This is a genomic window from Acidovorax sp. A1169 (genome assembly GCF_030704685.1).
Lineage (GTDB): Bacteria > Pseudomonadota > Gammaproteobacteria > Burkholderiales > Burkholderiaceae_C > Acidovorax.
On record NZ_JAUZDX010000018.1, the window covers coordinates 111,641 to 152,361 of the forward strand.

Here is a 40,721-nt window from a genome sequence, read left to right on the forward strand (position 1 = left end):
CAGGTCCCAGGCGATCAGCTCGTTCTTGTTGGTCGGGTGGCTGGCCAGCGGCCACATCACGGCCAGGCAGCCGCGCTCCACCGGGAACATGCCGGACACATGCAAAAACGGCTTGGCCGTGATGGCCGTGGCCGGCAGGCGCAGCTCGGCGGCCACCCGGTCCTTCTTGTGCAGGCTGAGCGCGAAGTCGAAGAGCTTGGTGTTGTGCTGGCGGATGAGCCGCGCCAGGGCGATGGTGGCGCGCACGTCGGACAGGGCATCGTGCGCGGCCTCGTGCAACAGGCCGTTGGCCTTGGACAGGTGTTCGAGCTTGAAGCTCGGCACGCCGTCTTCCTTCTTCGGCCAGGTGATGCCGTCGGGGCGCAGGGCGTAGGTCATGCGCACCACGTCCAGCAGGTCCCAGCGGCCACACTGGTTCTGCCACTCGCGCGCATAGGGGTCGATCAGGTTGCGCCAGAACATGAAGCGCGTGATCTCGTCGTCGAAGCGGATGGTGTTGTAGCCCACGCCGATGGTACCGGGGCGGGCCAGTTCGGCTTCGATGCGGGCGGCGAAGGCGTGCTCGGGCATGCCCTGCGTGAGGCACTGCTGGGGCGTGATGCCGGTGATGAGGCACGAGACCGGGTCGGGCAGGTAGTCGTTGGCCGGCTGGCAGAAGATGTTCAGCGGCTCGCCGATCTCGTTGAGGTCGGCATCGGTGCGGATGGCGGCGAACTGCGCGGGCCGGTCACGCCGCGTGTTGGCGCCGAAGGTTTCGTAGTCGTGCCAGAGGAAGGTATGCATGGAATGAAATTGCTACGGTCAGAAACACCGGAACCCGCAAGTATGCCGGGCACGGGACAATGGGGAATGCCCATTTCGCTTGCCCCCCATTTTGCCCGCCGCTTCCTGCAGGTTGCACCCCACCCCGCCCTGACGGCTCTGGCCCTGGCCTGCGCCCTGTCAGGCTGTGCCACACCACCCGCGCCCACCGCGCCTGCAGCGGTGCCGGCACCACGGCCGCCCGTTGCGCCGGTGGCACCCGCCCCCGTCACCAGCCCCGCGCCCCAGGATACCGAGCAGGCCGGCTTTGCCGCGTGGATCGCCGGCTTCTCGCGCGAGGCGCTGGCCGCGGGCATCCGCCCGGCCACCGTGCAGCAGGTGCTGGCCCATGCCACGTTGCAGCCGCGCGTGATCGAGCTCGACCGCGCCCAGCCCGAATTCAACCGCACGCCCTGGGCCTACCTCGACAGCGCCGTGTCGGCCCAGCGCATCGCCCAGGGCCAGGCCAAGCGGGCCGAGCACCAGGCGGCAATCGACGCCGCAGCCACGCGCTATGGCGTGCCCTCTTCCATCATCACCGCCATCTGGGGCATGGAGAGCAACTACGGCAGCAACTTCGGCACCTTTCGCGCCGTGGATGCGCTGGCCACGCTGGGCTTCGAAGGCCGCCGCGCCGCCTGGGCGCGCAGTGAGCTGCTGGCGGCCCTGCGCATTTTGGACCAGGGCGACATCAGCGACGAGCGCATGGTGGGCTCCTGGGCCGGCGCCATGGGCAACACGCAGTTTCTGCCCTCGGTCTTTCTGGCCTATGCGGTCGATGCCGATGGCGATGGCCACCGCGACATCTGGGGCAGCATTCCCGACGTGGCGGCCTCCACCGCCAACTTCCTCGCGCGCATGGGCTGGCAGGCCGGCCAGCCCTGGGGCGTAGAGGTGCGGCTGCCGCAGGGATTCGACTACGCGCGTGCCGAGCAGACCGTGCGCCAGACGGCGGCCCAGTGGGCGGCAGAAGGCATACAGGGTGTGGATGGGCAGCCGCTGCCCGCGCTGGATGCAGCCTCCATCGCCACGCCGGCCGGCGCGCGCGGCCCGGCCTTCCTGGTGGGGCCGAACTTCCGCGCCATCCTGCGCTACAACAACTCGGTGAGCTATGCGCTGGCCGTGGGCCTGCTGGCGCGCCAGATCGATGGCGGCAGCGGCGTGGCCACTGCCTGGCCGCGCGACCTTGCGCCGCTGTCGCGCAGCCAGATGCAGCAGTTGCAGACGCAGCTCAACCAGCGTGGCTTCAACGCCGGCACGCCGGACGGTGTAATGGGCCCGGCCACGCGCGCCGGGCTGCGCCAGTACCAGCAGAGCCTTGGTGCGGTGGCCGATGGCTACCCGACCACAGAGTTGCTGCAGCGGCTTGCCGCGCCCTGAACACAGCACTGGCCGTTAACAACCGCATACAATCGCGCCCTGTTGGTGCTCGCGGTCCTTTTCTGGAACGCAGTTCAACGGGAAGCAGGAGGGCTTGGCAAAAAGCCTGACCTGCGCTGCCCCCGCAACGGTCGGTGGAAGAGCCATACGGCTCGGCATCCCTCTTGAAGCCACTGGACGCACCACGTCTGGGAAGGCAAGGGACGCTTTTTCCACTCAGCCCGGATACCGGCCAACGAAGTGGCGTGCAAGCATGCCCATGGCGTGCTGCAAACCGTTCAGTCCAGACCCGGCGGGGATGCCGGGTAGGACGCCCCTGTATCCGTTGCCCCATGAATCCCCACTTTTGCCGTCCCTCGGCCGGGCTTGCGCCCGCGCGCTTCCATTTCTCGTGCCTGTACGGTGCTGTTCTCACACTGGCTGCTGCCACGGGCGCACAGGCCCAAACCGCCACACTGGCCCCGGTCACCGTACAGTCCGGTGCCTTCATCGAAACACCCCAGACGCTGACCACGCCTGCCAGCACCGGCAGCCGCCTGGGTCTGACCGCGCTGGAGACCCCGGCCTCGGTCGAGGTGCTCGAGGGCGAGACCATCCGCCAGCGCGGCGACCAGTCGATCGCCGACGCCGCCTCGCGTGCCACCGGCATCACGCAGACGGCTTCGGCCGCGGGCGGCGCCCTGGTGGCGCGCGGCTTTGCCGGCAATACCTCGGTGATGCGTTTGTACGACGGCACGCGCCAGTACGTCTCGGGCGGCACCGTCACCTTCCCGTTCGACCCCTGGCAGGCCGAGCGTGTGGAGGTGCTGCGCGGCCCCGCCTCGATCATGTATGGCGAGGGTGCCATCGGCGGCGCCATCAACACCGTGCCCAAAAAGCCCACGCGCGGGCCCATTTCCAATGAAGTGCGCCTGGCCTATGGCTCGCAGGATACCGTGCGCACGGCCTTGGGCAGCGGTGGTGCCATCAACGAGCAGTGGTCGTACCGGGTAGACCTGTCGCACAACCGCTCCGACGGCCATGTGGAGCGCAGCGCCTCCAACTCCCTCGTGGCCGCCGGCGCCCTGCGCTTCGATGCCACGCCCGACCTGCGCTTGACGCTGTCGCACGACTACGGCAACCAGGAGCCGGCGCCCTACCTCGGCATCCCCCTCGTCAACGGCCAGATCGACCCGGCGCTGCGCAAGGCCAACTTCAACGTGGCCGATGCCACCCTGAAGTTCCGCGACCAGTGGACGCGCCTGGACACGGAGTGGACGCCATCCAGCGCACTCACCCTGCGCAACTCGCTGTACCGCATCGCCTCGGACCGCCACTGGAACAATGCCGAGGGCTATGCCTACGTGCCCGCCACGCGGCGCATCACGCGCTCGGGCTTCATCGGCATCGACTACACCCTGGACCAGGTGGGCAACCGCTTCAACGCCACTCTCAAGCAACCCATTGCCGGCCTGCCCAACACCCTCACGGTGGGCTTCGACGTGAACCGCCTGGAGTACGCCAAGACCCGCGGCGATGGCGCGGCCGCGCAGTCGCTCGACCCCTACCAGTTCGTGCCCGGCAACTTCCCCACCACGGGCGTGACCATTGGTGAGCTGTTCAAGGCGCAGACCGATACGCGCTCGCTGTTCGTCGAAGACCAGTTGCAGCTGACCCAACAGCTGTCCTTGGTCACGGGCCTGCGCTGGGATTCGATCTCCTACGGCAAGCAGGATTCCAAACGCATCGATCCCGATGTGAACAAGAGCTTCAACCACCTGTCGGGCCGCATCGGCGCGGTCTATGCCGTCACGCCGGTCACGTCCGTCTACGCGCAGTACTCCACTGCGGCCGACCCGCTGGGCGGCGTGGTCAACACCTCGGCGCAGCAGAGCCAGTTCGACCTGGCCACGGGCAGGCAGGCCGAGATCGGCTGGAAACAGCTGTTCGACGAGCGCAAGGGCGAATTCACGCTGGCCGCCTACTGGATCGAGAAGAAGAAGCTGCTGATCCGCGACGCGGCGGACCCCAACCTCTTCCAGCAGGTGGGTGCCCAGTCCTCGCGCGGCATCGAGGCCTCGGTCAGCTATGCGCCGGTGTCCACCGTGCGGCTGGACCTCAACGCCGCCGTGCTCGACGCCAAATTCGATGACTTCAACGAAGTGGTCAGCGGCCGCGTGGTCTCGCGCAACGGCAACACCCCGCCCGGCGTGCCCGAGCGCACGGCCAATGCCTGGGCGACCTGGGCCTTCCAGCCCGCCTGGGAAGCCGGCCTGGGCCTGCGCTACGTGGGCGCGCGCAAGGTCGACAACGCCAACAGCAGCAGCGCGGCCGGCTTCACCGTGGCCGATGCCAGTCTGCGCTGGGCCGTGCGCCCAGGCACGGTGCTGGCGCTGCATGTCTACAACCTCGCGGACCGCGTCTACGCGCAGACGCTGTACAGCGGCAACAACCAGTGGATCCTGGGCCGCCCGCGCTCGGCAGAGCTGTCGGCCCACGTGCGCTTCTGACCGGCGGCGCAAGATGAACCCGGCGCTGCATGCCTTGTGGCGCCCGCTGCGGCGGGCGCTGTACTTCACCCACCGCTGGCTGGGCATCGCCGGCTGCATCCTGTTCGTGCTGTGGTTCGTGTCGGGGCTGGTGATGCTGCATGTGCGCTTTCCGGCGCTCACGCCGCAGGAGCGCATCGATGGCCTGCAGGTGCTGGACCTCGCGCAGGTCCGTGTCACCCCGGCGGAGGCGCTGGCGCAGTTGCAGCTGGCCACCGCCCGCAAGCTGGTGCTGGAGCAGAGCGTGGATACCCCCGTATGGCGCGTCATCGACTCCCGGGGCGGCCACCATGTGGTTTCTGCATCGATCACACCGCTAGGCGTGGTAACCCCTGAACGTGCCGAGGCCATCGCACGCGGGTTTGCCCGCTCGGCGACGGCACGCTACCTGGAGACCAGCGTCGATGACCAATGGACCCTGCCCAATGCCAACAGCTTCGACAAGGCGCGGCCACTGCACCGCGTCGCCATCGACGACGAGGCAGGCACGGAACTCTATGTATCGCAGAAGACGGGTGAGGTGGTGCGCGACACCAGCGCCTTCGAGCGCCGCTGGACGCTGTTCGGCACCTTGCTGCACTACTACACCTATGCACCCATCCGCCGCCACGGCGACTTCTGGCGGCAACTGGTGCTGTGGACCTCGGGCCTGGCCATGGTCTCGGCGGGCACCGGCCTCATCGTGGGCGTGCTGCGCGTGCGCCTGCGCCGCCGCTACCGCGGCGACTCGCCCACGCCGTACCGGGGGTGGATGGCCTGGCACCATGTACTGGGTCTCATCGGCGGCATCGCCATCCTGACCTGGGTGTTCAGCGGCTGGTTCTCCATGGGGCCCAACCGCTGGCTGTCGCACAGCACGCCGGGCCAGGCGGCTGCCAAGTTCGGGCAGGCCGGGCCGGTGTTCACGCACGGGCTGGCGAGCCTGCGCACGCTGGCCAATGGCCCAGCGTCCACCAAAGCGGTGGAGGCGGCCTGGTACGCTGGCAGCCCCGTGTGGGTGGTGTCGGATGCGGCCGGCGGACGCGGCAGCGTGGATACCGCCACCGGCCTGGCTGTGGCGGTCGTGCCCGAGGACCTGGCGAGGGCCGCTGCGGCAAGCTACCACGGCGTCGCCGCAGACACCCCGGTGCTGCTCACCGAGCCCGACCTGTACTGGTATGCGCGCCACGTGCCGCCCGTGCTGCCGGTGTGGCGCATCGTGCTGCACGACGAGGCGGACACCTGGCTGCATGTGGATGCTGCCACAGGGCAGTTGCTGTCCACCAGCACTTCGGACAGCCGCCTGCGGCGCTGGCTGTTCAATGGACTGCACAGCCTGGATTTTCCGCTGTTCCTCAAGACGCCGGCCTGGTACCTGGCGATATGGGTGCTGTCGCTCGCGGGCCTGGCCGTGTCGGTAACCGGCGTGGTAATCGGCTGGCGCCGGCTGGCGAAATGACCGCCCGCCGGGCGTTCAGCGCGCCTTGGCCTGTGTGGCCTGTATGAGCCCCACTTCGCGGGCCACATAGGCGTACTGGCGGCCGTGGATGTCGGCCACGGCCCAGGCGCTGGCCTTCACCTGCTTGGCGGCGGTGCATTTGGAGACCCGAGGATCCGGGCCGGAGCTTGCCTTCACGGCCTGCATGAGCGTGGAAACATGCGGCTGCTTGGCCTTCTCAAGCTCCCAGTAGCCGGCGGAGCTGTAGGCCTTGCGCAGCATCTCGGCCTGCTGCTCCTGCGACCAGCCGCGCGTGGCCCCACTGGCCTTGAGCTGCGATTCGAGGCGCGCCCGGTTGCGCAGGGGCCCGTCGCCCACGGTCTTGAGCGCGGCATCGATCTCGGCCTGTGCGGCGGTAAACCGGACACCCGAAGTGCATTCGGTCGGGCTCGCCTGCGCGGCCCATGCCAGGGTGGATCCCAGCAAAAGCAACGATACGGTGAATCGGGTCAGTGCCATGGTATCGGTGCCTCGGCGAAAGAAGGGGCCGTGCGGGAGCGGCCGAATCGCCCAATGTAGCGCGCACTCCACGCCGCGCCAAGGCCCAGCAGGCCTCAGGGGTCGCGTACCGCGCCGGGGTGATGCGCAAACCAGACACTCCCGCCGGCCAGCCCGGCCAGCCCGGTCAGCCCGGTCAGCCCGGTCAGTGGGGCTTGCGCTGGCACGCACTGCGCGGTCGCCCGCCAAGCCTTAACATGCCGCCTTTGCCCCTGCGCTGCTGTCCATGCCCCTGCTCGACCCCGCCCTCATCCGCGACTGGCATGCCCATGTCTACTTCGACGCCGAGAGCCGCGACACGGCCTGGGCACTGCGCGAGACCATCGCGCGCGAACTGGCGAGCCGGGTGGAGATCGGCCGTTTCCACGAGCGGCCCGTGGGCCCGCACCCGATGCGGAGCTACCAGCTCGCCTTCGGCCCGACCGACTTCACCCACGTACTGGGCTGGCTGGCACTCAACCACGGTGCGCTGGACATGTTCGCGCACCCCAACACCGGTAACGGCCTGCGCGACCACCGCGATTGCGCGGTCTGGCTGGGGCGTTCGCACACCCTGAACCTGGCGGGCTTCATGGGCTGAGCGCAGAGCCATGAAAAAAGCCCACCGGATGGTGGGCTTCGTCGCAATGGAACCGGTGCTCAGCGTTCCAGCGCCAGGGACACGCCCATGCCGCCGCCAATGCACAGCGCAGCCACGCCCTTCTTGGCGTCGCGGCGCTGCATCTCGTGCAGCAGGGTCACCAGGATGCGGCAGCCGGACGCACCGATGGGGTGGCCGATTGCAATGGCGCCACCGTTGACGTTGACCTTGGCGGGGTCGATCTCCAGCTCCTTGTTCACGGCGCAGGCCTGGGCGGCGAAGGCTTCGTTCAGCTCGAACAGGTCCACGTCGGCAGCGCTCCAGCCGGCGCGCTGCAGGGCCTTGCGCGTGGCCGACACGGGGCCCATGCCCATGGTGGCGGGGTCCAGGCCGGTGGTGCCGAAGGCGGCGATGCGCGCCAGGGGCTTGAGGCCCAGGGCCGCAGCCTTCTTGGCGCTCATCACCACCACGGCGGCGGCACCGTCGTTCAGGCCCGAGGCGTTGCCCGCCGTCACGCTGCCGGCCTTATCGAAGGCGGGGCGCAGGCCGGCCAGGGCTTCGGCGTTGGTCTTGCGGTTGAGGTACTCGTCGGTGTTGAAGAAGATGGGGTCGCCCTTCTTCTGCGCCAGGGCCACGTCCACGATCTCGTAGGCGAACTTGCCGGCGTCCTGCGCGGCAGCGGCCTTGAGCTGGCTGTTCAGGGCCAATGCGTCCTGCTGCTCGCGGGTGATGCCGTACTGCTTGGCCACGTTCTCGGCCGTGATGCCCATGTGGTACTGGTTGTACACGTCCCACAGGCCGTCGACGATCATGGTATCGACCAGCTTCCAGTCGCCCATGCGCTGGCCGTCGCGCGAGCCGGGCAGCACGTGGGGCGCCAGGCTCATGCTTTCCTGGCCCCCGGCCACCACGATCTCGCTGTCGCCCCAGGCCACGGCCTGGGCTGCCAGCATCACGGCCTTGAGGCCCGAGCCGCAGACGGCGTTGATGGTGAGCGCAGGCGTCTCCTGCGCCACGCCGGCCTTCATGGAGGCCTGGCGCGCAGGGTTCTGGCCCACGCCGGCCGCCAGCACCTGGCCCATGATGACTTCACCCACCTGGCCGGCAGCCAGGCCCGCGCGCGCGAGGGCTTCGCGGATGACGATGGAGCCCAGCTCCGTGGCGGGTACCTTTGCCAGTGCGCCGCCAAACTTGCCCACCGCCGTGCGGGTGGCCGAAACGATGACGATGTCTTCCATGGAATGTCCTTCTTTCTGGGGGTGGATACGGGCCCATCGGCGGAACAACGGGCCCTGTGCTTTCGGATCTTGCTGTGAATTCTCTCAGGTCTGCAGGCTCAGGCTTTTTGCTTCACATAGCGGCCAGGGGCCGGCTCGATGGCCTTGAACTTGGGGGCCTTGCCATAGCCCTTGGGCGCGGCGATCTGCTTGCCCGCATGGCCCTTGAGCCAGCCGGACCAGTCGGTCCACCAACTGCCGGGGTGTTCGGTGGCGCCGCCCAGCCATTGGTCGAGCGTGGCGGGGAACTTGCCGTCGGCGCGGATCCAGTGGCTGCGCTTGCCCTTGGCAGGCGGGTTGATCACGCCCGCGATGTGGCCCGATGCCCCCATCACGAAGCGCTTCTTGCCCGGCAGCACCTGGGTCGAGGCATAGGCCGCCGTGGCGGGCACGATGTGGTCCTCGCGCGAGCCGTAGATGTAGGTGGGCAGGGTGAGCTGGCCCAGGTCCATCTTCTCGCCGCAGACGGTGAGCTTGCCCGGTTGCACCAGGCTGTTTTCGAGGTAGAAATTGCGCAGGTACCAGGCATAGAACGGCCCGGGCAGGTTGGTGCTGTCGCTGTTCCAGTACAACAGGTCGAACGGCGGCGGCGTTTCGCCCTTGAGGTAGTTGCCCACCACGTAGTTCCAGACCAGGTCGTTGGGGCGCAAAAAGCTGAAGGTCGAGGCCAGGTCCTGGCCCTTCATCATGCCGCCGTTGCCCATCTCCATCTCGCGGTACTTGACGAAGGCCTCGTCGATGAAGACGTCGAGGATGCCGGTGTAGCTGAAGTCGATCAGCGTGGTCAGGAAGGTGGCGCTGGCCACGGGCTCGTCGCCACGCGCGGCCAGCACGGCCAGCGCGTTGCTGAGAATGGTGCCCCCCACGCAGAAACCCAGGGCGTTGATCTGATCGGCGCCGGTGATGTTCTGCACCACGTCGATGGCCGCCATGGCGCCGTCTTCGACGTAGTTGTCCCAGGTCTTTTTCGCCAGGGCGTCGTCGGGGTTGCGCCAGCTCACCACGAAGGTGCGGTGGCCCTCGCTCACCGCATAGCGGATCAGCGAGTTCTCGGGCTGCAGGTCGAGAATGTAGAACTTGTTGATGCACGGCGGCACAAGCAGGAAGGGGCGCTCGTAGACCTTGGCGGTCAGCGGCTTGTATTCGAGCAGCTGGAACAGCTCGTTCTCGAACACCACGGCGCCCTCGGTGGTGGCCACGTTGCGGCCCACCTCGAACAGGCTCTCGTCGGTCATCGAGACATGGCCCTGCTGCAGGTCGTGCAGCAGGTTCTGCATGCCTTTGGCAATGCTCTCGCCCTTGGTTTCGATGGCCTTTTTCTGCGCCTCGGCGTTGAAGGCCAAAAAGTTGCTGGGCGCCATGGCCGCCATCCACTGCTCCACGCCGAAGCGGATGCGCGCGCGCGTCTTCTCATCGGCCTCGACCGCGTCGGCCAGGCCCATCAGGGTGCGGGCGTTGAGCAGGTAGGCGGCGGCAGAGAAGGCAGCCACCGGGTTGGCCGCCCAGCCTTCGCCGGCAAAGCGCTTGTCCTTGACCTCGGGTTTGCCCTGCAGGCCCTGGGCCCACAAGGCCTTGGCCTCTTCGAGGTATTGCTGCTGCAGGGCCTGCAGCTTGGCAGGCGACAATTGCACCGGAGCGGGGGGCGCTGCGGCTGCGCCCGGCGTGCCCAGGTCGATTTTCTGGAAGGATTGGACGGCCTGTGCCCAGCCTTGACCGAAAATCTGCTGGAATTGCTGGGCGCTCTGGTCCCAGATCGATTCTTCTGAACTCATCCCGTCTCCTCTGATGGTGTTCGGCTGCACCGGCACCTTGCCTTCATTGTTGCCCACGCCGCGAGGGCTGGCAACCTGCAACCGCGTTGATCGCGCCAAGAACCCGTAAACACGTTTTCAACACAATGTACCTGATCGTCATCGCCTGGCTCTACGTCACCCTCATGATGGCCGTGGCGGAAGCCACCAACACCACCGGCACGGTGCTCGGGGCCATCGTCACCTTCGTGCTGTACGGGCTGCTGCCCATGGGGATCGTGGTCTACATCATGGGCACGCCCTCGCGCAAACGGGCCATCAAGCAGCGCGAGCAGGCAGAGCAGGCTGCCTGGGATGCCGAGCAAGCTGCACTGCGGGCCGCGCAGGCCGACTCAGCCGCGCCAGATGCAGGCGGCGAAACGCCCGCTGCCGCCCGGGACGGCGGTGTCGCGCCGGTGCGAAAAGAACCGTGAGGCATTGCGCACCGTGCACCAGGGTGCCGTGCCATCGTTGCCGTAAACCGCGTTGAGCCCCAGGGCCGCCAGGCGCAGCCGGGCCAGGCCTGCCAGATCGGCGAGGAACTTGCCCCCGGGCTGGAGCACGAAACAGGCCTCGGCGGCGGCATCGTGGCCGCAGAACGCGGCGCGCACCTCGGCCCCCACCTCGAAAGCCGTGGGCCCGATGCAGGGCCCCAGCCAGGCAATGACCTCGTTCGCAGGCGCGCCCTCCCCGGCCAGGCGCTGCACCGTGGATTCGAGCACGCCCTGCCCCTGCTCCCCCGCCAGGCCGCGCCAGCCGGCATGGGCGGCGGCCACCACGCTGCCCGCCCGATGGGCCAACAGCACCGGCAGGCAGTCGGCCACCATGATGGTACAGACGGCGCCGGGCGCGGTGGCCAGGCAGGCATCGGCCGCCATGGCATCGGGCGTGGCGCCGTCGATGTGCGCCACGTCGGTGCCATGCACCTGGTTCAGGAAGACGGCGCGTGCCCCGGCGGTACGGGCCTGCAGCACGGACTGCAGCACCTGGCGGTTGGCCTGTACAGCGACCACATCGTCACCGACATGGGCGCCCAGGTTCAGGTGGTCATACGGGTCGGCACTGACTCCACCGTTACGAGTGGTGCACAGCGCGTGCACGCCGGGCGGCGCAGGCCAGTCGGGCACCAGCCAGTCGGCCGGCAGGGAAGCATCCATGGGGAGCAATCAGGCGCCGGAGGTGCCTGCAGGGTCCTGGTGCTGGTAGACCACCTTGGTCAGCAGGATCATCAGGTCTGCGCGCTCCTGCGCGTTGAGCGGGCCCATCAGCCGCTCCTGCACGCGCTGGGCGGCGTCGCGCATCTGCAGTGCGGCGGTTTCGCCTTCGGGGGTGATCCACAGCAGCTTGCGGCGCCGGTCGCGGGTATCGGCCTCGCGGCGCACCCAGCCGCGTTTTTCGAGCCGGCCGATGACAGAGCCCGAGGTGGCGGCATCGAAGGCCACGCGCGAAGCCAGGGTCACCTGGTCCTCGCCCGGCTGGGCCAGCAGCTCGTGCAGGATGGCGAACTGCACCGGGGTCACGTCGAACCCGGCCGTCTCTTCCATGAAAAGCGCCACGGTCCGTTGGTGCGCACGGCGCACCAGGTGGCCCGGCGTGTTGTGGAAATCGAAGCTCTTTGCCATGGGCGCGAGTGTAGCGCCCCGCCCCCTGCAACTGCGGCGCGGGCGTGGCACACTGGCAACAGGCTCGCCTTGCACCGCATCGCCCACGGGGCGTACGTGCATCGGCAGACTCCCCAATATCCTTGAAAGGCAGACATGAGCTATGTGTTTTCCCCCGCGCCGGTGGCCAGCGTGCCCGTGGTGGGCAGCAGCGAGCGCTTTCCCGTGCACCGCATCTACTGCGTGGGCCGCAACTACGAAGAGCATGCCAAGGAAATGGGCTTCACCGGCCGCGAGCCGCCCTTCTTCTTCATGAAGCCTGCCGACGCCATCGTCGTCGTCGATGCCGGCCAGACCGGCGAGTTGCCCTACCCCAGCCTCACCGCCAACCTGCACCACGAGATCGAGCTGGTGGTGGCCATCGGCAAGGGCGGCAAGGACATCAAGGCTGCCGATGCGTTCTCGCACATCTACGGCTACGCCACCGGCCTGGACATGACGCGCCGCGACCTGCAAAACGACATGAAGAAGCAGGGCCGCCCCTGGTGCATCGGCAAGGGCTTCGATGCCAGCGCCCCCATCGGCCCGATCACACCTGCGGCCCAGGCCGGCGACGTGGCCAAGGCCGGCATCTGGCTGCAGGTCAATGGCACCGACAAGCAGCGCAGCACCGTGGCCCAGCTGATCTGGAACATCGCCGAGACCATCGAGCACCTGTCGGCCGCCTGGGAGCTGCAGCCCGGCGACCTGATCTACACGGGCACGCCCGAAGGCGTGGGCGCCGTGGTGCGCGGCGACACGCTCGAAGGCGGTGTGGACGGCCTCACGGGGATCAAGCTCAAGGTGGTGTAATCCCCATCGCCATCGCCCGCTGCAGGCTCGTCCTGGTGGGCGTTACACTATCATTTTCATAGCTGCAGGCGCCAGTTACGGCAGGCAGCCTCACGCTTTTACCCGCATGACCTTCCGCAGCCCGATCCGACACTGCCGCGCCTGTGGCACCGCCGTGGTGTACCGCCTGCCCGACGATGGCGACACCAAGCTGCGCGCCGTATGCCCGGCGTGCCACACGGTGCACTACGAGAACCCGCTCAATGTGGTGGGCACGGTGCCCGTGCTGGCCGATGGCCGCGTGCTGCTGTGCAAGCGCAACATCGAGCCGCGCTGGGGCAAGTGGACGCTGCCCGCAGGCTTCATGGAGCTGGAGGAGACCACTTCGCAAGGCGCCGCGCGCGAGACCGACGAGGAGGCCGGCGCGCAGATCGAAATGGGCCCGCTGTTCAGCCTGCTCAACGTGCGCCGCGTGGGCCAGGTGCATTTCTTCTACCGCGCCACGCTGCTCAGCGAGGTGTTCGACCTCGGCCACGAGACCATCGAGGCGCGCCTGTTCACCGAGGCCGAAATCCCGTGGGAAGAGATCGCCTTTCGCACGGTCAAGGAAACGCTGGAGTGCTATTTCGCCGACCGCAAGGCGGGCGCTTTTGGGCTGCACTGCATCGATATCGAGTGACCCCTGAGAGGTCTGCCATGCACAGCGCCCCGCCCGACAATCTGCCCACGTACCGCCTGCTCACCGGCCCCGACGACGCGGCCTTCTGCCGACGCGTGAGCGAGGCCCTGGCGCTGGGCTATGAGCTGTATGGCTCACCGGCCGCGACCTTCAATGGTGAGCGCGTGATTGTGGCGCAAGCCATCCTCTGGCCCGGCACCAAGCCCCGATAGACCCGCTCAGGGCGGCACCTCGGCACCGGGCACCTGCCCCCCTGCGGGCGGCGGCACGCCGACCGGCGGGGGCATGGCAGGCGACAGCGGTGGCAGCACCATCTGCTCGGCTGGCGGCGCAGGTCCGCGCTGCGGCGACGCATCGGGCAGGGGCTGCAGGTCCGGCTCGCGGATCACCGGTGGCAGGGTGCCTGGGGGCAGCGGTGGCGGGTAGCCACCGGGCTGACTGGGCTGACCGGGCGCATCGCGGCCGAACAGGTCCATCACCCAGTTGCGCATACCGGCCATGGCATTGCCCACGGCGCTGGGGTCTTGCTCGTCGATGAAGCGGTCCTTGCCGTCCAGCACCTGCGAGCGGAAGGACTGCTGCACGAAGTCGCCCACCATGGGCAGCGCGCTGTGGGCGCCCTGCCCCCAGTAGTCGCTGCGCAGGGTCACGCGGCCGTCGTTGAAGCCCACCCAGGCACCGGCCACCACGCGCGGGTGCATGAGGATGAACCAGCCATCGGTGTTGTCCTGCGTGGTGCCGGTCTTGCCCGCCACGTCGCCCTGTATGCCATAGCGCGTGCGGATGGCGCGGCCCGTGCCCTTGTCAATCACGCCGCGCATGGTGGCGCGCAGCGTCTGCGCCACGCCCACGGGCAGCACCTTCTCGGCTGCGGGCGGGGTGAAGGTCTGCAGCACCTTGCCATGGCGGTCCTCGATGCGCGTGATGAGCACCGGCGACACATAGCGCCCGGCATTGGCGATGGTGCCGTAGGCCGAGACCATCTCGCGCAGCGTGACCGGGCTGGTGCCCAGGGCCAGCGAAGGCACGAGTTCGAGCTTGCTCTCGCGCACGCCCATGGCGCGCGCCAGCTCGGCCACGTGGGCCGGGCCGACCTTGTGCATGAGCTGGGCGGTGATGGTGTTCTTGGACAGCGCCAGGCCATCGGCCAGCGTCATGGGTTCGTCGCTCGGCGGGCCTCCGTCGGTGGGGCGCCAGACCTGCCCGCCGCCCAGGGGGATTTCCACGGCCTCGTCCATCAGCGTGTCGGTGGGCAACGCGCCCTGCTCGAAGGCCGCACCATAGACGAAGGGCTTGAAGGTGGAGCCCGGCTGGCGCCGAGCCTGCTGCACGTGGTCGAACGGGTCCTGGCCGAAATCGCGGCTGCCGACCCAGGCCAGCACGTGGCCGGTGACCGGGTCCATGGCCATGAAGCCGGCCTGCACGCGGGTCTTGTTCTGGCGCAGGGTGCGCATGAACCCGGTATCAGCCGACAGGGTCTTGAGCGCCTCGTCCGGCGTGGCGCCCTGCTCCACCGCCGTGCGGTATTCGCTCGTGTCGCGCACGAAGTCCTGCACCAGGTCGGACTGCGGGTTCCACGCGCTGCGCTGGGCCCAGGCCGTGTCGGCAATGCCCTGCAGCTGCTTGCCCTGGCGCGCCACGGCCTGGTTGGCAAAGGCCTGCAGGCGCGAGTCGATGGTCGTGTGCACCAGCAGGCCGTCGGCATGCAGGCTGTAGCCGTTGGCATCGGCCCAAGCGATCAGGGTCTTGCGCAGCTGCTGGGCAAAGTGCGGTGCCAGGCCCGTGGCCTCGCTCTGGCGCTCGAAATCGACGCGCAGGGGGCGTTTTTGCAGGGTGTCGAACTGGGCCTTGTCGAGCTTGTCGCGCTTGACCATCTGCGCCAGCACGGTGTTGCGCCGCGCCTGGGCGCGCTCGGGGTTCATCACCGGGTTGTAGTAGGCCGTGCCCTTGAGCATGCCGATCAGCGTGGCGCTCTCCAGCAGGTTGAGCTTGTCGGCAGACTTGTCGAAGTAGGTGCGCGCCGCCATCTCGATGCCGTAGGCGTTGTACAAAAACGGCACGGTGTTGAGGTAGGTCTCCAGGATCTCGTCCTTGGAGTACGACATCTCGATCTTGATCGCGGTGATCGCCTCCTTGAGCTTGCGCGTCAAGGTGCGCGAGCGCCCGATCTCCTCGGGGAACAGGTTGCGCGCCAGCTGCTGGGTGATGGTCGAGCCGCCCTGCGGATCCCCGCGCAGCGTGTGCACCACCGATGAGGCGGTGCGCCGCCAGTCCATGCCCCAGTGCTCGTAGAAGCGGTGGTCCTCGGTGGCGATGAGGGCATTGACCACGTGCGGGGCCACGCGGTTGAGGGCCACCCACTCGCGGTTCGCCCAGCGGTATTCGGAAAGCACCTTGCCATCGGACGAGATCAGCTGCGCGGGCCGCTCGGTCTTGGCCTTGGTGATGTCGCTGATGGACGGCGTGAACGGAATCAGCGCCAGGGTGTAGAGCACCAGGACCGCCGGCAGGGCCAGGATGGCCAGCAGCCATTTGCGGCGCGAAGAGCCCTTTGCATAGGCCGCCACGCGACGCAGGCCGCCGGCCAGGCGCGTGCCCAGGTTGGTGAGAAGGGGTGGCATCACGCCGCGGGCCCGCCGGCCAGCAGCGCCAGCATGCCTGCCTCGTCGAGCACGGGCACGCCCAGTTCCTCGGCCTTGGCGAGCTTGCTGCCGGCCTCTTCGCCGGCCACCACGTAGCTCGTCTTCTTGCTCACCGAGCCCGAGACCTTGGCACCGGCGGCTTCGAGCATGTCCTTGGCGGCATCGCGGCTCAGGGTGGGCAAGGTGCCGGTGAGCACGATGGTCTTGCCGGCCAGCACCTGGGCGACTTTTTCTCGCGCGGCGGCTTCAGGCCATGTGATATCCAAATCGAGAAGTTGCTGAACTACTTCGCGATTGTGTGGCTGCTGAAAAAAAGTATGCACACTTTGAGCGACGATTGGACCAACGTCGTTAACCTCTAAAAGACGCTCAACGCTAGCCGCTTCATCCGCTGTACTGCCCATAAGTGCATTTAGCGTACCGAAATTTTTCGCAAGCTCTTTTGCAGTAGCCTCGCCTACATGGCGGATTCCTAAACTAAAAAGAAATTTTGCTAGGCTAGTCTTTTTCGATGCTTTTAGTGCTTCTAACAAATTAAGCGCAGACTTCTCAGCCATCCGATCAAGCGATGCAACTGCTGCGAGATCTAGGCGGTACAGGTCGGGTAGCGTCCGTATCAAATTTCCATCGACTAGCTGCTCCACGACTTTTTCCCCTAATCCTTCGATGTCCATTGCTCGCCGAGCCGCAAAATGCAAAATAGCTTCTTTCCGCTGCGCACTACAATAGATTCCTCCAGAGCAACGATAGTCCGCCTCCCCTTCCTCACGCACCGCATCACTGCCGCACACAGGGCATGTACTTGGCATTTTAAAAATAGCGCCCCTTACTTCCCTGACGAGTACCGCTGTGTAATTCCTTTGCTGCTGAGATTTAAATTTATTCTTTTTTTTCACTCCCAGAGAGAGGGAATTTTTTAGCGAAATAAATCTCGTCTTCTTACGCTCACTTTTCTTGCGCAATTGAAACTTTTTCAACCGCACATAGTGAATTGGCCGCTTCGAACCAGCAATTCTCCCAACAATTTCCGGAATAACATCCCCAGCACGTCGAACAACGACTATGTCAGCAACTCGAATATCTTTTCGCCGTGCCTCATCTTCATTATGCAAAGTGGCATTTGTAACAGTAACCCCACCTACAAACACGGGGGTCAAACGAGCAACTGGAGTCAATTTCCCTGTCCGTCCGACCTGCACATCAATACCCTCTACCTTTGTAGGCATCTCTTGCGCGGGATATTTGTGTGCAACCGCCCAACGCGGCTCTCGGGTTTTAAAACCCAGGCTACGCTGCAGATCAAGCCGATTGACCTTATAGACAACGCCATCGATGTCATATGGTAGTTGGTCCCGTTTCTCTCCCATCTCCAAGTGAAAAGCTACCAGTTCAGCCGCACCCTTTGCGATTCGAACTTGTATAGCTACGGGAAAGCCCCACGACTTTAGCGTCTGCAGCATTTCATAGTGCGTCGCAAATGCTTTTCCTCCGTCGTTAACAGGAGTCGTAGCACCCAAGCCATATGCAAAAAAGCTCAACCGCCTTTGAGCCGATATATCTGAGTCAAGCTGACGCACAGCTCCAGCTGCAGCATTTCTTGGATTAACAAAAACTTTCTCCCCATGTTCACGCTGATATTCATTTAGCGCGTGAAAATCAGCATGACGCATATAGACCTCACCACGCACTTCAAGCAGCGGAGGAACATCTCCTGGCAGGATAAGCGGGATTTGACGGATACGTCGAATATTATGCGTTACGTCTTCACCCACTTCACCATCACCACGAGTCGCTGCTTGAACAAGTTTTCCCTGCTCATAGCGGAGACTCATTGCCAAGCCGTCAAATTTAGGCTCCGCGACATATTCTACAGCCGGATCATCATCAGACAAACCCAGTTCTCGGCGCACGCGCAAATCAAAAGCCTCAGCCCCAGCAGCTTCATTATTAGTTTCAGTGTAAATGCTAAGCATTGGCACTTGATGAATAACTTTGGGAAGACGGTCTAGAACCAACCCAATCACCCGCTGCGTGGGGGAGTCAGGAGATATCGCTTGCGGGTACTTATTCTCTAGATTTTGTAACTCTTTAAACAAAAAGTCATACTCAGCATCCGACACACTAGGCGAATCAGAAAAATAATACCCAACCGAATACCTCTGTAGCAGAATTCTTAATTCCTCTATGCGCTTCGCTGCGATTGACTCTTCTTTAGAAGGCTCAGGATTTCCAAAAAGATCTAGGCTTTCAGCCATATCAACACCATCTTCTCAACTAAACAGGCGCCGTGCCAGCACCGAGCCGGCCGACAGCTCGCGCCCGTCGAGCTGGTCGTACAGCAGCTCCAGGTCGGCTGCGATCGGGTCCATGGCCATGGCGGGCAGCGGGTGGCCGTTCTGGTCGCAGAGCACGCCGTCCATGGCCTCGCACAGCGCGGAGGCCACTTCGCGCAGGCGCGTGAACGGCTGCTCGCTGCGGTGTACCTGCGACACATCGAGGCTCAGGGTCACGTCGCGGATGGCGGACTGGTCCGGGTCATCGGCCAGTGCCGCCTGCGTGTCATAACCCAGGGTGAGCAGCGGCGGCAGGCCCGGGCTGCCCGTGGGCAGCACCAGGCGGCCCGGCATGGCGCCGGACACGAAGCCCAGGCGCGCGGCGTTCTGGTGGATGTAGCCGGGGCTCCAGGCGGCCTGGCGCGCGCGCAGCATGAAGGCCAGTTGCGCATCGTGGTCGCTGGCGAACTGATCGAGCTCGCGGGCGCGGGCCACTTCCTGCAGCATGTCGGGGAAATCGGGGGCGGCGTTCACCGCATCGGCAAAGGCCTGGGCCTTGACCACGAATTCGGAGTATTCGATCTCGTTGAGCGCGCCCATGCGGTTGGCCAGCTGCACGCCGGCCTGAAAGCTCTGGTAGCGCTGGCCGGGCGACGGCGTCTCCCACTGCTGGGTGGCTTCGTTGTAGCCTTCGATGGCAAAGGGCTTGCTGCCCGCGCGGCGGGTGGGCGGCATGGCGGCCAGCGCGGCATCGCCCGAGACGATGAGCTCGGGCTGCAAGGTGGCGATCACGTCGATCAGCGGATCCAGCCCCGGGCGGCGCTCCAGCGACATCGGCGGCACCGGCATCTGCAGCGCATCAAGCACGTCCACCGTGTGCACCGAGGGGTGGGGTCCGCGGTCCAGGCTGTCCAGTTCCGCCGCCGTGAGCTGGGTGGCACCGGCATCGAAGCCGGGTTCCTGGCGCAGCGCCGGGTCGGCGCTGTGATCGGGCTCCTCGGGCGAGGCGCGCCGCGGGGCGTTGCGGTGCGACGTCCAGGCGTTGTAGGCCACGATGAGGGCCAGCACCAGGCCGCCGATGATGGCCAGACTCAGTTGCAATGTGCTCATAGATCTCGGTCCGGTCCGTGCCCGGCGGGAAGGCTGCGGAAGCTTGTCTTGGTCATCATGTCATGCATCGGCCATCGAAAGGGCCGACTCCATGTCCACTGCCACGATGCGCGAGACGCCCTGCTCCTGCATGGTCACGCCGATCAGTTGCTCGGCCATTTCCATGGCGATCTTGTTGTGGCTGATGAACAGGAACTGCGTGCTCTTGCTCATGCTGGAGACCAGCTTGGCATAGCGCTCGGTGTTGGCGTCGTCCAGCGGCGCGTCCACTTCGTCCAGCAGGCAGAACGGTGCGGGGTTGAGCTGGAAGATGGCGAACACCAGCGCAATCGCCGTGAGCGCCTTCTCGCCACCCGATAGCAGGTGGATGGTCTGGTTCTTCTTGCCCGGCGGCTGGGCCATCACCTGCACACCGGAATCGAGGATTTCGTCGCCGGTGATGATGAGCCGGGCCTGGCCGCCACCGAACAGCTCGGGGAACATGCGCCCGAAATGGCCGTTGACGGTGTCGAAGGTGCCCGAGAGCAGCTGGCGCGTTTCGCCGTCGATCTTGCGGATCGCGTCTTCCAGCGTGTTCATGGCCTCGGTCAGGTCGGCCGTCTGCGCATCCAGGAAGATCTTGCGCTCGCTGGCCAGCTTGAGTTCGTCCAGCGCCGCCAGGTTCACCGCGCCCAGGGCCGCGATCTCGCGGTGCAGGCGGTCGATTTCGCCCTGCAGGCCAGAGACGCGCACGTTGCCATCGGCGATCGACTGGGCCACGGCCTCCAGGTCGGCCTGGGCATCGGCGAGCAAGGTGGTGTACTGCTCCAGGCCCAGGCGCGCGGCCTGCTCCTTGAGCTGGAATTCAGTGATGCGCGCGCGCAGCGGGTCGAGCGCGCGCTCAAGCTGCATGCGGCGTTCGTCGCTGGCGCGCAGCTTGGCAGTCAGGTCGTCGTACTCGCCACGTTGGGCAGACAGGGCCTTCTCGCGCTCCATCTTCACGTCCAGGGCGGCCTGCAGGCCGCCCTGGGCGGCCGCGTCGGACAGGCGGGCCAGCTCGTCGCGGGCGCGCTGCTGCTCGTCGGTGAGCGAAGCGGCCTGCTGGTTGGCCGTCTCGATGGAGCGGTTGAGTTCGCCGCGGCGCGCCTCCAGGCTGCGCTGCGAGAAGGTGGCCTCCTGCGCCTGGCGCTCCAGCGTGCGCTGCTGCTCGCGGCAGGCGGCCAGCTTGCGCTCGGCCTCGATCACGCGGTCGCCCAGCTGCGCCTCGCGCTCCTGGCTGTCGGCCAGCTGCATGTCCAGCTCTTCGAAGCGGGCTTCGGCCGCCACGCGGCGCTCCTGCAGGTCAGCCAATTGCGCTTCGATCTCGGCGATGTCGGCGCCGATCTGTGCGCTGCGGGCGCGCGTCTGCTCGGCCAGCTGGGTCAGCCGCAGGGTCTCCACCTGCAGCTCGTGGGCCCGGCTCTGGGCCTCGGTGGCCTCGCGGCGGGCACCCACCAGGCGCTGCGAGGCGTCGGCATAGGCGCTTTCGGCGCGAACCAGGGCGGTGCGCGACTCTTCGGCGATCAGGGCCTGGGCGCGCAGTTCCTTCTCCAGGTGCTCGATCTCCTGGGCGCGGGCCAGCATGCCCGACTGCTCGGAGTCCTGCGCGTAGAAGCTCACGCTGTGGGCGCTGACGGCATGGCCCGAGGGCACGAACACCACCTCGCCCGGCTGCAGCGCGCTGCGGCGGTTCAGCGCTTCATCGAGCGTGGGGGCGGTATAGCAGCCCTGCAGCCAGTCGACCAGCACGGCGCGCAGGCCGGCATCGTTCAAGCGCAGCAGGTCGGACAGGCGCGCATGCGGCGAAGCCGCCTCGGGCGTGCCGGCGGAAGGCATGCTGTAGAACGCCAGGCGCGCCGGGGGCGCATCGGTGCCGCCCGAGCCCAGAAAGCCGCGCACCATGTCCAGGCGACCTACTTCGAGTGCGGCCAGGCGCTCGCGCAGCGCGGCTTCGAGTGCGTTTTCCCAGCCCGGTTCGATGTGGATGCGGCTCCACAGGCCTTGCAGGCTGTCGAGCCCGTGCTTGGCCAGCCAGGGGCGCAGCTTGCCATCGGTCTTGACCTTTTCCTGCAAGGCCTTGAGGGCCTCCATGCGGGCCGAGAGGTCGGCCTGGCGCGCGCTTTCGCTGTTCACGGCCTGCTGGCGGGCGCGGCGGTCGTCGTCCAGCTGCGGCACGGCCTCCTGCAGCTCGGCCAGTCGGGCCTCGGTGGCCTCCGCCAGTTCCTGGGCTTCGTCCAGTTGCTCCTGCAGGTTGGCCAGGCGCGCCTCGTCGGGCGCGGCCAGGGCATTGCGGTCGGCGCGCAGGCGCTCGTAGCGGCCATCGAACTGGCGGCTCTGCTCGTCGATGCTGCGCTGCTCGGCAGCCAGCACGCCGATCTGCTGCTGCACCTGGACCACGCTGGCGCGCTGCTCGGAGGTGCGGCTTTGCGCCTGGCGCAGGGCGTCTTCGAGGTCGGGCAGCTGCATGGCCTGCTCTTCGACCTGGGCAGCCAGCAGTTCGGCGCGCTCCTCGGCGTCCACGCCGGCACCGGCGAGGTTTTCGAGCTCGATGTCGGCCTCTTCCTTGCGCGCGGACCACTGGGCGATCTGCTCGGCCAGCGTCACCAGGCGCTGCTCCACGCGCAGGCGGCCCTCCACCACGTAGCGGATCTCGGCCTCCAGGCGCCCCACTTCGGCCGTGGCCTCGTAGAGCTTGCCCTGGGCTTGGTTGACGTGGTCGCCCGCAGCATAGTGCGCCTGGCGGATGGTCTCGAGGTCGGACTCGACGGCGCGCAGGTCGGCCATGCGCGATTCGAGGTCGTTCACGGCCTGCAGACCATCCAGGCGCACCTTGGCCTGGTCGGCCTCGGCATCGGCACGCTTCAAGAACCACTGCTGGTGCTGCTTGAGCGTGGCGTCGGAGTTCAGCGCGTTGTATTTGGCAGCCACCTCGGCCTGCTTTTCAAGCTTTTCGAGGTTGGCGTTGAGTTCGCGCAGGATGTCTTCCACCCGTGTCAGGTTCTCGCGCGTGTCCGAGAGGCGGTTTTCCGTCTCGCGGCGGCGCTCCTTGTACTTGGAGACGCCGGCGGCCTCTTCGAGGAACAGGCGCAGCTCTTCGGGGCGCGACTCGATGATGCGGCTGATGGTGCCCTGGCCGATGATGGCGTAGGCGCGCGGCCCCAGGCCCGTGCCCAGGAACACGTCCTGCACGTCGCGGCGGCGCACGGGCTGGTTGTTCAGGTAGTAGCTGCTGGTGCCGTCGCGCGTGAGCACGCGGCGCACCGCCACCTCGCCGTACTGGCCCCACTGGCCACCGGCGCGGTGGTCGGAGTTGTCGAACACCAGCTCCACGCTGGCGCGGCTGGCCTGCTTGCGCGTGGTGGTGCCGCTGAAGATCACGTCCTGCATGGACTCGCCGCGCAGCTCGCTGGCCTTGCTCTCGCCCAGCACCCAGCGCACTGCATCCATGATGTTGGACTTGCCGCAGCCGTTGGGACCCACCACGCCCACGAGTTGCCCCGGCAGCATGAAGTTGGTGGGCTCAGCGAAGGACTTGAAGCCGGAAAGCTTGATGGAGGTGAGACGCACGTGTCAGGAGGCGGGCAAAAATGGGAGTGGCGCAAGGGGGCGCACAAGCGCCAGACGGAAAAATACTGGCAAATGCAGAGCGGGATGATACCGCGCCGCCTGCCGGCTCCCGCGCCAGGGAGCCCCCTCGAAGGCAATCCCCCTGCATCCATCGGCAATATTTATCAAATACCGACTCTATCGCTTACCTGCCAAGCGCTGGCAGCTATCAATTTTGAACCGTTGCCCTGGCGGGTTTCACTGCACCACGCACACCTGGTTGCGCCCCTGCGATTTGGCGTCGAACAGTGCCTGGTCGGCGCGCGCGATGGCCTGCGCCAGGTGCTGCATCGCCAGCACCTCGCAGGCGCCGATGGAGACGCTCAGTGGCTCAGGCTCGGTGACCCCCTCCACCCCGCGGCGCAGCTTCTCGGCGACCTTGAGGGCGTCGGCCAACGGGGTCTGGGGCAGGCAGACCAGAAATTCCTCACCGCCCCAGCGGATGATCTCGTCGCCCCGGCGCAGGGCGTCCCGCAGCACCCGGGCCACGGCCTGCAGCGCCGCGTCGCCCGCATCGTGGCCGAAACGGTCGTTGATGCTCTTGAAATGGTCCAGGTCCAGCATCAGGATGGACGAGGCCGGCTCGAACAGCGAGGTGCGGTACAGCCGCCGGTCGATCAGGTCCAGGGCGTGCCGGTTGAGCAGGCCGGTGAGCGCATCATGGTAGGCCGCGCGTTCCAGCTCCACACGCTCGGCGGCCACCGTCATCAGCGAGCCGAACAGCTCGGCGAGCCCCGAGAAGAGCCCTACCCCCAGGTCGTCGAAGTAGCCATCGCGGTCTGCATACAGCACGAACATGCCGCTGTAGCCGTTGAAGGTGGAGCGGATCGGCAGGGCCAACACGTGGCGGATGCCATGCTCGCGAGCGGCCTCGCGCCAAGGACCGTACAGGGAATACTGCGACACCGAGAAGGCCTGCGCAGGCTTGCCGTCCAGGGTGGAGAAGGCCGGGCCGATCTGCGTGAGCAGGTTGCGCTCGATGTGCAGCGCCTCGGCATATGCGACCGCCGGGCCGGCGAACACCTGGGGGCGGATGGATTGCGCATCGGACGGGCCGAACCAGGTCCAGGCCAGGCGGATGCGGGGCGTGACCTCGACGATGGCCTGGCAGATACCGCGGATGATCTCCAGCTCGCCCCGCCCGAGGATCAGCTTGGCCGAGCTCTTGAGCAGCATTTCGGCAATGGCCGACTTCTCGCGCTGGGCATCGAACGCCTCGGGAGGTGGCTGGGCCTGGCGCTGCGATCGCCTCGTATTGAATAGCATGGCGCGGGTCAGATGGTGCGAAGGGCTTGTGCAGCCGGTGGCAAGCTCATGCCGACTGCAGGCCCGGGGCATTGTGCCGGCGCACCAGTTCCTCGAACTCGGCCACCTGCAAAGGAGGGCTGAGCAGATAACCCTGCCAGGCATGGCAGTTGTTGCGTGCCAGGAATTCGCGCTGGGCCTCGGTTTCCACGCCTTCGGCGATCACGCGCAGGCCCAGGCTGGTGCCCAGCGCCACCACGGTGCGGGCGATGGCCGCGTCGTTGGGGTCGGTGAGCACGTCGCGCACGAAGCTCTGGTCGATCTTGAGCTGGTCCAGCGGCAGGCGCTTGAGGTAGGACAGCGACGAGTACCCGGTGCCGAAGTCGTCCAGCGAAAACCCGACCCCATAGGCCTTGAGCTGGCCCATCTTGGCGATGGTGTCTTCCACGTCCGAGAGCAGCAGGCCCTCGGTCATCTCCAGCTTGAGGCGGTTGCCGTCGGCACCCGACCCTGCCAGCGCGGCCAGCACCTGGGCCACGAAGCCACTCTGGTGGAATTGCCGCGGGCTCACGTTCACGGCCAGGCCCAGGCCCGCCAGGGCGGGCTCCAACGCCCAGCGGGCCAGGCGCTGGCAGGCCACCTGCAGCACCCATTCGCCCAGCGGCAGGATCAGGCCGTTCTCCTCGGCCAGCGGAATGAACTGCGCCGGCGAGACGAAACCGTCGCGCGGGTGGCGCCAGCGCAGCAGCGCCTCGGCACCGGTGATGCGGCCCTGGTCGATCTGCGCCTGGTAGTACAGCTCGAACTGGCCCTGGGCCATCCCCACGCGCATGTCCAGCTCCATGGCCGCGCGGGCGCTCACGGCGGCCTGCATCTGGGGGTCGTAAAAGCGCAGCGTGTCGCGGCCTGCCGACTTGGCCTGGTACATGGCCAGGTCGGCGCGGCGCAGCAGTTCGTCCACGGTCTCGCGCACGCCGCTGAACAGGGTCACGCCCATGCTCAGCGAGCTGTGGTGCGCCTCGGCGCCAATGGCGTAAGGTTCGCGCAGCACGGCCAGAATGCGCTGGCCGGCCTCCTCGCAGCGCGCCGCCGCTTCCTCGGGCGTGGCGCCCAGGTCTTCGAGCAGCACCACGAACTCGTCGCCGCCCTGGCGCGCCACGGTGTCGTCTTCGTGCACGCAGGCGCGCAGGCGGTTGGCCACCTGCAGCAGCAGGGTGTCGCCCTTGTCGTGGCCCTGGGTCTCATTGAGGGTCTTGAAGTTGTCGAGGTCGAGCAGCAGCAGCGCACCGTGGCTCTGGTGGCGTGCGCTGGTGGCCAGTGCCTGCTGCAGCCGGTCGATCAGCAGACGGCGGTTGGGCAGTTGGGTCAGCGGGTCGTAGTAGGCCAGGTTCTTGATTTCATGCTCGGCCGCCTTGCGCTGGCTCAGGTCCTGCAGGGTGACGAGGTGGTCCTCCCCGATGCGCACGCCGGCCACCTCCACCGGGCGCACCACGCCGTCGCGGCACAGGAAGTGGTATTCGGCGGCGGCGATGATGCCGTCGCTGTCGTCCGCACGCTGGCGCTCCTCGCGCCAGGCATTGCGCATCACCTCGCGCTCTTCGGGGTCGGGGTAGGTCTTTTGCCACCACACGTCCACATTGGGCACGTCCTGGGCGGTATAGCCGCAGATCTGCAGGAAGCGCTCGTTGCGAAACGAGATGGTGCCGTCCTTTTGCACCAGGCACAGCCCCATGGGCAGGCGCTGCAGAATGCCACGCAGGTGGGCCTCGTTGCCGCGCAGCGTGTGCTCCATGCGCTTGCGCTCGCTGATGTTCTGCACCACCGCCATGTGGAAGTCGGGTGCAGTGCCCGGCGTCCACATGGGCGAAACCGTCAGGTCCACCCAGATCTCGGAGCCGTTCTTGTGGAAGTACCGCTTTTCCATGCGGAACTCGTGGATCTCGCCGGACTTGAGGCGCTCCATCTGGGCCAGATCGACCGCCAGGTCCCCGGGCTGGCTGATGGCCCGGAAATCGAGCGCACGCATCTCCGGCACCGAGTAGCCCAGGATGTCGCAGTATTTCTGGTTGATGCGCACGATGCGCCCGCTCTGGGTATCGATCTGCGCCACGCCCACGGCGGCCTGGTTGAACAGGGCGCGAAAGCGGTCTTCACTTTCGCGCCGGGCCTCGTCGGACACCTGCGCGCGCGCAAGGGCCTGCGTGCGCTGGCGCGCCAGCAGCGTGACCAGTGCCGCCAGCAGCAACGACACCAGGGCCCCGGAAGCCCCTGCCGCCCAGGGCAGGCTGCGCTCGGAGAGCGACAGCAGGGATTGCGTGGGCATGAAGCTCAGGCGCCAGCGCCGGTCGTGCACCAGGATGTCCCGCTCATAGGGCACCGAGCCCGGCAGGGCCTGCGCGGTGGGCGGCAGCAGCACGCGCACTGTGGTGTCGGTGGCACCGGGGCGGGAGGGCCCCTGGTCGGTGATGGAAACCGCTATGCCGTTGAGCAGGCCCTCGCCGCGCATGAAGCGCACCAGGTCATAGACCCGGATGGTGGCGGCCACCGCCCCGATGAACACCTGCGGCTTGAGATCGGTCACACCCGAACGGTCGAACACCGGCACGCGGATCACGAAGGCCGTGCGGTGCGTCCGCTCCTGCACCAGGTCGAACGGGGCCGAGGCCACGGTGTGGCCGCTGTCGCGGCTGTACTGCATGGACGCCAGGTTGGTGGGCTGGGCACTGATGTCGAGGCCCAGCACGGCCTCGTTGCCGCGCATGGGCCACAGGTACTCGGCCACGAAGTATTCGGGGCGCTCGCCGGGCGGGCGGATCGAAAATTCGGGATAGCCGGCGGGGTTGATCGAGGTGTCGGCCCGTACACGGGCTTCGTAGTCGGCTTTCTCGGCCAGTGCCACCCTGCGTGTGAACGACAGGTTGCGCACGCCCGGGTAGCGCTCGGAGATGTCGAGCTCGCTGGCCACCTGCTCGAACTCGGCCCGCGTGAGCTTGGGGTTGGCAGAAAACAGCCCGCGCAGGCCATGCACGATTTCGGTGTGCGTGGCAATGCGCTGGACCAGCGCGTCGGTGAACAGCCGTGTCTCCTGCGTAAGGCGCGCCTTGGCCACGGCATCGGTGGCATCGGCCTGCTGCCGCGCCAGGCCAAAGCTCAGCAGCAAGCCGGCCGCAGCCACGCCCAGGCCAGGCAACCAATGCCGGTAGAAGCCGTTGAGGGGTAGCAAAGCCATTCAGAGCAGGGAGTCAGCGAAAGCCAGACAGAGTTGCACACGGCGTACCAGGGCACTGCCGCAACAGCCCTTGAGGATAGCGGGATTCAGCCACCCATCCGGCATGCAAGGGTCCACATCTTGTAACAGCACCGCTGTTTTTGCCGTACCGTTTATGCAACACCCGGGGGCATGTTTGCCTGCACACGCTGCACCGCCGCCACCGGGTAGGGCGCAAACCGGCTGCGATTCTCATTCACATCCAGCACCCGGCCGATGGGCGGAAAAGCGCGCTGCGGGCAGGCCTCGCGCTCGCAGACCTTGCAGCCCATGCCGATGGGCACGGCCGCATCGGGGTCGGCCAGGTTCAGGCCGCGCGAGTACACGAGCTGCGCGGCATGGCGCACATCGCAGCCCAGCGCCACCGAGAACTCCTTGCCCGGCGCGCCCCAGCCCCCTGCCCCGCCGCCGCCGCGCGTGACGGTGCGCGCCACCCACAGGTAGGCCCGGCCGTCGGGCATGCGCGCCAGTTGCGACACGATGCGCCCCGGCTGGGCAAAGGCCTCGTACACGTTCCACAGCGGACAGGTGCCGCCGATCTTGCTGAAGTGAAAGTGCGTGGCCGACTGGCGCTTGGAAATGTTGCCCGCCCGGTCCACCCGGATGAAGAAAAAGGGCACCCCCCGCGCACTGGGCCGCTGCAGCGTGGACAGGCGGTGGCACACCGTCTCGAAGCCCACCCCAAAAAGGTGGCCCAGCCGGTCGATGTCGTAGCGCACCGCCTCGGCCGCCTGCAGGAAGGCGGTGTAGGGCAGCAGCAAGGCGCCCGCGAAGTAGTTGGCCAGGCCGATGCGTGCCAAAGCCCGCGCCTGGTCACCCGAGAGGCCGGCCGTATCGGCCAGGCGACGCAGTTCGGGGCCCATCTCCAGGAAGGCCAGTTGCGTCGCCATCTGGAAGGCGCGCTGACCGGCTTCGAGCCCCTGGGCCAGTTGCAGAACACCGCTCTGGGGGTCGTAGTGGCGCTGGGCCCCGCCCGGCAGCTCGGCCGCCATGGCCACGTGCACGCCGTGGGCCGATTGCAGACGGCGCGCCAGCCCTTCGTCGGCCCGGCCGGGCTGCAGCGCCCAGTCGGCCGCCAGCCGCTCGGCCGCGTCGTCGAGCTCGGCGATGTGGTTGTGGCGGGCAAAGAAGAAGTCGCGCACCTCCTCGTAGGCCATGGGCTGGTGGCCGGCGCTGGCCAGCGCTCCACTGCGGCCGTCGCCCCACTGGGCGCCCAGGGCATCGAGCCGCTCCAGCGCCTGGCGGTGGCGCCGGTGCAAGGCCAGCAGGGTGCGCGCCACGGCAGGCATGCCCGAGGCCAGTTCGCGGATCTCGGCCAGGGACACGGCCTGGTCCTCCATGCCCGGCTCGGAGGGCGTGTCCGCCAGCACCTCGCGCAACCCGGTGATCAGCCGCGCCTCGTCGTCGTCGGAAAAGCGCTGCACGTCCACGCCGAACACGGCATTGATCTTGAGCAGCACCGGCACCGTGAGCGGGCGCTGGTTCTGCTCGAGCTGGTTGAGGTAGCTGGCCGACAGGTCGAGCGCCCGCGCCAATGCGATCTGGGTCATGCCGCGTTCTTCGCGCAGGCGGCGCAGGCGCACGCCCATGAAGGTCTTCTTCATGTCGAGGCCACCGCTGCAAAAATCATTCGCAACATTCGCAAAATATCCATTTTATCTTCGCAATTATTTGCCAATTCAGCCCTGTACGCGGGATAAGAGCTTGCGTACATTGCGAATCATGCAACAAACCAGCGCCCTGCACCAGCTCATGCATTTTTCCTCCACCGTTTCGCAACAGGAGACCGCCCCCATGAGCGACACCTTCGCCACCGGCTTCAAGCCCAAGAAATCCGTCGCCCTCTCGGGCGTGACCGCCGGCAACACGGCGCTGTGCACCGTGGGCCGCACGGGCAACGACCTGCACTACCGCGGCTACGACATCCTAGACATCGCCGATGTCTGCGAGTTCGAGGAAATCGCCCACCTGCTGGTGCACGGCAAGCTGCCCAACACGGCCGAGTTGCGCGGCTACAAGGGGCGCCTCAAATCCCTGCGCGGCCTGCCGGCCAACGTGAAAGAGGCGCTGGAGCAGTTGCCCGCCAGCAGCCACCCCATGGACGTGATGCGCACGGGTGTGTCCGCCCTGGGCTGCGTACTGCCCGAGAAGGACGGGCACCACACGCCCGGCGCGCGCGACATTGCGGACCGGCTGATGGCATCGCTCAGCTCCATGCTGCTGTACTGGTACCACTGGTCCACCCAGGGCAAGCGCATCGAGGTGGAGACGGACGACGACTCCATCGGCGCGCACTTCCTGCACCTGCTGCATGGCAAGAAACCATCGGGCGCGTGGGAGCGCGCCATGCACACCTCGCTGAACCTGTATGCCGAGCATGAGTTCAACGCCTCCACCTTCACCGCGCGCGTGGTCGCCGGCACGGGCAGCGACATGTACTCGTGCATCACCGGCGCCATCGGCGCGCTGCGCGGGCCCAAGCATGGCGGCGCCAATGAAGTGGCCTTCGAGATCCAGAAACGCTACGACAACGCCGACGAGGCCGAGGCCGACATCCGCCGCCGCGTGGAGGCCAAGGAGGTGGTGATCGGCTTCGGCCACCCGGTCTACACCGTGAGCGACCCGCGCAACGAGGTCATCAAGCGCGTGGCGCGCCAGCTTTCGCTGGATGCCGGCACGACCAAGATGTTCGACATCGCAGAGCGGCTGGAGACAGTGATGTGGGAGGCCAAGAAGATGTTCCCCAACCTCGACTGGTTCAGCGCCGTGAGCTACCACATGATGGGCGTGCCCACCGCCATGTTCACGCCGCTGTTCGTCATTGCGCGCACCAGCGGCTGGGCGGCGCACATCATCGAGCAGCGCATCGACAACAAGATCATCCGCCCGAGCGCCCACTACACGGGGCCCGAAGACCTGGCCTTCGTCCCCATCGGCGAGCGCAAGTAGGAGTGGCTAACAAAACTCTTCTGGCGTTGTTGCTGCGCCTTGTCGTACTAACGTACTGCCTGCGGCTCAGCGCCTAGCCAGAACCGCTTCGCTGAGTTTTATTAGCCACTCTGAATTCGCGCCAAGTCCGCCCCGCCCCACGTCCATGAACATCAATTTCCGCAAGAATCTCCCCGGCACTGCGCTGGATTATTTCGACGCCCGCGAGGCCGTCGATGCCCTGGAGCCCGGCGCCTGGGCGCGCCTGCCCTACACCTCGCGTGTGCATGCCGAGAACCTGGTGCGCCGCTGCGACCCGGCCACGCTGGACGCATCGCTGCGCCAGCTGATCGAGCGCCGGCGCGACCTGGACTTTCCGTGGTTTCCGGCGCGCGTGGTGTGCCATGACATCCTGGGCCAGACGGCGCTGGTGGACCTGGCCGGCCTGCGCGATGCGATTGCCGAAAGGGGCGGCGACCCGGCCCAGGTGAACCCGGTGGTGCCCACCCAGCTCATCGTGGACCATTCGCTGGCCGTGGAATTTGGCGGGGACGACCCCGAGGCCTTTGCCAAGAACCGCGCCATCGAAGACCGGCGCAACGAGGACCGCTTTCACTTCATCGAGTGGACGAAGAAGGCGTTCAAGAACGTCGAGGTGATCCCACCGGGCAACGGCATCATGCACCAGATCAACCTGGAGCGCATGTCGCCCGTGGTGCACACCCAGGGCGGCGTGGCCTACCCCGACACGCTGGTGGGCACCGACAGCCACACCCCGCACGTGGATGCGCTCGGCGTCATTGCCATCGGCGTGGGCGGGCTGGAGGCCGAGAGCGTGATGCTGGGCCGCGCCTCGTGGATGCGCCTGCCCGACATCATCGGAGTGGAACTGAGCGGCCGGCCGCAGCCCGGCATCACCGCCACCGACACCGTGCTGGCCCTCACCGAGTTCCTGCGACAGCGCAAGGTGGTGGGCGCGTACCTGGAGTTCTTCGGCGCTGGTGCATCGGCGCTCACGCTGGGCGACCGCGCCACCATCTCCAACATGACGCCCGAGTTCGGCGCCACGGCGGCTATGTTCTATATCGACGAGCAGACCATCGCCTACCTGCGCCTCACGGGCCGCGAAGCCGAGCAGGTGCGGCTGGTTGAAACCTACGCCAGGGAAACCGGCCTGTGGGCCGATGCCCTGGCCACTGCCGAGTACGAGCGCGTGCTCTCGTTCGACCTGTCCAGCGTGGTGCGCAACATGGCCGGCCCCTCCAACCCGCACAAGCGCCTGCCCACCAGCGAGCTGGCAGCACGCGGCATTGCCGCGCCGTGGACAAAAACGCCTGGGCAGATGCCCGACGGCGCGGTCATCATCGCCGCCATTACCAGCTGCACCAACACCAGCAACCCGCGCAACGTGATCGCCGCCGGCCTGCTGGCGCGCAATGCCAATGCCCGAGGCCTGGTGCGCAAGCCCTGGGTCAAGTCGTCCCTCGCGCCTGGCTCCAAGGCCGTGCAGCTGTACCTGGAAGACGCCGGGCTGCTGGCCGAGTTGGAGCAGCTCGGCTTCGGCATCGTGGGCTTTGCCTGCACCACCTGCAACGGCATGTCGGGCGCGCTGGCCCCGGCCATCCAGCAGGAGATCATCGAGCGCGACGTGTACGCCACGGCCGTGCTCTCGGGCAACCGCAATTTCGACGGGCGCATCCACCCCTATGCGAAACAGGCCTTCCTCGCACCGCCGCCGCTGGTGGTGGCCTATGCGATCGCGGGCACGGTGCGCTTCGACATCGAAAAGGACGTGCTGGGCACGGACGCCGAAGGCCGCCCCGTGACGCTCCAGGACATCTGGCCCAGCGATGAGGAGATCGATGCCGTCGTGGCCCGAAGCGTCAAGCCCGAGCATTTCCACCGCGTGTACGAGCCCATGTTCCGGCTGCAGGCGGACAGCGGCGAAACCGTGAACCCGCTGTACGACTGGCGCCCACAGAGCACCTACATCCGCCGCCCACCCTACTGGGAAGGCGCGCTGGCCGGCGAGCGCACCCTCACCGGACTGCGCCCGCTGGCCATGCTGCCCGACAACATCACGACTGACCACCTCTCGCCCTCCAACGCCATCCTGATGGACAGCGCGGCCGGCGAATACCTGCACCGCATGGGCCTGCCCGAGGAGGATTTCAACTCCTACGCCACGCACCGCGGCGACCACCTCACAGCCCAGCGCGCGACCTTTGCCAACCCGCAGCTGATCAACGAGATGGCCGTGGTGGATGGCCGGGTGAAGAAGGGATCCTTCACCCGCATCGAGCCCGAAGGCCTGGTGGTGCGCATGTGGGAGGGCATCGAGACCTACATGCAGCGAGGTCAGCCGCTGATCATCATCGCCGGGGCCGACTACGGCCAGGGCTCGTCGCGCGACTGGGCGGCCAAGGGCGTGCGCCTGGCGGGGGTAGAGGCGATCGCGGCCGAGGGTTTCGAGCGCATCCACCGCACCAACCTGATCGGCATGGGCGTGCTGCCGCTGGAGTTCAAGCCCGGCACCAGCCGCCTGACCCTGGGCCTCGATGGCACGGAGACGTACGATGTGGTGGGCGAACGCCGCCCGCGCGCCAACCTCGTGCTGGTGGTCCACCGCAAGGGCGGCGAGCGTATCGATGTGCCGATGACCTGCCGCCTGGACACCGCCGAGGAAGTCTCGATCTACGAGGCCGGCGGCGTGCTACAGCGCTTCGCGCAAGACTTTCTTGCTTCCACCTCCCTGCCACCGGTTGACTGACATGCCCCACCCACCCCAGACCAAGATCCCCGCCACCTACATGCGCGGCGGCACCAGCAAGGGCGTGTTCTTTCGCCTGCAGGACCTGCCTGCCGCAGCCCAGGCACCGGGCACCGCGCGCGACGCCCTGCTGCTGCGCGTGGCCGGCAGCCCCGACCCGTATGGCAAGCAGACCGACGGCATGGGCGGCGCCACGTCGAGCACCAGCAAAGTGGTGATCCTCGCGCCCAGTACGCGGCCCGGCCACGACGTGGATTACCTGTTCGGCCAGGTGTCCATCGACGCGGCCTTCGTCGACTGGAGCGGCAACTGCGGCAACCTGTCGGCTGCCGTGGGGCCATTCGCCATCGCCAACGGGCTGGTGGATTCCGCCCGCGTGCCGCACGATGGCATCGCCACGGTGCGCATCTGGCAGGCCAACATCGGCAAGACCATCATCGCGCAGGTGCCTATCACCGGCGGGGCCGTGCAGGAGACCGGCGATTTCGAGCTCGATGGCGTGGCCTTTCCCGCAGCCGAGGTGCAGCTCGAATTCATGGACCCGGCGGCCGACGAGGACGGTGCCGGCGGCGCCATGTTCCCCACCGGCAACGTCGTGGACGAGCTCGCCGTGCCGGGCGTGGGGACGCTGCGCGCCACCCTGATCAACGCCGGCATCCCCACCATCTTCGTCAATGCCGCCGACATTGGCTGCACCGGCACCGAGCTGCAGGATGCGATCAACGGCGACCCCGCCGCGCTCGCGCGCTTCGAGGCCATCCGCGCCCATGGCGCCGTGCGCATGGGGCTTATCGCTCAGATAGAGGATGCCGCCCGGCGCCAGCACACGCCCAAGGTGGCCTTCGTCGCGCCGCCGGCCGGCTACACCGCATCGAGCGGCAAGGCCGTGGCCGCCGCCGATGTGGACCTGCTGGTGCGCGCCCTGTCCATGGGCAAACTGCACCACGCCATGATGGGCACGGCTGCCGTGGCCATCGCCACCGCCGCCGCCATCCCGGGCACGTTGGTGAATCGGGCCGCCGGTGGCGGGCCGCGCAGCGCCGTGCGCTTTGGCCACCCCTCGGGCACGCTGCGCGTGGGCGCCGAAGCCACCCGGCAATCCAACGGCGAATGGACGGTGACCAAGGCCCAAATGGGCCGCAGCGCCCGCGTGCTCATGAGCGGCTGGGTGCATGTGCCCGGCGACGCCTTCTGACCCCCTGCCCCAAAAAGCCCTGTTCAAGATCTTTCGTTCATTCATCCACCATGTCCACCCGCAAGACCCTCAAAGCCCTGGCCGAATCCCGGCGTGGCATCCTCGTTCCCGGCGCCTTCAACGCCCTGTCGGCCCGCGTGGTCGCCGACCTGGGCTTCGAAGCCCTCTACGTCACCGGCGCCGGGGTGACGAATATGTGGTTCGGCCTGCCGGACCAGGCCTTCATGGGCCTGACCGACATCGCCGACCACACGACGCGCATCCGCGACGCGGTGGAGCTGCCGCTGATCGTGGACGCTGACACCGGCTTCGGCAACGCGCTCAACACCTACCACGCGGTACGCACGCTGGAGCGTGCGGGCGCCGACTGCATCCAGCTCGAAGACCAGGTCAGCCCCAAGCGCTGCGGGCATTTCAACGGCAAGGAGGTGATCAGTACCGACGAGATGCTGGGCAAGATCAAGGCGGCCGTGGATGCCCGCCGCGACCCCGACACCCTCATCCTGGCCCGCACCGACGCCTGCGCCACCCAGGGCTTCGAAGCCGCCGTGGAGCGTGCCCAGCGCTTCGGCGAGGCAGGCGCCGACATCCTGTTCGTGGAGGCCGTGACCAAGGCCGAGGAGATACGCGCCCTTCCCCGGCGCCTGGCCGACAGGCCCCAGCTCATGAACATGGTGATCGGCGGCAAGACGCCCATCTTCAGCGCTGACGAGTTGGCCGACCTGGGCTATGGCATCGTGCTGTATGCCAACGCCGCGCTGCAAGGTGCGGTGGCGGGTATGCAGAAGGCGCTGACGGTGCTGCGCGACACGAAACGCATCGACGAGGACCCGGCCCTGGTGGCGCCGTTTGCAGAGCGGCAGCGGCTGGTGAAGAAGAGCGAGTGGGATGCGCTGGAGCAGAAGTACCGGTGAGCACAATGGCGCCCAGGCTGGAGCAATCCAGCCCGAACGCGCCGGGCAGGCCCATCAGGCTGCGGAAGGCGCCTGCACCACCAGCATGTTCGCATCCCGAGCCAACAGCCAGCGCCCCTGCTCCTTGCGGAACACGCTGAGCACAGGCCCCGCACGCACGATGGGGAGCGCACCGCCGCCGGGCGGCGTGATGGTCACCTTGAGGTGCGACCGGGCGAAGGCCCAGCCACCGGCCACCTGCACTTCCTGGATCTCGCTCGTACCATCGATCCTGGGGCTGGTATCGCCGGCCTGCAGTTTGGCAGCCGCCTGGAAGTCGGCCCGGGACATGGGCGGCCTGCCGGGCAGGAGGAAGACCACGTCGTCGGTCATCAGGCCCATCACGGCCTCCACGTCGCCGGCACGGGTCGCCACCATCCAGGTCTCGATCAGTGCCCGGATCTGCGCTTCATCTTCAGAGTACATGGACGCTCCAGCAAGGTGCCTGTGGGGCAAAACGCCCGCTACGCGTCGTCTCGCAGCAGTGCCATGGCCAGGCTGTCATGGTAGTCCCCATCCACGCGCACCGAACGGCGGCGGACGCCCTCGAGCTCGAAGCCCAGGCGTTCGTACAGGGCCTTGGCATTGGCGTTGTCGGCACGCACGCTCAGCTCGATGCGCGTCAGCCCCCGGGCCCAGGCGCCGTCGATGGCGGCGCGCATCAGTTGCGCCCCAATGCCCCGGTGCCGCGCAGCGGGAATGAGCCCTATGCCCAGCGTACCGACATGCGCCCGCGTCTGCCCCATGCCGGGCAGGACGTCGCACCAACCCACGACCTGGCCATCAGCCACGGCCACCACCTGGCACTGGTCGTTGGCGATGATGTGCTCGTAAAAGGCGCGCGAGGACTCCCAGGGCGGAGCCTCGGTGAAGGCTAGGAAGCGCTTCTCGCGCGCGACCGTGTCGAGGGCGCGCCACAGGCCCTCGAAATGCGCTGGCGCCACCGGTTCGATGGACAGGTTCATCCCACAGATCTCCGTTCAGCCGGGGCCCACGCCCTGGACCGAAGCCAGTCTACAGCGCTGCGGAGAACACCCATCCAGCGCGTGGGTCGGCAGGCTGCGCGGCAGCGCCTGCCGCATCCGCCCGGTGCTTGTCCATGATGCGGTGCAGGTTGCCTTCGATCCAGTCCACCAGCCCTTCGACCTGTCGCGCCACCTCGGTGCCCATGGGCGTCAGGCTGTATTCGACATGGGGCGGCACCACCGGGTGCGACACGCGCAGCACAAAGCCATCGTGCTCCAGCCACTGCAGGGTCTGAGCGAGCATCTTCTCGCTCACGCCGCCCACCTTGCGGCGCAGATCGCTGAAGCGGTGTGTGCCGGCCAACAAGGCCACCAGTACCAGCACGCCCCAGCGGCTGGTCACGTGCTGCAGAACCGCGCGCGACGGGCAATCGGGCGCGAACAGCTGGCCGCGCTGCAGCCGCTCGGCAATTCCGTCCGGTGATGCCGCCTCGGCGGGGGTCGGTGAAGGGACTGAAGGCATGGGATACTTACCTTTATGTACGTACTTACTAAAAGTTAGTTTCACCACTATTCTGCCTTCTCTGTCTTTTTCAACCAAGGTTTTTCACCATGATCGCCATCACCGGAGCCACCGGCCAGCTCGGCCGCCTCGTCATCCAGTCCCTGCTCAAGACCATCCCCGCCGCGCAGATCGTCGCGGCGGTGCGCAGCCCCGAAAAAGCCCAGGACCTCGCTGCCCTGGGCGTTCAGGTGCGCAAGGCCGACTACGGGCAGCCCGACACGCTGGATGCAGCCCTCCAGGGAGTGGACAAGCTGCTGCTGATCTCATCGAGCGAAGTGGGCCAGCGCACGGCGCAGCACAAGGCGGTGATCGACGCGGCAAAGCGTGCGAACGTGCAGCTGCTGGCCTACACCAGCGTGCTGCGTGCCAACAGCTCCCTGCTGGGCCTGGCCGCCGAGCATGTGGAGACCGAAGCCTTGCTGCGCGCCTCGGGCCTGCCGGTGGTGCTGTTGCGCAATGGCTGGTACACCGAAAACTACACGGCCAGCGTGCCGGCCGCCCTGGCCCATGGCGCCGTGCTGGGCAGCGCGGGCAACGGCCGCATCGCCTCGGCGGCACGCGTGGACTATGCCGAAGCCGCAGCCGTGGTGCTAGCCACCGACGGCCAGGCCGGCCGCGTGTACGAGCTGGCGGGCGACAGTGCCTACACCCTGGCGGACCTGGCTGCAGAGATCGCACGCCAGTCGGGCAAGAGCGTGGTCTACAAGGACCTGCCCGAGGCCGACTACCAGGCGGCCCTGGTGCAGGTGGGCCTGCCGGCAGGCTTTGCCGCACTGCTCGCCGACTCGGATGCCGCAGCGGCCAAGGGTGCGCTGTTCGACGATGGCCACCAGCTGAGTCAGCTGATCGGCAGGGCCACGACGCCGCTGGCGACCACGGTGGCTGCGGCCTTGAAGGGCTGAGATGGCAAGGAGTGAGGTGCCCGCAGGGGCCCTACTCCCACATCACAAGGCGGCATCGATCAGCTCGGCGATGCGCGTGTAACCCAGTCGCCTGGCGTGCTGCGCGGCGCCCAGGCCTTCGCGGTCCACCAGCGCCGGGTTGGCACCCAGGGCCAGGAGTTTCTGGACTGCGGTGGTTTGGCCGTTCATGGCGGCAAGCATAAGTGACGTTCTGCCAGCGCTGTCGCGCGCGTCGATGAGTGCCCCCTGGCGGATGAGGCTTTCCACCTGCAGCGCGTGGCCCGTGCGGGCCGCCTCCCGCAAGTCGTCGGGCAACGCGGCGCTGCCCCCGCTGTCGGCACGGGGCGCGGCCACAGCCAGGCTGTTGTCCGCCGCGCTGCTGTCCTGACGCCTGAGTACCGCCTTAGGGACTGGCAGTGCCTGAACCGGTGCGGCGGAGCGGGCAGTTTCGGCTGCTGCCGCTGGGGGCGGTGGTACTGCCGCCCCGGCAGCCGGGGCATCCTGCACGGCGAAACGCTCGCGCATTTCACCGCGTGGAGCGGAGGGAGCGGAAGGCACCGCGGGAGCCGCAGATCCAGCCACCGACGAGCGGTCGGTCGCGAGAGGCGGCGATGCGGGGAAGCCCGACACCGCACCGGCCGCGCCCGCAGCCGTTGGTGATTCGGCCTCCTGGATGCCCGGTGCAGGTGCCGACTTGGCCAGTGGACCTGCCTGGCCCCGTGCTGGTGCAGCAGGCTTTTGCGCCATGGACCTGGCCGATGAACTGGCGTCATCGCGGGCACCGCCTTGCGGCACCGCCGGTGCGGCAGGGATTGCAGGGGCTGCCGAAGGCGCTTCTGCCGCCGGCGCAGGCGCAGGGGGTGCGGCAGCAGACGGCTGCGCGCGCGCAGGCGCTTCGGCACGCCGCTGACCGTAGGCAATCTCCTGCTCTTCGGGTGTCCCGCGCTGGAACTGCAGCAGCAGCAAGCCGGTCAGGCCCACCACGGCCACGGTGGCCAGGGCCGTGATCTTCCAGTGCGACTGGTTGGCGGCAACCGGGCTGGAGGCGGCGGGCGAGGTGGGCAACGGGGCTGCCGCCAGCATCTGCGCATGCGCACGCACGGCAGCGCGGACATGGGCACCGGGGCGGGCATCCTCCTGTTCGCTGGCTTCGCGGTACCGCTGGGTCAGCTCGTCGTCCCGCGCGCTCATGGTGCAAACTCCTGTAGCTGTTGGCGAAGGCTGGCCCGCGCATAGCGCAGGCGGCTCTTGGCGGTTTCAAAACTGACGCCAGTGGCCTGCGCAATCTCCTGTACACCGAGGTCACCTTCGGCCTGCAGAAGAAAGGCCTGCCGCTGCTCGAACGGCAGCTGCTCCACCGCCGCGATCAGCGCCGCCGCCTGCTCGCGCGACTGCAATTGCCGAACCGGGCCGAACCCAGAGTCTGCCGTCAGGGTGTTCACCAGGCTGCGCTCGTCATCGTCGCTCGCGTCCAGGCTGGCGTGGTGCTTGGCGGTGCGCAGATGGTCCACCAGCCGGTTGTGCGCCAGGGTGAACAACCAGGTCCTGAATTTCGCCTTCACCTCGTAACTGCCGGCATTGCGCGCCACGGCAAACCAGACGTCCTGCAGCAGGTCGTCGGCCACCGCCTGGACCTTCACGCTGCGAAACACAAACCGCCATACCGCCAGCTCGTGCCGGCTGTAGAGCGTGTCGAACGCGCCCAGCTCACCCCCGGCATAGCGCAGCATCAGCGTCTCGTCGGTGTCGTCGGGTGATGGGAGGGGCGGCACCTGTGCATTATGCGGGGCCCTCATCCACCGGCGAAGTCTGCAAGACTCCGCCAGCGTCCATCACTTCGGGTCCGGCACATAGGACACGTTGTCCGACTGCGGAAACGCGCGGGGTACCGGTGGCCGCACCGGCTGCTCGCGGATCACGCCGCTGGCGACCAGGTTCTCGCGGCTGTCGTAGCGGATGCTGATGACTTCATTGGGCTGCTCCTGCAGCCGCGTGAAGGTGGTGTGGGTGACCACGGAGGTCTCGCGCTGGCCATGTGCCGTGCCCAGTTTGGGCGATGGTGCAGGCGCCGCCTTCGCCAGGCTGCCCGCCGACTGCGAGCGCGCGGACGACTCGGCTTCCGAGGCGGGAGCGGGAGCTGCGGCGGCGGGCGACGCCGGCTCGTCGCGCAGGCGCCCGAGGCTGTTGTTGCTGCTGCTGTCGCGGCGCTGGCCCAAGGGCTCTTGTATCACGGGTGGCGCGGGCAAGGGCGGCTGCTCGCGAAACAGCGCCACGCCGATCACGCCCACGTTGGCCGGCCGGCCGGTGCGGCCGGCATAGGAGTTGCCTGCGCTGGAGAACTCGAAGGCGGCGATCTCGCTGCTGCTCTTGCGCCAGCCGGTGATCTGGTAGCGCTCGTAGGGAGAGAACACATAGCCGCGCTGGTCCCAGGCGGCAGTCTCGCCACTGAGCACATTCACGCCATCCACCGAGGGCACGGCCAGCACCCGCTCGCCCAGGCGGTTGTGCACCGTGACGGCATAGCGCGCGCCAGGGCGGCCGGCCACCCAGTATTCGCCTTTGGCGTAATGCACGGGCAGCGTGGCGCCGGTTTCGCGGTCGACGATGGTGATATCGGCCAGGCGGCCAATGGCCTGGGCCGGCAGGCTGGCCAGCGCCAGCAGTGCAGCCAGAGCGGGAAGAATGAATGAACCGGATTTCATGGCAGCTCCATCAAAGTGTTGGTGCTGAGTGAAACGAACGGCGGGGATGAACGGGGTTAAGCGCCACCCAAAAAAGACGAAAAATAGTGGGGCCAGGGCTTCCGGGCCAGGCGGACCTCAGGAATGCCGGAACGTCG

Annotated in this window: 32 protein-coding genes and 1 riboswitch (1 of these 33 cut by a window edge); of the genes, 13 read left to right on the plus strand and 19 right to left on the minus strand. The window is 67.3% G+C overall.

Translation table 11 applies throughout. The features are described 5' to 3' along the window. Nucleotides 1-783, minus strand: partial view of an exodeoxyribonuclease I gene (gene sbcB, locus QYL93_RS24405; protein ID WP_305746086.1) — the 5' portion only. 657 nt of this gene lie to the left of the window's left edge; 783 of the gene's 1,440 nt are visible here — the first part of the coding sequence; the start codon lies at nt 781-783; its stop codon lies beyond the left edge, outside the window. Between the two features lie 66 nt (nt 784-849). Between sbcB and QYL93_RS24410 the strand changes: the two genes are divergently transcribed. The 3 genes from QYL93_RS24410 to QYL93_RS24420 all read left to right on the plus strand — a co-directional run bounded on the left by QYL93_RS24410 (nt 850) and on the right by QYL93_RS24420 (nt 6,147). Continuing rightward, complete coding sequence (locus QYL93_RS24410; protein ID WP_305746087.1) at nt 850-2,181, plus strand: lytic murein transglycosylase; 1,332 nt, start codon at nt 850-852, stop codon at nt 2,179-2,181. Nucleotides 2,182-2,207: 26 nt separating this feature from the next. After that, nucleotides 2,208-2,433, plus strand: a riboswitch (cobalamin riboswitch). A gap of 80 nt (nt 2,434-2,513) precedes the next feature. Further along, nucleotides 2,514-4,670, plus strand: coding sequence for a TonB-dependent siderophore receptor (locus tag QYL93_RS24415; RefSeq protein ID WP_305746088.1), 2,157 nt, complete (start codon nt 2,514-2,516; stop codon nt 4,668-4,670). A gap of 13 nt (nt 4,671-4,683) precedes the next feature. After that, nucleotides 4,684-6,147 (plus strand): PepSY-associated TM helix domain-containing protein, encoded by a 1,464-nt coding sequence (locus QYL93_RS24420; protein ID WP_305746089.1) that lies wholly within the window; start codon nt 4,684-4,686, stop codon nt 6,145-6,147. A 15-nt stretch (nt 6,148-6,162) separates the two neighbouring features. Here QYL93_RS24420 and QYL93_RS24425 read toward each other — a convergent pair whose 3' ends face one another. Further along, complete coding sequence (locus tag QYL93_RS24425; RefSeq protein ID WP_305746090.1) at nt 6,163-6,645, minus strand: hypothetical protein; 483 nt, start codon at nt 6,643-6,645, stop codon at nt 6,163-6,165. 265 nt (nt 6,646-6,910) lie between these two features. On the opposite strand from QYL93_RS24425, the gene QYL93_RS24430 reads away from it, so the two are divergent. Further along, nucleotides 6,911-7,264 (plus strand): DOPA 4,5-dioxygenase family protein, encoded by a 354-nt coding sequence (locus tag QYL93_RS24430; RefSeq protein ID WP_305746091.1) that lies wholly within the window; start codon nt 6,911-6,913, stop codon nt 7,262-7,264. A gap of 59 nt (nt 7,265-7,323) precedes the next feature. Here the strand turns inward: QYL93_RS24430 and QYL93_RS24435 are convergent, their stop codons facing one another. Next, the gene (locus tag QYL93_RS24435; RefSeq protein ID WP_305746092.1) at nt 7,324-8,502 is read right to left on the minus strand and encodes an acetyl-CoA C-acetyltransferase; all 1,179 of its coding nucleotides are present in this window, start codon (nt 8,500-8,502) and stop codon (nt 7,324-7,326) included. A 98-nt stretch (nt 8,503-8,600) separates the two neighbouring features. Continuing rightward, nucleotides 8,601-10,313, minus strand: coding sequence for an alpha/beta hydrolase (locus QYL93_RS24440; protein ID WP_305746093.1), 1,713 nt, complete (start codon nt 10,311-10,313; stop codon nt 8,601-8,603). Between the two features lie 125 nt (nt 10,314-10,438). Here QYL93_RS24440 and QYL93_RS24445 point away from each other — a divergent pair, with 125 nt between their 5' ends. Continuing rightward, nucleotides 10,439-10,765, plus strand: a complete 327-nt coding sequence (locus QYL93_RS24445) for a hypothetical protein (RefSeq protein WP_305746094.1) — start codon at nt 10,439-10,441, stop codon at nt 10,763-10,765. Here QYL93_RS24445 and pgeF read toward each other — a convergent pair. Continuing rightward, entirely contained in the window at nt 10,685-11,488 is an 804-nt protein-coding gene (gene pgeF, locus QYL93_RS24450; protein WP_305746095.1) for a peptidoglycan editing factor PgeF, read from the minus strand. The genes QYL93_RS24445 and pgeF overlap by 81 nt on opposite strands. A gap of 9 nt (nt 11,489-11,497) precedes the next feature. Then, entirely contained in the window at nt 11,498-11,953 is a 456-nt protein-coding gene (locus tag QYL93_RS24455; RefSeq protein ID WP_305746096.1) for a MarR family winged helix-turn-helix transcriptional regulator, read from the minus strand. Nucleotides 11,954-12,088: 135 nt separating this feature from the next. Here QYL93_RS24455 and QYL93_RS24460 point away from each other — a divergent pair, with 135 nt between their 5' ends. From QYL93_RS24460 to QYL93_RS24470, 3 genes are all read left to right on the plus strand, one after another. Then, nucleotides 12,089-12,784, plus strand: coding sequence for a fumarylacetoacetate hydrolase family protein (locus QYL93_RS24460; protein ID WP_305746097.1), 696 nt, complete (start codon nt 12,089-12,091; stop codon nt 12,782-12,784). Nucleotides 12,785-12,890: 106 nt separating this feature from the next. Beyond that, complete coding sequence (locus QYL93_RS24465; RefSeq protein WP_305746098.1) at nt 12,891-13,442, plus strand: NUDIX hydrolase; 552 nt, start codon at nt 12,891-12,893, stop codon at nt 13,440-13,442. Nucleotides 13,443-13,459: 17 nt separating this feature from the next. Beyond that, a complete protein-coding gene (locus tag QYL93_RS24470) occupies nt 13,460-13,654 on the plus strand; it encodes a DUF1737 domain-containing protein (RefSeq protein WP_305746099.1) in 195 nt (64 codons plus the stop codon). A 6-nt stretch (nt 13,655-13,660) separates the two neighbouring features. Here QYL93_RS24470 and QYL93_RS24475 read toward each other — a convergent pair whose 3' ends face one another. The 7 genes from QYL93_RS24475 to QYL93_RS24505 all read right to left on the minus strand — a co-directional run bounded on the left by QYL93_RS24475 (nt 13,661) and on the right by QYL93_RS24505 (nt 29,208). Further along, nucleotides 13,661-16,063 carry a penicillin-binding protein 1A gene (locus QYL93_RS24475; RefSeq protein WP_305746100.1) on the minus strand — a complete coding sequence of 801 codons (2,403 nt, stop codon included), beginning with the start codon at nt 16,061-16,063 and terminating at the stop codon, nt 13,661-13,663. Further along, complete coding sequence (gene ligA / locus QYL93_RS24480; protein ID WP_305746101.1) at nt 16,063-18,339, minus strand: NAD-dependent DNA ligase LigA; 2,277 nt, start codon at nt 18,337-18,339, stop codon at nt 16,063-16,065. Before ligA ends, QYL93_RS24475 begins: the two co-directional genes overlap by 1 nt. A 15-nt stretch (nt 18,340-18,354) precedes the next feature. Then, complete coding sequence (locus QYL93_RS24485; protein ID WP_305746102.1) at nt 18,355-19,467, minus strand: cell division protein FtsZ; 1,113 nt, start codon at nt 19,465-19,467, stop codon at nt 18,355-18,357. Nucleotides 19,468-19,527: 60 nt separating this feature from the next. Continuing rightward, nucleotides 19,528-23,052 (minus strand): chromosome segregation protein SMC, encoded by a 3,525-nt coding sequence (gene smc, locus QYL93_RS24490; RefSeq protein WP_305746103.1) that lies wholly within the window; start codon nt 23,050-23,052, stop codon nt 19,528-19,530. 237 nt (nt 23,053-23,289) lie between these two features. Then, nucleotides 23,290-24,357: a diguanylate cyclase gene (locus QYL93_RS24495; RefSeq protein WP_305746104.1), complete on the minus strand. Its 1,068-nt coding sequence runs from the start codon at nt 24,355-24,357 to the stop codon at nt 23,290-23,292. 46 nt (nt 24,358-24,403) lie between these two features. Next, complete coding sequence (locus QYL93_RS24500; RefSeq protein WP_305746105.1) at nt 24,404-27,565, minus strand: EAL domain-containing protein; 3,162 nt, start codon at nt 27,563-27,565, stop codon at nt 24,404-24,406. A gap of 152 nt (nt 27,566-27,717) precedes the next feature. Further along, nucleotides 27,718-29,208: a short-chain fatty acyl-CoA regulator family protein gene (locus QYL93_RS24505; protein WP_305746106.1), complete on the minus strand. Its 1,491-nt coding sequence runs from the start codon at nt 29,206-29,208 to the stop codon at nt 27,718-27,720. A 190-nt stretch (nt 29,209-29,398) separates the two neighbouring features. Here QYL93_RS24505 and prpC point away from each other — a divergent pair, with 190 nt between their 5' ends. The 4 genes from prpC (at nt 29,399) to QYL93_RS24525 (ending at nt 35,411) form a co-directional block, all read left to right on the plus strand. After that, on the plus strand, nt 29,399-30,553 hold the full coding sequence (gene prpC / locus QYL93_RS24510) for a 2-methylcitrate synthase (RefSeq protein ID WP_305746107.1): 1,155 nt from the start codon (nt 29,399-29,401) through the stop codon (nt 30,551-30,553). A 145-nt stretch (nt 30,554-30,698) separates the two neighbouring features. Continuing rightward, entirely contained in the window at nt 30,699-33,302 is a 2,604-nt protein-coding gene (gene acnD, locus QYL93_RS24515; RefSeq protein WP_305746108.1) for a Fe/S-dependent 2-methylisocitrate dehydratase AcnD, read from the plus strand. Between the two features lies 1 nt (nt 33,303). Beyond that, the gene (gene prpF, locus QYL93_RS24520; RefSeq protein WP_305746109.1) at nt 33,304-34,497 is read left to right on the plus strand and encodes a 2-methylaconitate cis-trans isomerase PrpF; all 1,194 of its coding nucleotides are present in this window, start codon (nt 33,304-33,306) and stop codon (nt 34,495-34,497) included. 50 nt (nt 34,498-34,547) lie between these two features. After that, a complete protein-coding gene (locus tag QYL93_RS24525) occupies nt 34,548-35,411 on the plus strand; it encodes an oxaloacetate decarboxylase (protein ID WP_305746110.1) in 864 nt (287 codons plus the stop codon). A 54-nt stretch (nt 35,412-35,465) separates the two neighbouring features. Here QYL93_RS24525 and QYL93_RS24530 read toward each other — a convergent pair whose 3' ends face one another. From QYL93_RS24530 to QYL93_RS24540, 3 genes are read right to left on the minus strand one after another with little or no spacing between them, the layout of a single operon-like run. After that, a complete protein-coding gene (locus QYL93_RS24530) occupies nt 35,466-35,876 on the minus strand; it encodes an SgcJ/EcaC family oxidoreductase (protein ID WP_305746111.1) in 411 nt (136 codons plus the stop codon). Nucleotides 35,877-35,914: 38 nt separating this feature from the next. After that, a complete protein-coding gene (locus QYL93_RS24535; RefSeq protein ID WP_305746112.1) occupies nt 35,915-36,415 on the minus strand; it encodes a GNAT family N-acetyltransferase in 501 nt (166 codons plus the stop codon). 49 nt (nt 36,416-36,464) lie between these two features. Beyond that, entirely contained in the window at nt 36,465-36,938 is a 474-nt protein-coding gene (locus tag QYL93_RS24540) for a helix-turn-helix domain-containing protein (RefSeq protein ID WP_305746113.1), read from the minus strand. An 89-nt stretch (nt 36,939-37,027) separates the two neighbouring features. On the opposite strand from QYL93_RS24540, the gene QYL93_RS24545 reads away from it, so the two are divergent. Further along, nucleotides 37,028-37,882: an SDR family oxidoreductase gene (locus tag QYL93_RS24545; RefSeq protein WP_305746114.1), complete on the plus strand. Its 855-nt coding sequence runs from the start codon at nt 37,028-37,030 to the stop codon at nt 37,880-37,882. 42 nt (nt 37,883-37,924) lie between these two features. On the opposite strand, the gene QYL93_RS24550 is transcribed toward QYL93_RS24545, so the two are convergent. The 3 genes from QYL93_RS24550 to QYL93_RS24560 are packed head-to-tail and all read right to left on the minus strand — an operon-like array spanning nt 37,925 to nt 40,584. After that, nucleotides 37,925-39,073, minus strand: a complete 1,149-nt coding sequence (locus tag QYL93_RS24550) for an ankyrin repeat domain-containing protein (RefSeq protein WP_305746115.1) — start codon at nt 39,071-39,073, stop codon at nt 37,925-37,927. Continuing rightward, complete coding sequence (locus QYL93_RS24555) at nt 39,070-39,678, minus strand: sigma-70 family RNA polymerase sigma factor (protein ID WP_305746116.1); 609 nt, start codon at nt 39,676-39,678, stop codon at nt 39,070-39,072. The genes QYL93_RS24550 and QYL93_RS24555 overlap by 4 nt, the downstream gene beginning before the upstream one ends. 36 nt (nt 39,679-39,714) lie before the next feature. Next, nucleotides 39,715-40,584: a hypothetical protein gene (locus QYL93_RS24560; RefSeq protein WP_305746117.1), complete on the minus strand. Its 870-nt coding sequence runs from the start codon at nt 40,582-40,584 to the stop codon at nt 39,715-39,717. Nucleotides 40,585-40,721 lie beyond the last annotated feature (137 nt).

Coding starts and splice junctions, on each gene's coding strand:
- QYL93_RS24425 (WP_305746090.1), bottom strand. CDS start 6,645: ATGGCACTGACCCGATTCACCGTATCGTTGCTTTTGCTGGGATCCACC.
- QYL93_RS24500 (WP_305746105.1), bottom strand. CDS start 27,565: ATGGCTTTGCTACCCCTCAACGGCTTCTACCGGCATTGGTTGCCTGGC.
- QYL93_RS24505 (WP_305746106.1), bottom strand. CDS start 29,208: ATGAAGAAGACCTTCATGGGCGTGCGCCTGCGCCGCCTGCGCGAAGAA.
- QYL93_RS24440 (WP_305746093.1), bottom strand. CDS start 10,313: ATGAGTTCAGAAGAATCGATCTGGGACCAGAGCGCCCAGCAATTCCAG.
- acnD (WP_305746108.1), top strand. CDS start 30,699: ATGAACATCAATTTCCGCAAGAATCTCCCCGGCACTGCGCTGGATTAT.
- QYL93_RS24435 (WP_305746092.1), bottom strand. CDS start 8,502: ATGGAAGACATCGTCATCGTTTCGGCCACCCGCACGGCGGTGGGCAAG.
- pgeF (WP_305746095.1), bottom strand. CDS start 11,488: ATGGATGCTTCCCTGCCGGCCGACTGGCTGGTGCCCGACTGGCCTGCG.
- QYL93_RS24530 (WP_305746111.1), bottom strand. CDS start 35,876: ATGTACTCTGAAGATGAAGCGCAGATCCGGGCACTGATCGAGACCTGG.
- QYL93_RS24475 (WP_305746100.1), bottom strand. CDS start 16,063: ATGCCACCCCTTCTCACCAACCTGGGCACGCGCCTGGCCGGCGGCCTG.
- QYL93_RS24430 (WP_305746091.1), top strand. CDS start 6,911: ATGCCCCTGCTCGACCCCGCCCTCATCCGCGACTGGCATGCCCATGTC.
- QYL93_RS24560 (WP_305746117.1), bottom strand. CDS start 40,584: ATGAAATCCGGTTCATTCATTCTTCCCGCTCTGGCTGCACTGCTGGCG.
- QYL93_RS24460 (WP_305746097.1), top strand. CDS start 12,089: ATGAGCTATGTGTTTTCCCCCGCGCCGGTGGCCAGCGTGCCCGTGGTG.
- QYL93_RS24540 (WP_305746113.1), bottom strand. CDS start 36,938: ATGCCTTCAGTCCCTTCACCGACCCCCGCCGAGGCGGCATCACCGGAC.
- QYL93_RS24535 (WP_305746112.1), bottom strand. CDS start 36,415: ATGAACCTGTCCATCGAACCGGTGGCGCCAGCGCATTTCGAGGGCCTG.
- prpF (WP_305746109.1), top strand. CDS start 33,304: ATGCCCCACCCACCCCAGACCAAGATCCCCGCCACCTACATGCGCGGC.
- QYL93_RS24545 (WP_305746114.1), top strand. CDS start 37,028: ATGATCGCCATCACCGGAGCCACCGGCCAGCTCGGCCGCCTCGTCATC.
- QYL93_RS24495 (WP_305746104.1), bottom strand. CDS start 24,357: ATGCTATTCAATACGAGGCGATCGCAGCGCCAGGCCCAGCCACCTCCC.
- QYL93_RS24485 (WP_305746102.1), bottom strand. CDS start 19,467: ATGAGCACATTGCAACTGAGTCTGGCCATCATCGGCGGCCTGGTGCTG.
- prpC (WP_305746107.1), top strand. CDS start 29,399: ATGAGCGACACCTTCGCCACCGGCTTCAAGCCCAAGAAATCCGTCGCC.
- QYL93_RS24455 (WP_305746096.1), bottom strand. CDS start 11,953: ATGGCAAAGAGCTTCGATTTCCACAACACGCCGGGCCACCTGGTGCGC.
- QYL93_RS24470 (WP_305746099.1), top strand. CDS start 13,460: ATGCACAGCGCCCCGCCCGACAATCTGCCCACGTACCGCCTGCTCACC.
- QYL93_RS24550 (WP_305746115.1), bottom strand. CDS start 39,073: ATGAGCGCGCGGGACGACGAGCTGACCCAGCGGTACCGCGAAGCCAGC.
- QYL93_RS24445 (WP_305746094.1), top strand. CDS start 10,439: ATGTACCTGATCGTCATCGCCTGGCTCTACGTCACCCTCATGATGGCC.
- QYL93_RS24420 (WP_305746089.1), top strand. CDS start 4,684: ATGAACCCGGCGCTGCATGCCTTGTGGCGCCCGCTGCGGCGGGCGCTG.
- QYL93_RS24410 (WP_305746087.1), top strand. CDS start 850: ATGCCCATTTCGCTTGCCCCCCATTTTGCCCGCCGCTTCCTGCAGGTT.
- ligA (WP_305746101.1), bottom strand. CDS start 18,339: ATGGCTGAAAGCCTAGATCTTTTTGGAAATCCTGAGCCTTCTAAAGAA.
- QYL93_RS24555 (WP_305746116.1), bottom strand. CDS start 39,678: ATGAGGGCCCCGCATAATGCACAGGTGCCGCCCCTCCCATCACCCGAC.
- QYL93_RS24465 (WP_305746098.1), top strand. CDS start 12,891: ATGACCTTCCGCAGCCCGATCCGACACTGCCGCGCCTGTGGCACCGCC.
- QYL93_RS24525 (WP_305746110.1), top strand. CDS start 34,548: ATGTCCACCCGCAAGACCCTCAAAGCCCTGGCCGAATCCCGGCGTGGC.
- QYL93_RS24415 (WP_305746088.1), top strand. CDS start 2,514: ATGAATCCCCACTTTTGCCGTCCCTCGGCCGGGCTTGCGCCCGCGCGC.